The organism is Psychrobacter sp. AOP31-B2-9, assembly GCF_052378005.1.
Classification (GTDB): Bacteria; Pseudomonadota; Gammaproteobacteria; order Pseudomonadales; family Moraxellaceae; genus Psychrobacter.
Window position 1 is genome coordinate 1 of sequence record NZ_JBQSXG010000011.1, and the last position, 43,534, is coordinate 43,534.

At 41.5% G+C, this 43,534-nt stretch carries 37 protein-coding genes, 1 tRNA gene and 1 pseudogene; 9 read left to right on the forward strand and 30 right to left on the reverse strand.

The window, feature by feature from the left end; translation table 11 throughout:
* Positions 1 to 326: 326 nt before the first annotated feature.
* From ACT3SX_RS02550 to ACT3SX_RS02570, 5 genes are read right to left on the reverse strand one after another with little or no spacing between them, the layout of a single operon-like run.
* Positions 327 to 1,208 (reverse strand): hypothetical protein, encoded by an 882-nt coding sequence (locus ACT3SX_RS02550; RefSeq protein ID WP_192523540.1) that lies wholly within the window; start codon positions 1,206 to 1,208, stop codon positions 327 to 329.
* Positions 1,159 to 2,322, reverse strand: a complete 1,164-nt coding sequence (locus tag ACT3SX_RS02555) for a TniQ family protein (protein ID WP_192523539.1) — start codon at positions 2,320 to 2,322, stop codon at positions 1,159 to 1,161. The genes ACT3SX_RS02550 and ACT3SX_RS02555 overlap by 50 nt, the downstream gene beginning before the upstream one ends.
* Complete coding sequence (locus ACT3SX_RS02560; protein ID WP_442067283.1) at positions 2,322 to 3,221, reverse strand: TniB family NTP-binding protein; 900 nt, start codon at positions 3,219 to 3,221, stop codon at positions 2,322 to 2,324. The genes ACT3SX_RS02555 and ACT3SX_RS02560 overlap by 1 nt, the downstream gene beginning before the upstream one ends.
* Positions 3,221 to 5,371: a Mu transposase C-terminal domain-containing protein gene (locus ACT3SX_RS02565; RefSeq protein ID WP_192523537.1), complete on the reverse strand. Its 2,151-nt coding sequence runs from the start codon at positions 5,369 to 5,371 to the stop codon at positions 3,221 to 3,223. The genes ACT3SX_RS02560 and ACT3SX_RS02565 overlap by 1 nt, the downstream gene beginning before the upstream one ends.
* Positions 5,364 to 6,008: a TnsA endonuclease N-terminal domain-containing protein gene (locus ACT3SX_RS02570; protein WP_225736915.1), complete on the reverse strand. Its 645-nt coding sequence runs from the start codon at positions 6,006 to 6,008 to the stop codon at positions 5,364 to 5,366. Before ACT3SX_RS02570 ends, ACT3SX_RS02565 begins: the two co-directional genes overlap by 8 nt.
* Positions 6,009 to 6,148: 140 nt before the next feature.
* On the opposite strand from ACT3SX_RS02570, the pseudogene ACT3SX_RS02575 reads away from it, so the two are divergent.
* Positions 6,149 to 6,592: pseudogene (locus ACT3SX_RS02575) on the forward strand (ATP-binding protein); the annotation flags it as partial.
* Between the two features lie 95 nt (positions 6,593 to 6,687).
* Here the strand turns inward: ACT3SX_RS02575 and ACT3SX_RS02580 are convergent.
* Together ACT3SX_RS02580 and ACT3SX_RS02585 are read right to left on the reverse strand one after the other, a co-directional pair.
* Positions 6,688 to 7,368 (reverse strand): phosphoglycolate phosphatase, encoded by a 681-nt coding sequence (locus ACT3SX_RS02580; RefSeq protein WP_442063499.1) that lies wholly within the window; start codon positions 7,366 to 7,368, stop codon positions 6,688 to 6,690.
* 270 nt (positions 7,369 to 7,638) lie between these two features.
* Entirely contained in the window at positions 7,639 to 8,139 is a 501-nt protein-coding gene (locus tag ACT3SX_RS02585) for a DUF4385 domain-containing protein (RefSeq protein ID WP_442061849.1), read from the reverse strand.
* A gap of 101 nt (positions 8,140 to 8,240) precedes the next feature.
* On the opposite strand from ACT3SX_RS02585, the gene ACT3SX_RS02590 reads away from it, so the two are divergent.
* Positions 8,241 to 8,582, forward strand: coding sequence for a hypothetical protein (locus ACT3SX_RS02590; protein ID WP_442061852.1), 342 nt, complete (start codon positions 8,241 to 8,243; stop codon positions 8,580 to 8,582).
* A gap of 90 nt (positions 8,583 to 8,672) precedes the next feature.
* Here ACT3SX_RS02590 and ACT3SX_RS02595 read toward each other — a convergent pair.
* Both ACT3SX_RS02595 and ACT3SX_RS02600 read right to left on the reverse strand, forming a co-directional pair.
* A tRNA-Phe gene (locus ACT3SX_RS02595) sits at positions 8,673 to 8,748 on the reverse strand.
* 122 nt (positions 8,749 to 8,870) lie between these two features.
* Positions 8,871 to 9,293: a hypothetical protein gene (locus tag ACT3SX_RS02600; RefSeq protein WP_442061854.1), complete on the reverse strand. Its 423-nt coding sequence runs from the start codon at positions 9,291 to 9,293 to the stop codon at positions 8,871 to 8,873.
* Positions 9,294 to 9,606: 313 nt separating this feature from the next.
* Here ACT3SX_RS02600 and hisB point away from each other — a divergent pair, with 313 nt between their 5' ends.
* The 4 genes from hisB (at position 9,607) to ACT3SX_RS02620 (ending at position 12,798) form a co-directional block, all read left to right on the forward strand.
* A complete protein-coding gene (gene hisB / locus ACT3SX_RS02605) occupies positions 9,607 to 10,254 on the forward strand; it encodes an imidazoleglycerol-phosphate dehydratase HisB (RefSeq protein ID WP_192991942.1) in 648 nt (215 codons plus the stop codon).
* Positions 10,254 to 10,898 carry an imidazole glycerol phosphate synthase subunit HisH gene (hisH, locus tag ACT3SX_RS02610; protein WP_192991941.1) on the forward strand — a complete coding sequence of 215 codons (645 nt, stop codon included), beginning with the start codon at positions 10,254 to 10,256 and terminating at the stop codon, positions 10,896 to 10,898. Before hisB ends, hisH begins: the two co-directional genes overlap by 1 nt.
* Before the next feature lie 315 nt (positions 10,899 to 11,213).
* Positions 11,214 to 11,588, forward strand: a complete 375-nt coding sequence (locus tag ACT3SX_RS02615) for a hypothetical protein (RefSeq protein WP_192991940.1) — start codon at positions 11,214 to 11,216, stop codon at positions 11,586 to 11,588.
* Between the two features lie 94 nt (positions 11,589 to 11,682).
* Positions 11,683 to 12,798, forward strand: a complete 1,116-nt coding sequence (locus tag ACT3SX_RS02620; protein ID WP_192991939.1) for an SH3 domain-containing protein — start codon at positions 11,683 to 11,685, stop codon at positions 12,796 to 12,798.
* Between the two features lie 15 nt (positions 12,799 to 12,813).
* On the opposite strand, the gene ACT3SX_RS02625 is transcribed toward ACT3SX_RS02620, so the two are convergent.
* The 17 genes from ACT3SX_RS02625 to ACT3SX_RS02705 all read right to left on the reverse strand — a co-directional run bounded on the left by ACT3SX_RS02625 (position 12,814) and on the right by ACT3SX_RS02705 (position 31,829).
* On the reverse strand, positions 12,814 to 13,245 hold the full coding sequence (locus ACT3SX_RS02625; RefSeq protein WP_192991938.1) for a hypothetical protein: 432 nt from the start codon (positions 13,243 to 13,245) through the stop codon (positions 12,814 to 12,816).
* A 100-nt stretch (positions 13,246 to 13,345) separates the two neighbouring features.
* The gene (locus ACT3SX_RS02630) at positions 13,346 to 14,677 is read right to left on the reverse strand and encodes a valine--pyruvate transaminase (protein ID WP_442061856.1); all 1,332 of its coding nucleotides are present in this window, start codon (positions 14,675 to 14,677) and stop codon (positions 13,346 to 13,348) included.
* 358 nt (positions 14,678 to 15,035) lie between these two features.
* A complete protein-coding gene (locus ACT3SX_RS02635) occupies positions 15,036 to 15,737 on the reverse strand; it encodes a hypothetical protein (protein ID WP_192991936.1) in 702 nt (233 codons plus the stop codon).
* Positions 15,734 to 16,684 carry a hypothetical protein gene (locus ACT3SX_RS02640; protein WP_192991935.1) on the reverse strand — a complete coding sequence of 317 codons (951 nt, stop codon included), beginning with the start codon at positions 16,682 to 16,684 and terminating at the stop codon, positions 15,734 to 15,736. Before ACT3SX_RS02640 ends, ACT3SX_RS02635 begins: the two co-directional genes overlap by 4 nt.
* Before the next feature lie 144 nt (positions 16,685 to 16,828).
* Positions 16,829 to 19,444 carry an ABC transporter permease gene (locus ACT3SX_RS02645; RefSeq protein WP_226945071.1) on the reverse strand — a complete coding sequence of 872 codons (2,616 nt, stop codon included), beginning with the start codon at positions 19,442 to 19,444 and terminating at the stop codon, positions 16,829 to 16,831.
* Positions 19,437 to 20,162: an ABC transporter ATP-binding protein gene (locus tag ACT3SX_RS02650; RefSeq protein ID WP_192991934.1), complete on the reverse strand. Its 726-nt coding sequence runs from the start codon at positions 20,160 to 20,162 to the stop codon at positions 19,437 to 19,439. The genes ACT3SX_RS02645 and ACT3SX_RS02650 overlap by 8 nt, the downstream gene beginning before the upstream one ends.
* Positions 20,159 to 21,058 carry a GDSL-type esterase/lipase family protein gene (locus ACT3SX_RS02655; RefSeq protein WP_442061859.1) on the reverse strand — a complete coding sequence of 300 codons (900 nt, stop codon included), beginning with the start codon at positions 21,056 to 21,058 and terminating at the stop codon, positions 20,159 to 20,161. Before ACT3SX_RS02655 ends, ACT3SX_RS02650 begins: the two co-directional genes overlap by 4 nt.
* Before the next feature lie 94 nt (positions 21,059 to 21,152).
* On the reverse strand, positions 21,153 to 22,421 hold the full coding sequence (locus ACT3SX_RS02660; protein ID WP_442061861.1) for an MFS transporter: 1,269 nt from the start codon (positions 22,419 to 22,421) through the stop codon (positions 21,153 to 21,155).
* A gap of 436 nt (positions 22,422 to 22,857) precedes the next feature.
* Positions 22,858 to 23,103: a (Na+)-NQR maturation NqrM gene (nqrM, locus tag ACT3SX_RS02665; RefSeq protein WP_192520196.1), complete on the reverse strand. Its 246-nt coding sequence runs from the start codon at positions 23,101 to 23,103 to the stop codon at positions 22,858 to 22,860.
* A 277-nt stretch (positions 23,104 to 23,380) separates the two neighbouring features.
* Positions 23,381 to 24,502 (reverse strand): FAD:protein FMN transferase, encoded by a 1,122-nt coding sequence (locus ACT3SX_RS02670; RefSeq protein ID WP_442061864.1) that lies wholly within the window; start codon positions 24,500 to 24,502, stop codon positions 23,381 to 23,383.
* Positions 24,503 to 24,750: 248 nt separating this feature from the next.
* The gene (locus ACT3SX_RS02675; protein WP_442061867.1) at positions 24,751 to 25,551 is read right to left on the reverse strand and encodes an SDR family NAD(P)-dependent oxidoreductase; all 801 of its coding nucleotides are present in this window, start codon (positions 25,549 to 25,551) and stop codon (positions 24,751 to 24,753) included.
* A gap of 162 nt (positions 25,552 to 25,713) precedes the next feature.
* Positions 25,714 to 26,949 carry an NADH:ubiquinone reductase (Na(+)-transporting) subunit F gene (nqrF, locus tag ACT3SX_RS02680; RefSeq protein ID WP_192519584.1) on the reverse strand — a complete coding sequence of 412 codons (1,236 nt, stop codon included), beginning with the start codon at positions 26,947 to 26,949 and terminating at the stop codon, positions 25,714 to 25,716.
* A gap of 122 nt (positions 26,950 to 27,071) precedes the next feature.
* A complete protein-coding gene (gene nqrE, locus ACT3SX_RS02685; protein ID WP_011281361.1) occupies positions 27,072 to 27,680 on the reverse strand; it encodes an NADH:ubiquinone reductase (Na(+)-transporting) subunit E in 609 nt (202 codons plus the stop codon).
* On the reverse strand, positions 27,680 to 28,351 hold the full coding sequence (locus ACT3SX_RS02690) for an NADH:ubiquinone reductase (Na(+)-transporting) subunit D (protein ID WP_192519585.1): 672 nt from the start codon (positions 28,349 to 28,351) through the stop codon (positions 27,680 to 27,682). Before ACT3SX_RS02690 ends, nqrE begins: the two co-directional genes overlap by 1 nt.
* A gap of 1 nt (position 28,352) precedes the next feature.
* Positions 28,353 to 29,255, reverse strand: coding sequence for a Na(+)-translocating NADH-quinone reductase subunit C (locus ACT3SX_RS02695; RefSeq protein ID WP_192519586.1), 903 nt, complete (start codon positions 29,253 to 29,255; stop codon positions 28,353 to 28,355).
* A complete protein-coding gene (locus ACT3SX_RS02700; protein WP_442061870.1) occupies positions 29,236 to 30,471 on the reverse strand; it encodes an NADH:ubiquinone reductase (Na(+)-transporting) subunit B in 1,236 nt (411 codons plus the stop codon). Before ACT3SX_RS02700 ends, ACT3SX_RS02695 begins: the two co-directional genes overlap by 20 nt.
* 5 nt (positions 30,472 to 30,476) lie before the next feature.
* Complete coding sequence (locus tag ACT3SX_RS02705) at positions 30,477 to 31,829, reverse strand: Na(+)-translocating NADH-quinone reductase subunit A (protein WP_442061873.1); 1,353 nt, start codon at positions 31,827 to 31,829, stop codon at positions 30,477 to 30,479.
* 1,101 nt (positions 31,830 to 32,930) lie between these two features.
* Here ACT3SX_RS02705 and hisA point away from each other — a divergent pair.
* The 3 genes from hisA (at position 32,931) to ACT3SX_RS02720 (ending at position 35,864) form a co-directional block, all read left to right on the forward strand.
* A complete protein-coding gene (hisA, locus tag ACT3SX_RS02710) occupies positions 32,931 to 33,668 on the forward strand; it encodes a 1-(5-phosphoribosyl)-5-[(5-phosphoribosylamino)methylideneamino]imidazole-4-carboxamide isomerase (protein ID WP_442061875.1) in 738 nt (245 codons plus the stop codon).
* Between the two features lie 111 nt (positions 33,669 to 33,779).
* Positions 33,780 to 35,471, forward strand: coding sequence for a mechanosensitive ion channel domain-containing protein (locus tag ACT3SX_RS02715; RefSeq protein ID WP_442061878.1), 1,692 nt, complete (start codon positions 33,780 to 33,782; stop codon positions 35,469 to 35,471).
* Between the two features lie 78 nt (positions 35,472 to 35,549).
* Positions 35,550 to 35,864: a hypothetical protein gene (locus tag ACT3SX_RS02720; protein WP_192519591.1), complete on the forward strand. Its 315-nt coding sequence runs from the start codon at positions 35,550 to 35,552 to the stop codon at positions 35,862 to 35,864.
* A 104-nt stretch (positions 35,865 to 35,968) separates the two neighbouring features.
* Here ACT3SX_RS02720 and rnr read toward each other — a convergent pair whose 3' ends face one another.
* From rnr to thrS, 4 genes are all read right to left on the reverse strand, one after another.
* Positions 35,969 to 38,248: a ribonuclease R gene (gene rnr, locus ACT3SX_RS02725; protein WP_442061881.1), complete on the reverse strand. Its 2,280-nt coding sequence runs from the start codon at positions 38,246 to 38,248 to the stop codon at positions 35,969 to 35,971.
* 141 nt (positions 38,249 to 38,389) lie between these two features.
* A complete protein-coding gene (locus ACT3SX_RS02730; RefSeq protein WP_192519593.1) occupies positions 38,390 to 39,634 on the reverse strand; it encodes a toxic anion resistance protein in 1,245 nt (414 codons plus the stop codon).
* A 338-nt stretch (positions 39,635 to 39,972) separates the two neighbouring features.
* A complete protein-coding gene (gene infC / locus ACT3SX_RS02735; protein ID WP_192519594.1) occupies positions 39,973 to 40,476 on the reverse strand; it encodes a translation initiation factor IF-3 in 504 nt (167 codons plus the stop codon).
* Between the two features lie 23 nt (positions 40,477 to 40,499).
* Positions 40,500 to 42,434, reverse strand: a complete 1,935-nt coding sequence (gene thrS, locus ACT3SX_RS02740) for a threonine--tRNA ligase (RefSeq protein ID WP_442061884.1) — start codon at positions 42,432 to 42,434, stop codon at positions 40,500 to 40,502.
* Positions 42,435 to 43,534 lie beyond the last annotated feature (1,100 nt).

A 43,534-nucleotide genomic window follows, 5' to 3' on the forward strand; every position in this document is an offset into this window, starting at 1 on the left:
ACCCTTTGAGTTTGAAAAGCGGTATTATGATAATTTAACCCTGTCAGGCATTGCTGCCTGACTCAAGTAGATCAGCCTCCGATAAAGTCGGGGCGGTTCACAGTGCCGTTTGACTACATTGCAAAGACAGATATTACTGTTGCTAAAATTAATTTTTTCATAAATAAAACCCTTCCATAAGAATTTCTAGAGAAGGCGAATTATCTTCTACACTAGAAACTCTATATTTGTTCAATAAGAACACATATTATATATGTAAACTTTAGTCTTGAACGTTGAATAAGCATTTTTATGCAGTCTCTCATATTCAAGTTATTGAAAATTAACTAAAATTTAGGTAATGCAAATTGTTTGTTGTCGTATTGAACTAGCATTAAATTCTCATACTCGTCACATGGCTTGATATCTACATCTGATAGCGTTCTTATACTGATGAGGAATCGATGAAAATACCTAATACCATAATTGATCCACTGAATCTTTTCCTTATCGCTTAACGGCCTGATTAACATAGCTAGTGCTATAAATCGCTTCTCAAATTTTTGCCGATCCTTATCTCCAACTATTCTATAAGCTGGCTTAATTGGTATTTGCTTAGATGCCCGTTTACAAACGAGATTAAACTGGCTATGATTGTTTAAATATTGAACAAAAGAAATCATAGCCGTTATATGTCCCTTATTCTTGATCAAGTACCTATCTATTTGAGCTTGTGACGGCTTTTGGCAGCCTTGTAAGCCATAGTGGTGGTATAAACTAATTATGGGTTGAAAGACCGTTCTAACAGAACTTGGCTTACTCTGACGACGCTTCTGTCTTTGATTCAAAAAAAGTAAGTATTCTTGCAGTATGCTTGGTGGATCACCATCAAAGGCGACGAACATTTCTTGGATAGCTGCTTGTGAAATAATAATTTGCTCTGTTGTATCATCGACAAAGATTTGACGAGTTTTTAAAAGCCATCCAAGTACAGGCATATTTTTTTGGACAAAGTGATTATCAAAGGTGTGAGTTATAATCTTATAGGAGGGTATCTTGCCCCATTGTAAGTCGCATTCTTTGAAAAACTCATCAAACCTGTATGCAGGGGCAACGAAGTTTCTTTTGCCCGTCCGACTACGAAGAAATTTACTAAAATCAGTGTAGCTTTGGAATATACTATGACTTAGTTGCTCTTCTAGCTCTCTTGTTGGGTTTTGATTTATCATATATTTTCAACTTCTCAATTCGTAATTGCATTCTTTCCCAAGAATTATTAACTGCCCTTGCTGACTTAGGTTTAGCAGATATCCTGTTTGCTTTAATTTGACGCTTTACAGCTGAAGGAAGCTCATTGTAGATAGGTAAAAAGGCTTTTGGTATGATAGGTCGCTTACCCAACCTAAAGCTATTTTGCGTTAAATTATTTTTCTTACAAGCTAATAGCCAGTCATCAAATTTTATTTTGAGCATCTGGTTGGCGTAGGCGATAAGCATTACTCTTTCCTCGTAGGATAAGTAATCAAACTTTAGCCCCGTTCTAGTTTTGCTTAGCCTAAGACCATCGATACCACATATACCAAGGGTTTCTACTAAATTTTTATAGATTAATTCTTTTTCTAAAGTACTCTTTCTTATGAGGTTGATGAAAAATAATGTCAGCTCAAACCAGTCACCAGAAGTTATTGAATGTCCAAAAACTATTGCTTGATTAGCGCTCAATACTTGTTCAGCCTTCAGTTGAAACTCATAAGCATCTGTACATAAAAGTTGATTTACTGCTTCAGCGCTTAGCTTTTCTCGACAATGAGGACATCTATTGATAAATCGGTGATTCGCTTTGATCAAATGTGGTTGATACGGCAATCCGCAGCTAGAACACGAACTTTGTAGTGAAATTAAGTGCTGTTCACAGTAAACAATCCAACTAAATCGCCACTTTAATCTCAAATACGCACTTTTGTCCTCTTGCATACATTGAGCGCAATATTGATGGCCTACCATCGTTTTAGAATGAAATTTGGGAATAGGTAACACCCAAGTAAGGCTAATATTTGGTCGATACTCTAATCCAATATCTTCATTGAACTGTATCAAGCTTCTATTATCAAAAAATTTAGTATCAGTTTGAGCAAGTACAGCCATATCTTGATGTATTTGCTTATTAATATGATTAAAGCCTTTATCAAAATCATGATGACGCAAATTGTATTTAGACCAGTGATAAAAAAGAATTGTAGAAAGGTCGCAGCCTTGATTTAAAGATACCCGTAGTAACCATGAGCTTATGCTTTCATCATCTAAAAGAGGCGTAGCAACGGGTAATGGTTTTACGCTAACCATTACCTGAGTCCTTCGGTTGAGCGAACATCTTTATTTTTAGTCAGAATGCCTTCGGTAATTTGTTCTGTGCCACTAAGAATGGCATCTTTGGCGCAAACTGACAGAAGCCTATGAATATTGCCTAAATTTCCTTTTGAAACGGCATGAATAAGGGCAGCAGTTTTGGGTTGATGCAATTCTGATGGATTCTTAAGCGGAAAAACACTTTCGAGTCGAAAAAGTAATTCTTGAAATCTTTTATCTAATTTCCAAAGAGGGACTTCTACGATATCGAATCGACTAGCGTGCTGAGGATCAGTGTGTAGTACACGTTTCGCATCCTGCGTTCCAATACCGACAATCGGTATCTGTAATTCATTGCATAATGTCTTCAAAGCATTCATTACCTGACGTTGCTGTCTTGGTGTACCTGTAAGTAATGAATGAAGCTCATCAACCATGATCATTTTGACTTGATACTCGCGGCATAAATGAAGTACTTGATAGAGCAATGAAGATGCTGAATCTTTCGTTCTATAGGGCATATGAAGTGCCTCTAGAATAGACATATAGAGGTCTTTTTCATTAGTGCTTGAAGGAGCATTTGCAAAAATAACAGGCTTGACTAAAATGCCATTCTCTTCGATTGGCATGCCATGTTTTCTAAAAAAACGATGAGCAATACTGGTTTTGCCGTTATTTGAATCACCGACTATTAAAAGGTTAGGCATTCTTAGTCTTTTTGGGAACCTCAAAAGTCCGTTTAGCTCTAAAATTATATTGTCTGCTACCTCATAATTGACCCAGCGAGCTTCGTTAATAAAATCTAATCGATCGTCATCAGAATATTCTACAAGATGACGGAAATCTTTATATACATGGAGGTAAGACGTTTTGTTATCAGTGATAATTTCATTCATTATTCAATATCTCCAAAATCAAAATCAGTCGTATCTAGAAGTAGACCATTTTGTTCAACGACACTCTTTTCAGGTTTTTTAGAAGCTTGTATTGATGGCTGTAAGTTTGTTTGAATATCATCACTGTTAGTCGGTTCTAGATCGCTGCTAGTATTGGCATTGTTTCTTTTACTCGCCATTATTGTTTTGGCTACGATAGTTTGACTTTTTGCATGTGTCTTTTGACGTTGCGCTTGTCTACGAGCAGACTTCGTTTTTTTAGAAGAATCTTCGATTAAGTCTCGCATCTCGGTTAAAGCTTCATAAATTTGATGTTCATTTATATACTCATTCCCTTTATCAGAAATCTGCTTACGAATCTGTTTATATTCCCACAGACTCATACTTGGTAGCTGCTGGTTAGCAAAGGGGATTGTAAAGTACTGGTGTAAACTTGGATCGTAGAACCAAATTTTACTAATGTCTCTTGGATCACGTCTGAATAAAAAGTGTTTCTTACTTCCATCTTTATTTTTGGCGTTAATAAAAATATTTAAGCAGGGGTCGTAATAGCGTAAGGAGTCTATAGTCACGCCAAAATGCTGGATGGTTCGCTCAAAACTTGGCATGAAGTCTAATAGTAAGGTTTTTGAGTCTTCTGGTAATGATGGTAAGCCTGTACCAATGCTTTCACCATCTCCATGAATACCTAGATACCATTTTTCCGTAGGACTTCGCCCTAAAGTGCTATGGATTCGCTTGTGATAAACCTTGGTTATAAAGGTAAGAAGCCAAACCTCAAATTCATCTAAGGTAAGTGTTGCTTCTTTTTCAGAGTCATAATTGTCTTTTTCCTTAATATTAGAAAATGTTGTACCGTTGATGCCATGAACCTCTTTCATAAACGTACCAATGAGACGTTCAATATGTCCACCAAACTGAGGTCTTGCTACTGGTCTAAATTCAAGGTTAATCCCATGAATTTCGCACGAACGAGCCAAGGTGTTTGATCGAAAGTCAGCACCATTATCAACGTGTATTTTTTGGGGATAGCCATACACTTGCCATTCTGTATGATCAATACCATGCTCAAGTAAAAGGCTTTCTTTTTGTAAGATACTTCTTGCGACACACATTGCAACTGAGGTTGCTGACGGTGGATCTAATGATAAATAATACCCCGTAATCATTCGGCTATAGACATCGATAGCTAGTGTCAAATATGGTCTACCAATGGATCTCCGGTGTTCGTTATCGACTAGCATCAAATCAACAGGTGTATGGTCTATTTGAATCACGCTCAATGGGTAATCTGCGTTAGGAAAAGAATGAGGCGTGGGTTTGAATTTTTTTCTAGCTTGCTCTATTTGGCCACGCTTTTTAAGCTGTTCATACTCTGAAATTTGATCAATGCGTAATTTAATAGCTTTTTTACTTGGTTTATCGATTTTCTCCATAGAGCAAAGTCGAAAAACTTCACGATAAGTCTGCTCTAAACTAGCCCTTTGCTTAGTCAAATAAAATGCTTTTATAGCTCTTTGAATAACATCGTCCTGAGCCTTGGTTAGACGTGAGTCACCTTCCTTCCAACCTCGCTTTTTCTCTACCAGTCCTGCAATAGAACCAACAGCCTGATACTGCTTAATCCAGCGGTATAATGAACGAATTGAAACATTAATCTCCTTTGAGCGTTTCATTATCAATTTTCGATGATTATGGCTATGCTCAGTATTGATAATAGGTTTGATCGCCTCAAACTTCGACTGTGCTTTTTGCCACTCTTCATCGCCAATAGCACTGATATCGACATTGATATGATCATTATTCTGATCTTTAATATTTGACAAACTTTGTATGTTAACAATACTGGTTTTACCCGTTTCAACACTACGAACTACGACCTCTGTACTCTCGTTTAAGTACTCGACTAGCTCATAGTGTTTATTATCAGACTTATTTAGATAGGTTTTTCCTTTACGCAAATCAATACGTCCACGCCTGATTTCAAATCTATCTAAACCCTCATCATCATGGTCAATCATGAAACCATACCCTTTCGTTGTTGGTGTTGACTCATTTATTGTATCTACATCGATACCTAGTTTTTGAAAATCATCTAAATGCCTGTCGAAGATAGATGAATCAGCTTCTATAATTCTACTATTATTCATAATCCACCCATACCTCTGTTAAGTCATTAATTTTAAGGAATAAATTGAATTTTAATCGTTTAGTAGCAAGTAAATGATAAATTACTCGTAATCCGTGATTTCGCAAGAAAGAGCCTATGTAAAAACGGGTTAATAGGTAATCTATGGTAGTTGTACCCATAAGCCTAACCTGCTTTAAAACCGCTTCCTTATCCTCTTCTTCGATTGCAGAGTTTTTGAACTTCATTAAGAGATTGATATTGTCTAAAGCTGTATTCTTGATACGACTCTCATCATAGATATGAAATACATAACCATTGTCTTTACAGTAGCGCTGCATCGTCTTCCACTTATCTGACCAGTCTCTCCAGTTCGCCTGCCATAGATCATGTGGTTTAACCTCAATAATCATATTTGGCTTACCAGAGCCTTCTACGAACTTGATAAAAAAGTCAGGGGTGTACTTATAAGTAATACCATTCTTGACGAAGGGTATAGTAATTGGTTGAGCAACTATATCCTCCACGTCTTCTCGAAAGGCATGAACTGTGATTAAATCGCGTTCTAAAGTTGATTCATAAGGTAATGATCTGCCTTTATATGGAATTCTTCCTGATACGCTCATTCTAGTCGGTTTTATTTTGCGCATTTGTCTCATAATAATTTGTCGCTTATTTAGCATTTATTAAATTTTATGACAGCTATTTGGTATATGTTTGTCATTTAATTGGTAGGTATTGGAATAGAAAAGAGGTGATATTGAAGGGTATTGTGCCAGTAATTTGGGATTATTACACATGTGGTTATGATGGCGATGGTTCGGGGCGCTGCCGTTGTAGTGCTCAGCAAATTAAGCGCTATCAAGACAAGCTATCAGGGCCGTTGCTTGATCGCATTGACTTGCATATCACTGTACCTGCTTTACCGATTGCAGATTTGCAAAATGCACGAGCGGGAGAAGCCTCCGAACAAGTACGCCACAGAGTCTCGAAGGCACACGACTGTCAGATACAGCGTCAGGGTAAAGTGAACAATGAGCTTAGCCCTAGCGAGATTGACAAATATATCCAACTAGGAGAGGGCGAACAGCAGCTATTACAGCTGGCTCAGCAGCGCCTAAATTTATCTGCTCGTGGCTATCATCGAGTGTTACGAGTAGCTCGCACTATCGCTGACCTTGCTGATAGCGACACTATCACCAGTGCTCATGTATCTGAGGCGCTGAGCTATCGTAGTAAGTGACTCTATTACCACAAGATAAGTCCCACATTCCCAAAAGATAAGCTCCACAAGGTAAGCCAAACGAAATGCGACTAACCTTGTGAAAATTTTTGGGATTATGCTTGTTTAAGCAGGTAGTCTTGTAGCGTTTTAAAGCTATCAAATGCTTCGGTCGGATTCAATTCACGGATGTCTTGTCCATAGTTGTAGCCGTAAGACAGTCCAAGCGTGTCTATATTGGCGTTTTGTCCGGCCAATATATCGTTTCTAGAATCACCAATCATCACGGCTTTTTCTGATGAGATATTCAACGTCTCACAGACATGCAATAGCGGCGCAGGTTCGGGCTTTTTGGTTGAGAGGCTATCACCGCCTAGCACTTCACTAAACAAATCCTGCCAACCAAAGGATTGTAATATTTTTGGGACAAAACGAATGGGTTTATTGGTGACTAACGCCAGTGTATAACCTGCATCCTTCAGTTTCTTCAGTCCGCTATCGACATCTGGGTAAGCGACAGTTTTGCTACCACTAAGATTTTTATAAGCTTCAAAAAATACCTGCTCTGCGTGATCAGCCTCTTCGGGCGTTAGCTCGCCTGCTAATACTTCTACCTTACCCACTAGCGCGCGCTCGACCAGTAATCTTGAGCCATTGCCTATCCAGTTGCGTATCGTTTCGATAGGATAAGTCTCTTTGCCCAGCGTGGTTAACATAGCGTTAGTCGCATCAGCCAAATCAGGCACACTATCGATGAGTGTTCCGTCGAAATCAAAAATTAACAGTTGCTTATCCATTATTCCTCGCTATTTGAAACAGTTATATTTGTTATGTGTGTGGTATATAGTCAAAGAAACATAAAACCGATATGATTGTATTATGGTGTTACTGGTACAAATTTTACTTGCTTGCTGTATTCACAGAGGCTGCGAAAAATTTATCCCAGCAGCACTGTAGCGATTTAAACATACTTTGACTATAGAGCTTTGCACTATACCTTAGCACAGCCATCTTTTAGGGTGAGAGAGTTCACTTTTTTAATTTTTTAATATGACAAACAGAGGTAACTACTCAACCTCTTTATAACGTTCACGATGCTCTTTTTTCATTCTGAGATACTTTTTGTTCTCACGACACTCGTCCCATTTTTGTTTAAATATACGGGCAGACTCTGCTTTGATAGGATCTTCGACTTGCCGTGGTAGCTCGTCACGTCCATGCGCACCGCTTTGACCTTTTTTATCATCAGGGACAGCGCCTTTATATTTTTTGCCACCTTTGTGGTTGGCATAGCGGCGAGCACGGGTATAGCCCATTTGGATGAATTTACGAGCCATATCAGCACCGATAAAATCATCATCAGCCAAATAATCTAAAAACATTTGATAAATAGTATCGCTACTCTCGGTTGCGATATCAGGAGTAGCAAAGCGCCAGTGCGGTAGTATTTCCGATTTGTATGGCTCAACCAGTAACACGCCTTGCTCACCGCGTCCGACACGATACAATTCAGGCTGTGCGCGCAGATCTAAATGTTTATAATCCAAGTCGTAATCAAACTCTCGCATAATATCACCTGTTCAGCATATCGATATTTAGTATACTGAACCGAGTTGTTGAAAAAATAGCTTAAAAATGTTGTTCAGCTGTGACCATCAGGAAACCAATCATGAATAAAATATCTATCGCTTATTCGATTCTCATAAAGTCATTAAAAAATGTACTTATGATATCGACAGTACTGATGGGCCTACTAACCACTAATGCGGCCTATAGTGCGTGGTTCGAAAAACTGATTCCTGAAGGAGAGACGTACACCGTAAGCGAGATAGATCGTGATCAAGCATTTGTGATTGATGATTTTATTTATAATGCTCGTACGTCTTGTTTTTTAGCAGTGGGTGATCGGGTGGTATTTTTTGAAGGGCGTCATGGTATTGATTACCGTGCGACGGTTTATAGCTTAGATTCAAATGAGCGATGTGAGTTGTTATTAAACAAGCACGTGTAAAGGTGGTTTAAAATATCCTTAGGTATAAAATCCAAACATAAAAAAAGCCCCAAACACAATGTCTGGGGCTTTTTAGAATTCTTAAACGAATGGTGGCTCGAGGCAGGTTCGAACTGCCGACACACGGATTTTCAATCCGTTGCTCTACCGACTGAGCTATCGAGCCGTCTTCGTTGAGGCGCTATTAAACTAAATATAAGCGCTACTGTCAAGTAGTTTTTGCATTATATCTGATAAAAGACGATAAATAGTCAGATATGGGCAAAATTAACCGTATCAGCGCTCGATTCAGTCTTTTACCCGTAGTAGCTCATACTCGCTCATAATACGATGAATGTCAGTATCTGCAGGGACAAACTCACGTACTCCTTTCTTTACTTCGGCATCATAGACCATTTTAATAAACTTGGCATCAATGGCACGGCCACGGTTTTGCGCATGCACCGTTAAATACTGCAAGCGCTTAGCATTGGTCTGTCCATCATCAAAACAGGCGACCGCAGCGATCGGCTTATCATTGAACATACCGACATAGAGATACTGCCCACGCTTAAACCCTTGCTCAATGAGACTGAGTACCTCTGTGCCGCTAGGCTGAGTGTCTTCGCTGTCATACAAAGCGTGCAGGCGTTCTGCTAGCTCGTTTTCGCGGGCAGGTTTTTTAATCAGTGGTGCATCCAAGCTATTGATAGCGATCGCTTCTAAGGGCATGGTGGAGTCCTATAATTGTATATAGCATGACATCATAGCACTGTCATCGCCTATGATTAATAAAACTAAAGTCACTATTTTAGCAGAATGACGTAAATTTGTGCGTGGTTTACGGCTTGGACATAGCAGTAAATGTTAGGGTTTGCTATGATGAAGGTAGACAACGCCTAAGGCGTGTAGACAATAATATTGTTCGTATCATACGTAACCATTGATAGATTTTTTTGTTATTCACTTATTTAAAGACTGGGCCGTATTATCGTCCTATTTTATTGACCGCTTTTCACTGATAAAAAACTGATAGAGAGTAGCCATGACAGCCAACGCAACTGAGCAAAATGCACCAAAAAATGCAAACTTACACGGCCGCCCCGAGCGCATCGCGACCGTTGAGCGTATCACTGCCGAAACGCAAATCACTTGTACCGTCAATCTTGATGGGACTGGTCAAGGCACGGTAGACACTGGTGTACCATTTTTGGATCATATGATTGATCAAATCAAGCGTCATGGTTTGTTTGACTTAGAGATTAAATGTAACGGCGATACTTTTATCGATGATCACCATAGTGTAGAAGACACTGGTATTACGCTTGGACAAGCGTTTAATAAAGCATTGGGTGACAAAAAAGGCATCCGTCGTTATGGGCATTTTTATGCGCCACTCGATGAGTCATTAACCCGTGCGGTTGTTGATCTGTCAGGTCGTCCTGGCCTGCACATGGATATCCCTTTTACTCGCTCGCATGTGGGTAAATTTGATGTTGATCTGTTTAGCGAATTTTTCTATGGCTTCGTCAACCACTCGTGGATGACTGTGCATTTGGACAATTTGAAGGGCAAAAACAGCCATCACCAAATCGAGTCTACCTTTAAAGCATTTGCTCGCGCCCTGCGTATGGCTTGCGAATATGATGAGCGTGCGCTAAACACCTTGCCATCGACCAAAGAGGCGTTTTAATGGCTAAAGTAATCAAAGTAGCACTATTAGATTATGGTATGGGCAATTTGCATTCCGCCAGTAAAGCACTGTCAGTGGTCGGGGCAGACGTCTCTATCACCAACGACCCAAAAGTCGTCGCTGCAGCAGACAAAATCGTTTTCCCTGGTGTCGGTGCCATGCGTGACTGTATCGCTGGCATGCATGAGGCAGGAATTGATGAAGTCATACGCGACGCTGTATTTAACAAACCTGTCATGGCCATCTGTGTGGGCATGCAGGCACTGTTTGCGCAGTCTGCTGAAAATGGCGGTACCGACTGTCTTGGCATCTTAAAGGGCACGGTAGAGGCATTTGACCCGACGTGGACAGATCAGCAAGGTGCAACGATAAAAGTACCGCATATGGGCTGGAATACCATCAGTGGTATGGATTTTGATCATCCATTATGGACTGGTATCGAAGACAAGGCGCATTTTTACTTTGTCCATAGTTATTACTGCGAGCCTGCCGATCGCTCACAAGTGGCTGCGGTATGTGACTATGGTCAGCCGTTTTGTGCCAGTGTTATCCAAGATAACTTATTTGCAACGCAGTTCCATCCAGAAAAGAGCCACACTGCTGGCTTGCAGCTGTTAAAGAACTTCGTCGAGTGGGATGTGTAAATTCGGATGTGTCCTAAATCTGAATCATAAGGGTTAAATAAGCTAAAAATAGCCAAATCGTTACCAAACTGCATCAAGCAACTTGTTAATATCTCGATATTATCTGTAATGACTTTTTCATTTGGCTGCCATTTGTCTCCTTTTTCAAAATGACTTCTTTTTTAAAGTGACTTTTTTTAAAGTGAGGACACGCCCTAGATATTTGATTTGGCAGTCGAGTGGGTTATGTTTTATCCTCGCGCAAGAGAGTTTGCATGGTCGCAAGCTCTTTTTTGTGTTTAGTTGTTTGCTACTGGTTTATATTTGGAATATATCGTGGATTTTACCGCCTTTAAAATGAGTATTATCGAAGCGACAGGGCTGGCAAAAGATGCCTTGCATATCTATGTCGGTGTCGGTGTGTATTTGCTGTGTCTAGTGCTACTGCGACCTATCATCAAAAGCCAAGGTATTCGAGCGTTTGTCGCTTTGATTGTCATGACTTGTATTGCGCTGTTGGGTGAATATCTGGACAATCGAGAAACGATTGAATCGCTAGGTCTAACGGGTTTAAACCGTAAACAGATTGTCGCGAGTATTCGTGATCTGATTAATACTTGCATGCTGTCCTATGTGCTGTATGGCTTAAACAAATGGACGAAGATATTTCGTTCGTCTAACTCCTCAAGTAAACTATTAAAGCAGCGCTAACACGCCGAAGCAATTTTCTGTCAAATGCTAATAAAGTGAACTTAAGTGGGATTTTTATGGTATAAGGTTCATAAAATACATAGCAGTCCATATCATGCCTTCATTTAAAATACCTACTCATATTTTTTCTTCTATCGTTCTATGTCTAATGACATTTAGCTATCATTCAGCAGTGGCAAATCAAGACGTCATCATCGACCTCAATAAACCCATATCGGCAGCACTTTTGGCACAATACAATCGTGATGGTATCGAGATTGACTATGATGATACGATTGTATTGAAGCAAGTCTACGTGACGGCAAAAGATGGAGCAATCGCACGTCAGTTACCAAGCGGCGCTGCTCGAAAGGTGAAAAGCTATATCTTTGGTGAGAAACTAGACGTCATTGAAGACAATAAAGAGTGGTACGGTATCAAAGCGGTGGTACATAGGGAATATGAAGATGATGAGGGTCGACACGTCTCTGCTAATCAAGATGAGAAAGTCTATATCAAAAAAAGTGATGTTGGTACCTTTGATAAGGTGGTATTGACTGCTGAAGACTTAAACATACTAGCGTATCTATCCGTCGGCGAAGATTACGAGTCTTTTGAAGATGGGAAAGCACTTAACGACTACCTGAAAATAGAGCTGATTGATAAGGCTTTTTTTGAGAAAAAACGTCCACTTGCCGTTGATATTTTATCAAAAGATGAAAGTATTAAAAAGAGAAATGGGGTGATATCCATTCCAACTGCTGGCAAGGTAGTAACGTTCACTGATAAGAATGTAGATAATGATGGGTATCAGATTTTTGAGTACGTAGGTCAGATTGCCCCGTTAAATCAGTATTTGGTCAGTGGAGGTTACTGGGAAAGCGGTGACTATAAGATGATTGATAAAAATTCGGGTGAGACGACGCAGACGTTTATAGATTATCCTCATATCTCGCCCAATAAAAAATATATCATCTCAGCCTATACCAACCCATATGAGCAATACACCGATCTAGAGCTGTATAGAATTAAGGGAACAGACATCATCCCGATTATGAGTGCAGGATTTATGCATTGGATGCCTATGGAGGAGCCAAAAGACATATTTTGGGCAAGAGACGGCTATTTATATTTAGCGGTTACTCATAGCGCCGCCTTCTGGAAAGAAAACGGCAACTTTAATGATCTTAATGATACTTTTCAATATATTAGGATAAAGGTAAATCTATAATTGTTAGGCTAAATACTAGCGAGTAGCATCGTAAATGCGCTCAAAGTTGTTTTCAGTAAACTCAAAACAGAAGTATCCACTATCCTCATCACGATAAGCAGAGATATCTCCCTCTATACAGAATTCGTTAGAATCTTTAGAAAAACTTAGTTTTTTATAATTAACTAAGTATCTAAAAGGATAAACTATTTGAGTTTCTGGGTTTATAACAACTAAATAACCAAAGTTATCTTTCGGAAACACTAAAATTTTATTTTTATCAAAATTGATAGTCTTGTCAGCATTTTCATAAGATATTTGATTATATTCGTCGCAGAAGTCTTCTACAGCATAGTCATATCGGCATTCCTCATTGCCATGAATCAAAACTTTATAGTTGGCGCTATCGGAATGTACAGAGCTACAGCCAGACATTAGAAGTAAGACTATAGCTGATATAAATCTCATTTAATGATTCCTAAAGTAATGTGATGGCGGTAACTGGCGTAAAGACTTTCGAATACTTTTATACTAGGTTTGATTGCAACTCTCAGCTCACTTGCAAAGCCTATTTTGTATCATACAATTCACGCACCACTTCACCAATCGCTTTGATACCATCAGTCAGCGTCTGCTCGTCAGCCGCGATACTCATGCGAACACACTCATGTGCGTGCTGATAATCGCTGACATCGACACCAGGGAAAAAATACTGACTTGGCACAATAAGCGTGCCTTTTTCTTTGAGACGTTCGTATAGCTCAAGCGTACTAATCGGTAAGTCTTTAAACCACAACCATAAGAAAATCGCGCCTTCAGGCTTATGAATCATCAGTGGGTAATCACCCAATGCTTCTTTTAACAGCTTCACAGCTAGGTTCGCTTGCTGTTGATAAAACGGTTTGATATCGTCATCTGATAATTGCTTGATACGGTCGTCTTTTACTAGTGGTGTGGCAATCGCTGCACCAAAACGCGTCGGCGCTAGATTGACCACGGCATTCATCGAGCTAACGGCAGCGATGACTTCAGGAGCCGCAACGATGATACCCGTACGCATACCAGGCAGGCCAATCTTAGAGAGGCTAAAGCATAGAATCGTATTGTCGTCCCACGTTAGATTGACATCAGAGTAGATGATGTTAGGGAAGGGCATGCCGTAAGCGTTATCGATGATAAGCGGTATGTCATAACGTTTGGCAATCTCGGCCAGATGCGCCATTTCGTCATCGGTCAGCACGTTGCCAGTTGGGTTGGTCGGGCGTGAGCAGCAAATCGCACCGATACGACCTTCCTGTAGTGCTGGCAAGTTCTCTAATGCGTCAAAGTCCACACGATATTTAAAGAAGCCGTCCTCGCCATCATGAGTCACTTCATCGATATGTGGCAGTACGGCCGTGAAATGCTGACCTTCGACATGCACGTCGCTATAGCCGATATACTCAGGGGTCAATGGCAGTAGAATGGACTTGTCGATAGATTCGCTTGTTTTATCTTGATTGCTTTCATCAGCGAAAGCGCCGCCAAACAGATTAAACAGATAGAAAAACGCATTCTGTGAGCCATTGGTCAGGGCGATGTTTTCTGAGGTGAGGTTCCAATCATAATGACGGTTAAAGAAGCCAACCAAGGCTTCGATAAAGGCGGCATCCCCTTGCGGATTAGAGTAGTTTGCCATGCTGATAATCGCGCTACTATTGGGCACGCCTGCGTCATTGTCATTACCAAGCGCTTTATAAGTCTCTAGGAATAGCTCGTTGACGGCATCAATTTTGGCAGGGTTACCACCGCCCAGCATATTGACTGGCTGATCGCTTTTTAGCGCGTCGCCTAGATCGTCCATCAATTGTGAGATGCCAGTAGGCTGGGTAAATTTTTGACCGAACTTTGAGAATTTCATAAGACTACCATGCTGTTTTGGAGGATGTTGTAATAAGGAATTTGATTGATAAAAGTTAGGCTAGTATAGCAAATGAGGGCTAGGTAATCCCCCCAATAAATAAGCAAACTGCATGGCTGATATTGGTTTATATGCTGATACGTTGAACGAATCAAAAAACGCCCTCTAAATGAATAGAAGGCGTTTTGGGTTTGTGAGGCTAAGAAAATTTCTAGTAGGGGTGTTTAGAAAAGGAGTAAATAACTAGTCAATAAATTTTATTTATTGAGTAAGGTGCTAGTTTAATATTAGTTGTTCCGAAGCAAGAAAAAGGAATTATTTATTTAAAATAGTAGTATCTTCCAAAGCTTCTAGTTATTCAAGAATATTCTAAATCGGCAAAAGCAAGATCTTTAACTACATTAGGCATATATCCTGTAAGAGCTGGTTGGTTATCTAAGCCTAATAAGTTATAGATTTGGCCCCCTATACCAGGAACAACTTCACCTTCCTTATTTTTTCTATCGTCTATAGCGAAACAAATAAACTCAAATTTACTAGAAATTTCCTTTGGAAAAGCGTCCTTTAATTTTTGTTCAGATTTTTCATGAGCTACAGGTGACAGAATATATATTTTATTAATCTTATTAATTTTGTCTAACATCTCAATAAGGTTAGTACGAACCACACAGCTACCTGACATAACAGATTTAACGATTATAACATTATCTATATCTTCATAGTTTGGTTCAATAAAGCTATGAAGAATTGGTGCTACGCTAGTTTGGCTAGGTAACTGGTAATGATGATTCCAAAATACAGCGAGTTTAGTATTTACCTTATTGCTTTTCAATGTAGCTGATACGCCATACTGGAGATAATCAGCATCTTCGGCAGTTGAAACTACAATAGCCTCAGTACTTTTATGTTTTATAAAATCAGGTAAAATAGCTTCAGCTAGGAGTCTACCTAACTCTTTCATAGCTGACTGATATAATTTAGGCACATCTGAGCTTTCCAAAAGACAGTTAAGTTGCTTTTGTGCTTCAGGTGTAGCAATAGAGGTGTAAATTCTACTCATTTTATCTCTCCCATATTGGAGGATTCTAGAGATTTCATAATATTATAACCAGTAACCGACAGCATCAAGCTCACTAATTCTTGAATATTTGTAGTGCTCTTCATTACGGATTCAGGAATTTCTCTTAGAAACTGTGCACTACATGTTACCTTCATTCCGTTTACATCAAGGATCAACTTGTCATAGTTTAAACTATACACAACACAATGTGAATATTTTGTCAATATTTGTTGTACCCAATTAGGAATTTTAGCAGTGTGGGTACGAAATTTTATGAAAGGATTTGGGTTCGCATCAGACTCTGCTTGCTTGAAAATATCTTTAATAGTTTTATGCTTTCCAGCCTGCAAAACGCCATTTATTAAGATAGCAGCATAATCACACTCAGAACTAGAAGGACGTTCGATAAGTTTGGCAATATATTGATACAAATCAGTATTGCGAACTAGGTCATATATGTTTGGGTAAAACTCAAAGTATTCACAAGTATCATTATTCTTTAAATCAATAGGGATTCTCTCTTGGTTCTCTGAGGCATGTTTTTTGCTCGAAACTAATAAGCAGTTCTCCGTGGTGTCAACCTTAAAAAGATTAGCATCAATACTTCTTTGTTTTCGGAAACGATTGCTAATCTCATCTGTCCACTTAGCCGCATCTCCAGACGAATTTTTAGCTTGAAAATTGTACTTTGTACTTATCTCATAGTCAATATGACAAATATCATCTACAAAACCAATGACTTGAGAATCAACGATTTGATTAGCACAACTATGAGGGTACTTATTGGCTATTTCAAAAGTTTTATAAAGCAAGAATTGGTTTTCGTAGTCTCTGCCTTTTTGATTGTTATTTCCGCCTTTACTGATGTTTTTTAGATTCTTAGAGCTTTCTTGGCCGAAGTTCTTGTGTACAAAATCTATAACTTCCTCTTTACTCGGTATATCCATAAAAACCCTATTCGCTAGAAATATTTTGGTATGTCAATATATATGATGGCTATTCTACTAGCAAGTGTTGAGTAACATAAGGTCGGTCTATTTGTTTAGGTCTTGAAATTAAAGGTTAAATTATAAAAAGACTTAGAATTTTCACTAAACCATCGCCCTTACCCGCGCCATAATTCCGCGCCCAATCACCAATCTCACATATATAATAGCAATGGCAAACAGCAAGGCAACTAACGCAATGCCGCCAAGTCCTAAGTTTGCCCACGGCACACTAAAGCGTAGATTGAACCACTGAGTAACCGCTAGCCAAGCACCGCCAGTGGCGATAATCACCGCAAATGTCGCCGCACTAATCCCAAGCACACCCAGCTCTAAGATATTGAGCATATACAAGTCACGCTTTTGCATACCCAGTAGTCTAAACGACGCACTCTCTTTCATACGATCTTGTGACGTAGAGAGTAGCGAGCTGATGAGCACCATGATGCCCGTCAGCAAGGCGAGCAAAGTAAAGATATACACCAAGCGGCTCATCTGCGCGACCAACCCTTGGACTTGCTCCGCGATAATCGTACCGTCGATACTGGTCACAGCGGGGAATTCGCGTACCAGCTCACCTTGCAGATCAGGGATATCATCGGCAGAGACATGCGCCGTCGCAAATTGGATTTGCGGTGCGCTAGCCAGTATTTCAGGCTCAAACAAGAAGTAGAAAAATGGACTCGGGCCACGCTCGAAACGCGAGCGAATACTGGTAATCTCTCCGACCAACTCGATACCTTGAATATTGAAGCTGATTTGATCACCCATGCCGACATTTAGCATCTCGGCTGCCGTGTCCAAAATAGACAGCGGCTGCACTTGCGAAATCGCAGAGGCACTCGCATCCTGATTTTCAATGGGAGTATAAAGCGCATCGTCAGTCAGCGACTCAGTAATGAACTCTGTGTCCATGATCGTATCGGAATAACTTAAATTGAACACGCGAGTCGGGTCGTCTTCGCCTTCAGGCGCGTCGATATCTTTGGGTTCGACACCGTTAGCCGTGCCAATACGTGCTCGAATCACTGGATAATAAGTGACAGGCTCTTTGATAATACTGTCTATCTTGTCGTGCTGATCGGTCTGTACATCCAATAAAAATAGATTTGGCGCATCTTCAGGATACGCATTGATAAACTGCTCATTGATACTATGGTTAATCGACGTGATAAGGGTCAATACCGCAACGGATAATGACAATGTCACAAAGAACAACGCTGACTGATTGCCTTTACGCGCTAGATTATGAATCGCAATACGCTGCATCCAGCTGATTTTTTTGCCAGTGGCGATGCGCGCCAGCAGCTTGAGCCAACCACGTGCCAGTGCCCAAAATACCGCAATGAATACAATCAACCCAACCAGTATCTGCGCGCCCAATGCTAAAGATTGCACTTCGTAAGCAAGGAAGGCGTAGAGGCCGATGAGTAGTAATCCATAGCGTAAGAATGGTATCCGCTGCTGCCAAGACAGGCGTTTTGATGATTGATCAGACGCTTGATTTAGCAATACCGCAGGCTTTGTACCACCAAGCGCGCGCAGACTACGCTGGGTAATCAGTAGCGTCATGACAAGGGCGATGACGATGGTTTTGAAGATACTAATCGGATTAATAGCCAGTCCCAGATCTGCTGGCAGTATGGCCGTCAGATACGGTTGACCAATTTTGAGCAGTACAAGGCTCAGCGACACGGCAGCGACGCAGGCCAAGGCTGCCATGATTAATAGCAGCCAATAATAGCTACGTTTAATCGAACGATTGGTCTCACCTAGCGCCATGCGTATGGCATCGTTAGATTGCTGCTTGGACACAAACGCAGTAATCACTCCATACATGGCAACCGCAGACAATAAGAGAACAGCAATGACTAGCAATTTTAGGAACATCAATACATTGTCAGAGATGCGTGAGACAGATGTCTCCTCTGAGGTAGAGTCAGACAGCTCAATCTCAGGATAATTGACCAGCATCTGTGTCAGCTGTTCACGCTGAGTGGCGATCGCTTCAGGCGTACCTGCCATCTCGATTTGATAACTGACTCGGCTGCGCTGCCCCATGAGATTGGTCGATTCTAATGCGTCTTGCTGCATCATGACACGACCACCGAAGCCAAAGGCGGTCAGCGGGCGATCTGGTTCTCTAATCAACTCATCACTAATGGTGAATTTTCCCTCACCAATAGTGATGCTGTCACCGATATCGACGTTTAGGCTTCTCAGCACTTCCGGCGCGACGACCACGCTATCGGTACTCAGCTGCTCGGAGAGTGGCTTGCCCGACGCCAGCTCGACGTTACCATATAGAGGATAAGCAGCCGTGACGCCTTTAATACGAGCCAACAGCGTTTGGTCTGCTGCGACCAACATGGCGTTGAATTGATAATCATAAACCGTTTGGCTATCAGGCAATGTCTGGACTTGTGCCAAGACTTCCTCAGGCCATGCTTGGTTGCTTTCTAGTATTAAATCACCACCGACGAGCGCCAGCTGATTGTCATTGACATAGGTATTTACTGACTGTTGGATAGAGTCCAACGTCAGATAAGTGGCAAGCGATAGCATCAACGTGAGTAAGAATAGCAGCGGATATACCCAGCGTCGCCACCAGCTGCGAGACAAAGCCTGTGCACCTAACGTACGAGTACTGAAAGGGTTGCTACTTTTGTCTTGCGTCAGAGCGTCGGTGTTGCCATTGGTATCTATAGAAGGCTTATCCATTAGCAGCTGATCCATCTATGATGCCATCATGCATCGTAATGACGCGGTCTGCCATCTCAGCCAGTGCAGGGTCATGGGTCACGACCACCAATGCCGAACCGACTTGCTGTCGTAAATCTAACAATAGCTGCATGACTTGATCGGCGTTTTGCTCATCCAAGTTACCCGTAGGTTCATCAGCGAATACGATTTTTGGATGCGATACCAGTGCTCGGGCGACAGCAGTACGTTGCTGCTCACCGCCAGATAATTGGTTGGGTAAACTGTCTCGTCTGTGACCGAGGCCAACAGCGTCGATTAATTCATCGACTCGTGCAGGGTTTGGCTGCCGTGCGATATCTAGCGGAAAGGCAATATTTTCAGCTACTGTCAAGGTTGGCAATAGGTGAAATGACTGGAACACAAAGCCCATATCACGCTGACGGATAGCCGCTAGGGCATCTTCATCAAGGCTACTGAGCATTTGACCTGCCAGCTCGACAGTGCCATTGTCTGGGTAATCTAATGCTGCTAATAGTCCTAATAAGGTCGATTTACCAGAGCCAGACTTACCCATGATGACCACAAACTCGCCTGCATTGATATAAACGTTTACGTCTTTAATGATGGATAATGTTTGTTCACCGACTTGCACAGTTTTGTTTAAATGCGAGGCGGTCAATAAGGCTTTTTCTGTCGTGCTAGGCGGTGCTTTGTCAGCAGAACGTGATGATGTCATTGCATGGTCTCAGTTGGCGCGTTAGTAGTGGTTGACGCTGTTGCATCAGCGGTATTGCTGGCTTGCAGCTTTTTAAGCTCAGGCTTTAAAATAGGTAAGATATTGTCATTGACGATAATCGTGTAGCCATCTTTGGTCGGGTGAATGGCATCTGCTTGGTTGAGATCAGGATCACCGCCCACGCCTTCTAAAAAGAAAGGAATAAGAGGGACATCCATATCCTCTGCCACACGAGGGTAGATGTCTGAAAACGCAGAAACATAGTCATTACCTAGATTGTCATAGATCGACATACCGCCCAAGATTACCTCACTGCCATTGTCTTGCAGACGCTTAACCGCAGTACGGATGTTCTCCTCAATGGTCGCTACATCTAGGCCACGCATGGCATCATTGGCACCAATCGTCAAGATAGTAATATCAGGTTCGGTCTGTGCTACCCAATCCAGTCTATTGACCAAGCCAGTGCTGGTTTCACCACTCAAGCCTGAGTTGATGACCTTGGCATTGGTATAGCCGAGCTCTTTTAGGCTGGCTTCTAACTGCGCAGGGTAGTTGGCGTCACCATCGACTCCTAGCCCTTCAGTCAGTGAGTCACCAAGCGCTAATATCGTCAGTGGCGAGGTGAACTGTTGTCCGTCTGTAGACTCAGCCGCTACTTGATTGTTATTGGTTTGAGCATTAGCGGTTGACGCCTCAGTGTTTTCTGAATCAGGGCTTTGTGAACCCGTGTTGTTTGAATCAGCACTTTGTACATCAGTGCTTTGCGAGCTGGTATTTTGCGCATCGGTAGCGTCAGTTGGCTCGGAGCTGTTTTGGCAACCAGCGATGACTAACGCTATGGTTAGCGTTGCCATTGCTGGCAGATGTCGAGAAAAACGAGAAGGTAGATTCATAATAGTTATTCTGTCTTATATGTAATTTAAACAGTGTAGCAAAATAAGAAGAATATCAATATTATCCTAAGGTTACTTTATCTAATCGTAAGTATTAAAACTTTTTACCATCGACCATAACAGGACGACTGACTAGCCAAGCAATACCAACGTTAATAACCATCAATATTAAAATAAGCAGCAGTGGTAAATCCCAATTCCCCGTCACTTCATGTAACCAGCCAGTACCTAATGGTCCAAAAAACGCAAGGACATAACCGACTGCTTGCGCCATACCTGACAGCTCACTCGCTTGATTGGTCGTATAGGTGCGCATAGAGAACAACATCATACATAGGGTAAAGATTGCCGCACAGCCCATGCCCATCATGCCTGACCATAACCATGCTAAGTCAGTTGAGAGGTAACTGACACCCAATATGCCAATGACATTTAGCACAGCGGCAACCACTGCTAACGCTTGAATAGGGCGACCACGGTTGACGAGCCACGTTAAGCTCAAAATAGATAACGGTGCCATAAACTGAAATACGGAGCCCATTTGCCCCGCCTGTACCGCTGACAATCCTTTACTGGCCCAAATGGAAGGTAAGAAGCTGGCCACGGTATAAAACAATAAAGACTGCAAACCCATCAGTACCGCGATCTGCCAAGAAAACGGCATACGCCATATTGATATGTCGGAAGCGCTTGACGTTGGTAGGAGTGCTGCTTGATGGTTAGATGATCCCAAACGCACCCGTAAAAACCCCCACAGTACGAGGGCGAGGATGCCCAATATGGCCCAGCCACCAAGTGCCCACTGCCAACCTGCCTGCTCAGATAACGGTAATATTACACCTGCGACGATACCTGCTGATATAGTCATCGTGAGACTTAACGCACCAGTAATCAGCGGGATATGTTGTGGGGTACGCTGCTTAATAACTGGTGCTGCTAACGTATTGGCAAAACCGATAGCCAGTGTCAATAATAACGTACCTGCCAAAAACCAATGCCAAGTTGGCACAACACTACGAATAATCATCCCTGTGGTCAATAGCGCAATCACTATAATAAGCGTATTTTCTAGCCCAAACCGCTTGCCAATCATTGGTGAGACGAGTGCGCCAATAGCAAAAGATAGCATGGGTACCGCACCCAGCCAGCCAATTTGTGTCTCTGAGATATGGAGTGCGTCTTTTACCACTGGTGCAATAGAGCCTAGCGCCACGATAGGCGCTCGCATGTTGCTGGCAAGTAGAACCATGGCACATAACACAAGCCAAAAAATAAAGCGTGAAGAGGGTGGCTTCAATGGCGAGGCATTGTCAGAATGAGGCTGTGATGGCAAATTAATTTTTGAGTTAGAAGAGGTAGGCATAGCAGCACGATTATTATTAGAATAAGAAAAAACACGTCATTTAACAGCACTGAAGAATCATTGCTTGCAAATGACACCAAAGAAAACGCACACCAAAAGTGGCTGATATCGTAAACTAAAATCGTAAATTAGAAAGTATTTATAGAACGTAAGAGATACGAGCTTGCCATCTTATTAAGCAGGGTAGATATAATATAAGAGTGGTAACTTTGAAAAGTGTATTGCGATCTGAGTCATACTATAAAGCATAACACAATAAAAATAGTGCCAGCCTATTTCAAAGGACGTGGCACTATTATAAGAACAGATATCAGGCAAATACTAGAGTGTGTAACATTTTAATATGGTACTGGCAGTGGCTATTTTTTAGGCAATACACAGTAAAATTTTGATACCTAATCATTGTCATTCTAGGTTAGACAATTTTACATTGAGTTTATACTGACTTGCCTAACTGAGCCGCTTTAAGCGCGTTTTCTTGTTGTTCAGCGACGATAGAATCGCACTTATTGGGATCATCACCGCAGTATGAGCATTTTTCGTTACCCATCAGTTTAGCAACACCACCACAAGACCCTTTAAGTGGTTTCTTTTTTACCATATAACCGATGCCCATAAAGACAAAAAACAGGACGAATACAGCAAATGTAATAGCGAGCATGGGAAGCAATTGGCTAAGCATGGTGAGCACCTCAGTTCTCAAAAATAGGGTAGTTATCTTTATGATAACGATACATCTTAAATATTATCTATATATTTAAAGATTATTTACATACTTAATAAAATAAGTAGTATCTAGGGCGTATCACCAATTAGATTATGAGCATTAAAATTTAGCCATTTTAAAGCCATAAATTGCATCAATGTGCTAATTAATTGCACACCCTAGATAGCAGTATAACAAATTTTTGTTTCACTCGTTTATACCTATGGTGTTCGTTCATTATTAGACATAAAGTCTAAAGCTTTTTATCAGCGCGTAACGCTTGCATCGCAGGTGTTTCTACCACGTGCCAATCGTCGATACTGTCATCAGTATGACTCGTTTTTGCCTCATCGGTTAAGACGACAAACATGGCTGCTAGGTTTTGTGCTTTAGCAATCTCTAGTGCTTTATGATATGGCATTGCCGTCAAGGCCGTCGCCCATGCATCGGCTAGTGCCACGGAATCTGCAGCAACAGTCACTGAAGGTGCGCCACCAGCGATAGGCTTTCCAGTAGATGGGTCAATCGTGTGGCTATAGCGCTTGCCATCAAATATCACCGAATTGCGATAGTTGCCAGATGTGGCTAAATGCATTTTATTATTAGTATTTATAGGCTGGCGAATCACTGATATCGTCTGACGTTCGCTGACGGTACTGCCTTGAATTGGCGCATCAATTGCAATTTGCCATGGCTGCTGTTGATTATTAACACCAGCTGTCGAAATCTCTCCACCGATCTCTACCATATAGTTACGAATTTTGTAATCGTCTCTCAATACGTCAGCGATCACATCGACGCCATAGCCTTTGGCAACGGCTGAAAAATCAAGCCCGATACTATCTTTGGTCTTATAGACGGTTTGGTCTTTTTTTATAATACTATCAAAATCTACCAATGCTTTTGCTTGAGCAATCTCTACGGCAGTTGGCGGACTTTGTAAGCGATCCACTGTCATAGTGCTACCAAAGCCCCATGTTTCTACTAAGGGCATGACGGTTGGGTCAAATGCACCGTTAGACTGCTGATAGACTATACGTGAGACATCAAGCACACGGCTGAAATCTGCATCGATAGGGGTAGGCGTGTCTTTACCCAACTGATTAAATTTAGAAATGGTCGAGTCTGTTTGATAGGTAGACATACTGTCATTGATTTGCTTTAGGCGCTTATCAATCGATGCTTGTATAGCCGCTTCATCGACATCAGCAGGCAGCTGATAACTGATATGATAGCTAGTACCCATGGTCTCACCAGCCAGATAATCGTAATCTAGCGTTTTTTGCTGGCAAGCAGTGAGACTAAGCACACCAGCGAGAGCAATGGCGCCATAGCCTGTGTGAATCATTTTGTTAGAAATTATGGTCGTTTTCATAAGCTTTTTGCTATAGCAGGAAGGTGAGTGATGCTTTGAATAAGGTGCTTATTCTACACCTCTTGCCACCAATAACGCCAATCGCTTTGAGCGTAAAAAGTACTTGTACTCATCATGCTAGGGTGTGTCTTCATTTTTATCATCAGTTAGATGACTATCGAATAAGCGAAAGATACGTCCTAGATACTCGTAGCTAATACCACGGGGCTATATTTGGAGATTTTGTAAAAACTGTCTTTATCGCTTTTTTATGTCACTTCTGACTCACGGATGAGTTTATAAAGCTTGGGCGGTGATAATCGATTGACTCTGGTCGCCAGTTTCTCTTTAGTACCGGCCACGATGATATATTCTTCATCTTTAGTCAGTGCTTTTACGACTTGCTTGGCAAATGCAGCCGTGGTCAGTCCGTTACTGGTTGCTTCATCCATCGTGCCTTGCGTGCTGCCGTCGCCAGTCAAAGCATTTATAGAGACATTGGTTTGAATAAACCCTGGGAATATTGTCGCGACCTCTATTCCTTGTTCATACAGTTCAGCGCGTAGACTGTTTGCCCACATATGAAGCGCGGCTTTGGCTGCACCATAAGCACCGCGATATTGTGTACCTAACAACCCTGCTACACTTGATACCATCACCACTTTACCACCGCCTTGTTCGAGCATATCTGGTAATAGCAATCTGGTCAGACGGGTTTGCGCAAAATAATCTATCTCCATGATTTTGCGTTCGACGTCTTCAGTTGTGTCCATGATAAGCGAGCGTTGACTGATACCAGCATTGTTAATAAGCCAGTCAATTTTTCCTGCTTGTTGCTGAGCAGACTTATAGGCTTCGTTTGTTTGATTGGCATCGCTAATGTCAAAAGCTACGATGAAGTGTTTCTTACTTTGTTTACAGCGTTTTTTAACAGCCTGTAGCTTTGCTTCATCACGCCCGCTCAGAATAATTGTTGCCCCACGTTTGGCAAAGGCAATGGCTAGTGCTTCACCAAGACCATTAGAAGCCCCCGTTATCCAGATAGTTAATGCATTATATTTGGTTTTCATAAGAATCCTTTCTCAGGCTAATAAACAATTAATAATATAGGATAAAGAAGAGCGTTTGATATTTAGATTTGTTGTTTTATTCTTTAAGGTAAGTTATTTAGCAATAAAAAAGAGCCTCAAGTGAGGCTCTTTTTTTATGTACTTTACAAACTATTTTTCTACTTAACCACCGAAGTCATCAAGCATGATGTTTTCATCTTCAACACCTAAGCTGTGCAACATGTCGATGACGGCTGCATTCATCATTGGTGGCCCACACATGTAATACTCACAATCTTCTGGGTTTGGATGGTTTTTCAGATACTCTTCTAACAATACGTTATGGATAAAGCCAGTATAGCCGGTCCAATTGTCTTCAGGTAGAGGATCTGATAATGCGACATGCCATTCAAAGTTAGCAAACTCTTCTTGCAGCTGATCGTAATCTTCCACATAGAACATTTCACGAATAGAACGTGCACCATACCAAAAGCTAATTTTGCGGTCTGTGTGCAAGCGTTTTAGCTGATCGAAAATATGTGAGCGCATCGGTGCCATACCTGCACCACCACCAACAAAAATCATTTCAGCTTTAGTCTCTTTAGCAAAAAACTCACCATAAGGACCAGATACAGTCACTTTGTCACCAGGTACTAGACTGAATACCCAAGAAGACATTTTGCCTGGTGGAATCCCATCAGGACCACGTGGCGGTGGACTAGCGATACGGATGTTGAACTTGATAAGACCTTTTTCTTCTGGGTAGTTTGCCATTGAGTAAGCACGAATAACTGGCTCATCAACTTTTGAAACATATTTAAAGATGCCGAACTTTTCCCAATCTTCACGGTACTCTTCTGCGATATCAAAGTCTTTATAGTGTACTTCATGCGGTGGCGCTTCCAACTGTACATAACCACCAGCACGGAAATTAACTTCTTCACCTTCTGGGATTTTAAGTACCAGCTCTTTAATGAAGGTGGCAACGTTCTCATTAGAGATAACTTCACATTCCCATTTTTGAACATCAAAGAACTCAGGGTCAATCTCAATTTCCATGTCTTGCTTAACAGCTACCTGACAAGCTAAGCGCATGTGATTGCGGATTTCGCCTTGAGTAAAATAGCCTTCTTCGGTGGGCAGAATAGATCCACCCCCTTCAATAACGCGGCAACGACACTGTGCACAGGTACCACCGCCACCACATGCTGAAGATAAGAAAATACCTTCGCTCGCAAGTGTTTGCAGTAGTTTACCGCCTGCTGGTGTCACGACGTCATTATCGGGATTATCATTTATATGGATGGTAACATCGCCTGAACTGACCAGTCTTGAGCGTGCCGCCAAAATAATGGCGACAAGGCCCATGATGATCAAGGTAAACATCGCAACGCCACCAATCGCCGTAGCGTAATCCATGGTAGGTATCCTTAATCTATGGAGTAGGGGAGCGAAAAGACGTGATGACGTTTTTCTGAGCCCCTACCGAATAAATGAATTAAATAGGTCAAATCGCTAAATAAGTGTTTAAGCTTAGTCGTCTAAATTGACATACCGCCGAAAGACATAAAGCCAAGTGACATCAGACCAACTGTGATAAAGGTAATACCAAGACCACGCAGCGGTGCTGGAATGTCTGAGTATTTCAACTTCTCACGGATACCAGCCAATGCGGTAATGGCTAATGCCCAACCGAAGCCTGCACCCACACCATAAACGACAGATTCGCCGAAGTTATAGTCACGCTCAACCATAAACAATACACCACCTAAGATGGCACAGTTTACAGTGATGAGTGGTAAGAAAACACCGAGGGCGTTGTACAGACTAGGAACGAACTTATCCAAGAACATCTCTAGAATCTGTACAGTAGCAGCAATAAGACCGATGTAGCTGAGCAAACCTAAAAAGCTCAAGTCGATGTCAGGGAAACCTGCCCATGCCAGCGCACCATCTTTTAGAATGAACTGGAATAGTAAGTTGTTTAGCGGAACGGTAATTGCCATTACGACAACAACGGCGACCCCAAGACCAATAGCAGTTGATACCTTCTTTGATACTGCCAAGAAAGTACACATACCTAAGAAGTAGGCAAGCGCCATATTCTCAATAAAGACTGAGGTTATAAATAAACTAACATAATGTCCCATTAGTGACCGCCTCCATGTGCCATGCCTTTAGACTGCGGCTTCATTACAAACTCAGCTTCTTCTACCTGTTCAGGCTTCCAAATACGGACAATGACAATGAACAAAGCAATAATAAAGAATGCTGACGGTGGTAATAATAGTAGGCCGTTTGGTATGTACCAACCGCCGTCAGTCACTGGTTGTAAAATAGTGATACCGAACCAAGTTCCTGCGCCTAGTAGCTCACGAATAGTCGCGACAAATAATAAGACTGCAGAATAGCCGAGACCATTACCAATACCATCTAAAAAGCTTGGTATTGGTGGATTGCTCATCGCAAATGCTTCGGCACGGCCCATTACGATACAGTTGGTGATAATCAAACCAACGAAAACGGACAAGCCTTTACTGACATCATAAGCGACTGCTTTTAACACCTGATCGACCAAGATAACCAATGAGGCAATGATGGTCATCTGGACAATAATACGAATACTTGATGGGATCTGCTTACGAATAATCGAGATAAAGAAACTCGAAAACGCAGTTACAAGTGTTAATGCCACACACATAACCATGGCATTTGCCATGCTTGTTGTGACTGCCAGTGCCGAACAGATACCAAGGATCTGTAGGCCGATGGGGTTATTATCAAAAATAGGCGTGGTTAAAATACTTTTAGTATCAGCCATGTTATGCCTCCTTGCCGTTTGCTACTGGTAGCTTGGCTGCCAATTCGGTTTTAGGTTGAGCTGACGATTTTGATTGATTGGCTTGTGTATCTGCCTCATCAATAGTTTGGCCACTCTCTTCACGTAGCATGTCTAGATAAGGCTTATAGCCTTGCTCGCCTAACCAAAACTGAATCATGTTACTGACGCCGCGGCTAGTCAGTGTTGCACCACTGATACCATCAACCCAGTTATCTTTTGGATTACCGGCTTTGGTCACACCAGTAGCGACGTCACCGTTTTCGTCATAAGACTCGATACCGCTCCACTTAGCGCGCCACTCTGGCTCTTCGATACGAGCGCCTAGTCCTGGAGTTTCTTTATGCTCATAGAAACTGATACCTTTAATGGTATTCATATCGCTTTCAAGCGTTAAGAAACCATAGATAGTACCCCATAGTCCGTAGCCTTGAATAGGTAGTACGACTACTTCAGGTTGACCTGCATCGTCTTTTTTCACATAGACTTTGGCGTATTTAGGTTTACGACCAATACCAGCAGGATCGTTGTTACCTAAGTCTTCACTTAGAGCTTGGTTTTTGGTAGCTTGACTTGCATCATAAGCATTACGATCAGGAATGCCAGCTGCTGCTAGCGTTGCATCATCGACATAGTTACCTTCGTTTAGGTCAATAACTTCAACATCAAAATCTTTAAATCGTTCAGCCACATCATCTGGTGTATCAGACTCAGCATCATACATATCAGCGGCGACCAAAATATTTTTGTTTCGGTCTAAACGTGCATTTTCGAGTTGCGCTGGCTTTAGGCCAACGGCAACTGCTGAAACCAATACCGAGCACACCAAGCATAGCGTTAATGCCACACTGATGGTTTTTGCATTGTTACTTTTGGGCTTGGACATAACGAACCCTCCGAGCTGTTTGGCGTTTGATGTTTGCTTGGGTCACAAAGTAATCAAACAATGGCGCAAATAAGTTGGCGAATAGAATAGCCAGCATAATACCTTCTGGGAAAGCTGGGTTAATGACACGAATCAACACCGTCATAAACCCAATCAAGATACCATAAGCCCAACGACCTTTATTGGTATGTGCTGCTGATACAGGATCAGTTGCCATAAATACGGCACCAAAGGCGAAACCACCAATGACTAAGTGCCAGTAAAACGGTAAGTTCATCATCATGTTGTCTTTAGAGCCAACCATGTTGAAGACCAGCGAAGTGGCAACAAGGCCGACCACACAACCTGCCATGATGCGCCATGAGGCGATACGCGTCCATAGTAGAACTGCTGCACCTATCAAGATTGCTAATGTTGATACTTCACCGATACTACCTTGCATGTTACCTAAGAATGCATCACTCCACGTGATGGCGTTTCCATAGGCATCGACGAAGTCCTGAGGGACCACACCAAGTGCTGCAAGACCAAGAGGAGTAGCTCCTGAAAAGCCATCAACCGCTGTCCATATAGAGTCACCAGACATATAGGCTGGATATGCAAAGTATAAGAATGCACGGCCCGATAGGGCTGGGTTAAGGAAGTTTTTACCTGTACCACCGAATACTTCTTTTGCCACGACTACACCAAAGGTGATACCTAGAGCAACTTGCCATAATGGAATATCTGGTGGTAAACATAGCGCAAATAATACCGACGTTACAAAGAAACCTTCGTTGACTTCATGCCCGCGCACGACAGCAAAGATAATCTCACAGAGAATACCCACGGCAAAAGTAACTATATAGATGGGTAAGAACTGCATTGCTCCATAGACAAAGCTTGCCCAAATACTGTCTGGGTTATAGCCTGCCATGCTAGTGATGACAGTACGCCAGCCTTCAGGCTGTAAGCCAAGCTGAGCGATAGCGGTTAGTGCTTGATGACCGATATTGTACATACCCCAAAACATGGTTGGGAAGGTACATAGCCATACGGTAATCATAATACGCTTTAGGTCAATACCGTCACGCACATGTGATGATGTATATGTGGTTGAGCTTGGTTGACGTAAAAAAGTATCAAACATCTCAAAGATGGCATAGTATTTTTCGTGTTTGCCACCCTTGGTAAAAGACGGCTCCATACGATCGAACATATTGTGTAAAAATTTCATCGTGGTTAGCCCTCCAGCTCAATGCGCGTTAAGTTATCACGCAAAATATCGCCGAATTCATATTTGCCAGGAGATACGAAGGTGCATAATGCTAAATCTTCTTCGTCCAATTCTAGTGCGCCTAAATCTACTGCGCTGACGATATCTTCGACAATCAGTGCGCGTAATAGTTGCGTTGGCAGATAATCCTGTGGCATAACCTCTTCAAAAACACCGATTGGTACCATGGCCCGCGGTGAGCCGTTACTCGTGGTGGTAAAGTTATACTTTTTGCCACCAAAAAACTGCGAAATATAGATAGGCAACTTAGAGAAGCGATTTTTACCTGGTGTAAAGAAGTGGAATGCAGGACGTTCGTGGCCTTCAGCTAATGCACTGATTTGGTTATGAAAGCGGCCAAGATAAGCGATATTGCTAAATAGCTTACGACCAGATAGTACTGAACCTGAGATAATACGGTTTTCCCCAGCAGCCAACTGACCTTTGGTTAATGCAGTAATATCAGCGCCACGCTCAGTGACAACGAGGTGTGGATTGGTAGCCGCAGGACCAGCTAGACTAACCATACGAGGTGTATACAAACGACCTGTGGTAAACAGTTTACCAATCGCAATCACATCTTGATATCCAATCGTCCAAACACTTACGCCACGCATGATAGGGTGTAAGAAATGAATGTGCGTACCCGCTAAACCAGCTGGATGTTTACCAGCAAAGCCATGATACTCAGTGACATTATTAGCTGCGGTTTTCGCAACTGGCGTCAGCTGGGTATCACCGTTATGGCATACAAAGGTCTTAGGGCTGAGTGTAGAGAGTACGGCAAGTCCATCATTGAATGCTTGTAGCTGTTCACTAATGAGCAGCATTGGGTCAAATGCTAATGGATTGGTATCCATTGCAGTGACAAAAATAGCATGCGGACGGGCACCGATTTCTGGAGTACGGCTATAAGGACGCGTGCGAAACGCAGTCCATTCACCAGAGGCAAGCAGTTGGGTCTCAACGACTTCAGAGTCTAGGTCTGCAAGCTGTTGGGAGTCATACTGCTCAAATTCTACTTCTTCACCGTTTGGGTCGACCGCAATTACAAGGCTCTCAAACACACGACGTTCACCGCGGTTGATCGCGATGACTTTACCAGCAGCAGGGGCAGTATAGATAACACCAGCTCGTTTTTTATCTTCAAAAACGGGCTGACCTTTTGCTACGGTGTCACCTTCTTTGACATTCATCGTGGGCTTCATACCGACATAGTCGTAGCCAATAACAGCAACGTGTGTCGGCTTATGCTCAGATATCTCGCGGGAGGGTTCACCGGTGATGGGCAAATCCAAACCTTTTTTGATGGTAATCATAAGCGAAAACTTAGTCCATAGTCTAAAACGATACCAGACTTCCTGTTTGGTATATCGGCAGCATGAACAACTGCGTCATTCAATAAAGCACTCAGTCAGTTATTCCTATAGTAGGATAGTGATAGAGTGATTTAAAAATAATGCATGATCATAACTACTAGTAAGAGTATTAACGCTGACCTTAGACTCCTTAACAACACGTTAATGTCTTATTCGAATTACCAAAGTGGCGACTGGCTACCAAGGTGTATGCAAAAACCATTGATCAAAATAAATCGCTAAAATGATTACTTTAAATCAATAGCTCTATCATACGTTTCATTGAAAATTAAAACTTGTAACACCAGAATGACTGACCACTCCACTCTTACAGATTAAGTATCATGTAAGTCGATACTCGTTCGATAAGACTGTAGCCAAACAAAGATCTATTTAGATAGATGATAAACTGGCTGAAAAACAAACTGACTCAGAAATGAATAAGCAAGCTTTACTTATTATTCATTGCTATATAGTCAGTAATGACAGTTCTAAATCGTTAACCAGTGATAGAAACAGGGTAAAAGACGTTAGGAAAGATATCTAATTAGAGTTTAGTATTGCAGAGTAGACGGTTTAACGGCCACTAGTTGAAATTTCTAATATAACCCTTCTTAGTAATGTATTGATCGATATCGTGCCGATATGTTCAGTTATTACTCGACTCATCCTGACCGTCACGCTTCTTTCTTAGTCACGGATGACTTAATGTAAAGCGTGGCGTATGGTTACTATCACATAGAAACAAATAAAAATTTACCTAGGATTATACGCTAAATTGACCTAAAATTGCCAGTCAGTAATTGAATTTACCTAATGTTTCCAGTGATTGAATCTACTAAAACTTATAGTTATAGCTTTTAGCCTTTGTCATTACTTATATGATATTTCAACGAATTTTTGTTTCGTTGTTGGTTTGTATGAATCCGTTCAAATTTTAAATCGCTTTTTCAACGGTATTTTTCTATTATGGCTTAAAGTGTGTTGTATATTCAATATGCTCAAATTTTTAAGAGTGATTTTTTACATTTATCTAATATTGTGTTTTATAAGGAATGTTATATGTGTGCTGTGCCTGTCATTATCCCGGCTGTTGATTTAAAAGATGGTAAATGTGTACGTTTAAAACAAGGTCGTATGGAAGATGATACGGTGTTCTCTGATGATCCAGTCGCCATGGCCGCACGCTGGGTAGATGAAGGTGCACGCCGGTTACATTTGGTTGATTTAAATGGCGCATTTGATGGTGTACCAGTGCATAGACAAGTGGTGAACGATATTACGAAAGCGTATCCAAACCTACCTATTCAATTAGGTGGTGGTGTGCGTAATATGAACACCATTGAGCAATATATTACCGCAGGTCTGACGTATATCATTATCGGTACGAAAGCTGTTGAAGATCCTGATTTCGTTGCGGAAGCTTGCCGCGAATTTGCTGGACATGTCATCGTTGGCATCGATGCTAAAGATGGTATGGTTGCTACCCATGGTTGGGCAAACGTTACTGATACCAAGGCGACTGAACTCGCTAAGCGTTTTGCGGATGTAGGTGTATCTTCAATCGTCTATACTGATATTGCCCGTGATGGCATGATGCAAGGCGTCAATGTAGAGCAAACGGTTAACTTGGCGCGCGAAGGCGGCTTACCGGTGATTGCTTCTGGTGGTGTGACTGATTTAAAAGACATCGAACTGTTAAAGCCGTATGGTGACTGTATTGAAGGTATTATCACTGGACGTGCTATTTATGAAGGAACGCTAGATTTAAGTGCGGCGCAGGCTTATCTCGATAGCTAATAAAAAGTAAAGACTTTAGATATGTCCTCATTTTTATTGCTATTTAGAGGACTTTGGCTTGATTTGAGGGCGTGTTTTAGTAAAAAATCAGTAAAACAGCAAAGGGTGCTTATGGCGGTTTGTTCTGACCATCAAAAAATACGCAGTTGCCTCAAAGTCTGGGGTCAGATGCTGTTGCTATTAAGCATCATTAGTTTGTGCCTCCCTATTCATGCCGCTGAAACCATCAGTGTGGATGATGCTGCTACGGTGCCCGAAGGGACTGAAGAAGTGGATGCTTCTGACAGTGACGCAAACAATAGTGAGTCAACGCCTGCTACAGCAAACAATCAGTTAACTGAAAGTGATTCAAATAATGGGCTAGACAGCGTTACTTTGGCGACTACGCCGGCACCAGTTGAGTCATCGCCCGTTATCAGTAATGAAAGTACGAATGATGCTCAAATTGAAACCACACCTGCGCCGCAAAAAGACAATGATATTCGGCAACGTATCAGTGGGATATTTTCAGAAATTGAGGGGTTGCAAGCAGTCAATGTTAGCGTTACCCAAGGAGTGGTTACGTTAACTGGTGAAACACCGAATGAGAAAAAAGCGCAACAAGCCATCAGTTTAACCAATCGTTTAACCGATGTGGTTACTGTTGAAGATAGAATTACTCGAACGCTTGATGTACAAGACAACGTATCCACCGTTTACCAAAGTCTCAAATCACAAACGAAAAATGTAGTCAAAGCCTTACCTTTATTATTGGTGGGTATTGTTTTATTTAGCTTGGTGACTTGGTTTGGTAGTTGGTTGTCCAATCGTCAAAAAATGTGGCAACGTCTAACCCCCAACCCATTTGTAGCTGAGTTACTCTCTCAAACTATTAAAATCATCTTTATTATTATTGGTTTGATTTTAGCGCTGAGCTTGATAGGTGCCGAAACCATTTTAAGTACACTGTTGGGTGGCGCTGGTGTTATTGGTATCGCAGTTGGTTTTGCGGTCAAAGACACTATTGAAAACTATATTGCTTCCTTAATGCTAAGTATTCGCCAGCCATTTCGTGCACGTGACTATGTCTTGATTAACAATCAAGAGGGTATTGTGGTACGCTTAACTTCGCGCGCGACGATATTGATGACTTTAGATGGAAATCAATTGCGTATCCCTAATTCAGAAGTTTTCAAAGGTACTATCCTCAATTACACCAAAAACCCTGAACGTCGCTTTACCTTTGAATTGGGCGTTGATGCCAATGACGACCCTCTTGCCGCCATCAAGGTAGGGACCGATGCAATATGTCAGTTAGGTTTTGCACTGGATAATCCAAAAGTTACTGCAGTTATTAAAGAAGTGGGTGATTCTAATATCATTTTGCAGTTTCAAGTCTGGGTAAATCAATTGGAATCTGACTTTTCCAAAGCTCGTAGTATTGCCATACGTGAAACCAAGCATGCGCTTGAAGATAATGGTTTTAGCTTGCCAGAGCCTATTTATCAGTTGCGATTTAATCATAAGTTAGAGCAAGCTTTTGCACACATGCAAGATAGCCATGAAAGTATTGGTGTGTCTGATAAGAGTACTACTTCAACCATTCCTGAGGCGGCAGATATAGGCAAAAATGAACAAAATGGCATTGATAGTAAAGATAAAAAGCTAGCAAAGGCACGTGCCAAAATTATTTTGCAAGGTCGCCGTGCTGATGAGGTGTTAGATACGAGCCCTGATGACAAGCTAATGGAAAAGGTTGAACAAGAGATTTCTGAGAATTCAGATGAGACGGATTTATTGAATAGTGAGAGCCCGCAAGAGTAGTTTGTAACAGCCAGCGAAAACTAGGCATAAAAAATGCAACAAAACATATATCTGACTATTAAAATATGGAACATTTTTATGCAAATTAAACATTTGATTATATTCGCGTTGATTGGTATCGTTGGACTATTTGGCTTTAATCTTATTAATAGCAAACAGCATGAGAAAAATAGAGAAGTTGTTGTTAGTAGCGTTACCGTTGGGAATAATGATACCAATACCAACATAGACAGTTCTGCTACAGACAGCACGGCAAGTAGCTCAGAAGATATCACTAGCCAACCTTTGGCTGAGCAGCCTAAAGCTATCCTCGATAGTGCTACGTCTCAGATAAATCAAGCTCAGCAAACCGAACAGAAAAATTTAGAAAATATGGATAGCGTTGCACAGTAACTAATCTGCACTGCGTAAATAAAAAGTAATTATATAAATAGCGCAGCACAAAAAAAGGCTAACGTCATCGTTAGCCTTTTTTATTATTCAAGTCTTTATTCAGATTAGCCTTTCTTATTGCCACCTTTGCTGCGGCTGCTACTTCTTTTTGCAGGGCTTTTCTTAGGCTGCTCCTTTTTAGCAGGCTGTTTTTTGGTCTGGTTCATAGCACTAGACTGCAGTTTTTCTTTTAGATCAAAATCAATCTGCAACAGGTCCATGTTGACTCCAGCAACTTGTACTTTCACCGAATCGCCAAGTCCAAATAGCGTGCCTTTATCCTTACCAATCAGCTGTTGCTGCTGTTCATCATAAACAAAGAAATCGTCACCGACGTTTGATATGTGCACCAAACCATCAATATATAAGTCAGTCAATGTTACAAATAGACCGAAGCTAGTAACCGTAGTGACTACTCCTTCAAACTCTTCGCCAACATGGTCTTTCATGTAATGACATTTGAGCCAAGACTCTACATAGCGAGATGCTTTTTCGGCACGACGTTCAGTATCTGAAGTTTGTGTACCAGCGCCTTCGAGAGAGAAGTCCATAACAGGCTGTTTGCTGTTGGTGACTTTAGCTTTAATCGCACGATGCAGCATTAAATCTGGATAACGGCGAATAGGAGAGGTAAAGTGGCTATATTCGTCATAAGCCAAACCAAAGTGACCAATATTGTCAGGTGCATAGTTGGCTTGCATCATTGAACGCAATAGCATGCTGTGTATGCTAATTGCATCAGGTCTGTCTTTGGTTGCTTCAATAATCCGCTGATAATCTGCTTGAGTTGGACTCTCTTCTGGGAATGGTAATCCAAAGTTTTTTGCATATTCATGAATACGCATTGACTTTTCACTGTCAGGCTTATCATGATTACGGTATAACACAGGCAATTCATGCTTGAGTGCAAAATTTGCCGCACAGGTATTGGCCAACAACATGCATTCTTCGATCAGCTTTTGAGAATCACCACGAGTACGCGGTAAAATATCTGCAATACCACCTTTTTCGTTGAATTTTATATACGTCTCAACGGTCTCAAACTCCATTGCATGGCGATCTTCACGTTTTTTAAGCAACAGCTCATACAGCTGATGTAGCGTATCGATAGATTTTTTAACGTCTTTGTTGCCCGTTAATGATTTAGGCAAACGTTTATCAGTCGGATTTACGAAGTAGTCATTTACTTGATTATAAGTCAAACGTGCTTGTGAGTGCATGACTGATGGATAGAACTCATATCCTGTGACCTTGCCTGCACGTGATATTTTGATATCAGCAACCATACATAAGCGATCAAGATCAGGGTTCAGTGAACATAGACCGTTAGATAGCACCTCAGGTAGCATCGGAATCACGCGATGCGGGAAGTATACTGACGTACCACGCTCATAGGCATCTTGATCAAGTGGTGAGTTCGGCGTCACATAATAGCTGACATCAGCAATCGCAACCACGACACGGTAATTACCACCAGAACGCTTTTCAGCGAATACAGCATCATCAAAGTCACGCGCATCTTCACCGTCAATAGTGACAAGCGGTAGATGACGTAAATCTGTGCGGTCTTTTATGTCTTTTTCAGTTGGCTCTTGATAGTCATTAGCTTGCTTCAGAGCAGCTTCACTGAAATCTGATGGAATGTCGTAGTTGAGCAGGGTAGTCTCAATAATCAATTCGCGGTCATTGTCGTCAGACAATACTTCAGTGATTTTACCGGTGGCAAACTCATGTTGGTTTGGCCAGTCAATGATGTCAACTTTAACAGGTGCGCCTTGCTTAGCGTTAAATGCCTGAACATTGTCATCAGTAACCGTGATTGGCTGATGATTATTTGGACTACCAAGCTCAACGCAGTAGCCATCATCATCACGGGCAAGTGTACCAATAAAGTTGTTTTGGCGACGTTCCACGATATCAACAATACGCCCTTCAGTACGCCCACGGTTGTCCGTTGATGTACCGACGGCTTCGACAGTGTCACCATTAAATACCCAACGCATTTGTTTTTCATGCAAAAACAAATCTGGCATATCACTTAAAAGTACAAAGCCAAATCCTTTAGGATGAGCAGACACGGTGCCAGTGACGACATCTTGCTGAGTCACTGTACGATAGCGATAAGGACGACCTTCACGGTTTACCTGTCCATCACGTGCCATAGCTTTGAGACGATTACCCAAAGCATCAAACTGATCGGTATCATCAATATTAAAGGCTTTTGCTAACTGTTGATGAGTGACTTCGCCGTGCTCAGTAATCGTACTAAGTATTAGTTCACGACTAGGGATGGGGTTGTCATATCTTTTTGCCTCACTTGAGGCGTTTGGGTCATTCCAACTCATAAATTACCGTATCTATTTTTAAAATTATTAATAAGGGCTATCTTAACACGAACGACGTTGTAATATCTTGCGTCAATTGTTGTATGTGTATTCATTAGCAAGGAGCCATTACCTCTATGAGGCAACAGCAGTTTGGATAAATCAAAGATCGATATCAACCGTGTTTGATTTATCGGTTATCTTTTTACTGTTTATTTCTTTTGATACTTCTAGCACAGTGGTTTGATTAGATTTATCAAGGTATTTTTGTGCTTTATCAACTTCGCTAGTCAAGGTATTGACCGTTTGTTTCATATTCTCTAGTGCTTCGATTTTATAGTTGCTAATCATATCCATCGTGTCATAGACATTGTTAAAAGCATTTTGCAACTTATCAAGTTCAATGCTGCTGCTGGTCGCTTGCTCATGGATTTCACCTGACTGGCGTTTGAGCATTGCTGAGGTTGATTCAATCAAGCTACTGGTCGTTTTATTCAACGCAGTGATTTGATCGAGTACCAGTTTTTGATTGGTCATCGCTTGAGCTACGACGACAGCCGTGCGTAATGCTGATACCGTTGTCGTGGTTGCGCGATCGACACCCTTAATCAGCTCTAAGTTATTGCGACGAATGGTATCAAGCGCTAAATACCCTTGTACATTAACGGCCAGCTGGGTCAAAAAATCTGTATTTTTTTGACGGACATAAAACAACATTTCTTCTTTAATAATACGAGCTTTCTCAGGATCAGTCGCTTCTATCGCATAGACTTTTTGCTCTAGCTGCTCATCAATCTTTTTGCCAACGTAGACATACTGACGAATAGATTGCATCAGCTCCCACATATTGACTTTTTCTTGTTCAATCATTGCATTGTCTTTGAGCAATTCATCTTTACCATTATAGAGACTGGTAACAACGGCATTGATATGAGACTGTGCGGATTCATATTGGCGGAAGTAGTCTTGTACTTTATTACCGAACGGAATGAGACCAAACAGCTTACGTGAACTGGTCAGCTCTTTTTTGCTAGGATCTAAGTCTTCGACAATCCCGCGCAGTTCCGTTAGTGAGTTAGCGATAGGGGAGTTATCAAACAAGCTATCATTGAGACTTTTTGCCGGCAAATCTAACATACGGTTAGAGACTTGTGCTGACTCTCGAATCTCTTTGGTACCTAAATTGTGAATAGATTGCACGTTTTGTCGAAACTCATCGCTGTGCACAGAGTTAGTAAGTACATGGTCTACAAAAGCATCAACTTTGGCATCGAGCTCCGGAATCTGGCTTTCATCCAACTTGACCATCTGATCTGCTTCACTTTTTTGTATCTCTTTCACAGGTTCAGGTGCAGTTAAAGAAATACTTGGAGTTTTTGCGTTTTCTGGTGGGGTCAATTCTTGCATGAAGTTTCCTGTAATATCTAAAAGGGACAGTGTTTTTGGTCAATAGCTATATAAAGCGGTAACCGTAAAAAACATTGATAGTAAATGGATATTCTTATGCACTCGGTTATTCTTATTAGAATAGTATAAATGCGGTGCAGCAGAGCTTTAGATTAACGGGTAATGAACGAGTTGAGAAGATAGGTTTTGTAAAGTGGCGTCGACTTATTATATTAAAAAATGGCTATTAACAGGCTTAAATATTAAAAAACCATCAATATCCCGCAGCATATTGATGGTTGAGATTATAAGTATCTACATCGACTAACAGCCACCACTAAAACAATCTACAAAACAGATTATTTTTTCTTAGTTGGTCCAAGCAGCATACCCATTTGACGACCTTCCATCTTAGGATACTGCTCAACGTTAGCAATCTCAGCAGTGTCTTCGATAATACGATCTAGCTGCTTACGACCAATCTCTTGGTGCGCCATTTCACGGCCACGAAAACGAATACTGATTTTAACTTTGTCTTGGTTTTCTAAAAAGCTGAAGATTTTTTTCAGTTTGACCTGATAATCAGCTTCTTCAGTACTAGGACGCAGTTTCATTTCTTTCAGCTGAGTTTGCTTTTGGTTCTTTTTAGCTTCTTTCGCCTTTTGCTTCTGATCATAGAGGAAATGCTTATAATCCATGATTTTACACACAGGCGGCTTGGCATCTGGAACCAATTCGACCAAATCTAGATTGTCTTCACGTGCCGCTTTCATCGCGGTTTCGATATCGACCACGCCCATTTGTTCGCCGTCTTCTTTGACGAGACGGACTTCTTTGACATTGATATCTTCGTTGATGTTCAAACGGTTCGACTGTTTAATAGGTATTACTCCTCATCTGTTTTTGGGGTCTGTCGGCCTTTTTCAGCGACAGCTGTCTGTACTAATGTAATAAATTTAGAAATACTCATTACGCCAAGATTCTCACCTTCACGCGTACGGACGTTGACACTGCCCGATTCGACTTCTTTATCCCCTAATACTAGCATATAGGGAATACGTTCTAATGTTTTCTCTCGTATCTTAAATCCAATCTTTTCGTTACGCAAGTCACTAATAGCACGTAAACCTGCATTTTTTAGTTCACTGACTACATTTTCACAAGCATCGGCCTGTTTATCTGTGATATTCATGACTACAATTTGTTGTGGTGCTAGCCATACGGGCATCCAACCGGCATAGTTTTCAATCAATATGCCGATGAAACGCTCGAACGAACCCAATATCGCACGGTGTAGCATGACAGGTACTTCGCGTTCATTCTGCTCATTTACAAATTCAGCATCAAGGCGCTCAGGCATGTTTGGATCAACTTGAATAGTACCGCATTGCCATATACGACCTAACGAGTCTTTTAGACTGAATTCAATTTTTGGGCCATAGAAGGCACCTTCACCGGGTAGATAGTCCCAGTCAAGGCCTGAACTATCTAGCGCGTCGGCCAACGCTTTTTCAGCAAAATCCCATGATTCATCACTACCGACACGTTTTTCAGGACGGGTTGAAAGCTTCATGATGATGTGATCAAAACCAAAGTCTTCATAGACAGCAAGCGTGAGCTTAATAAAGTCAGCAACTTCTTGTTGAATTTGCGCTTGGGTACAAAAAATATGCGCATCATCTTGCGTAAAGCCACGAACACGCATTAGACCATGTAATGAACCTGATGGCTCGTTACGATGACAAGAACCAAATTCTGCCATACGTAAAGGCAAATCACGGTAAGATTTCAGGCCTTGGTTAAATACTTGCACATGGCAAGGGCAGTTCATAGGTTTTACGGCATAATCACGGTTTTCACTCGAAGTCGTAAACATATTGGTTGCATAGTTACCCCAATGACCAGAACGTTCCCACAAGCTACGATCCACGATTTGTGGTGTTTTAATTTCTTCATAGCCATTATCATGCTGTACTTTACGCATATATTGTTCAAGCACTTGGTAAATGGTCCAACCATTCGCATGCCAAAATACCATGCCTGGTGCTTGCTCTTGCATGTGAAACAGGTTTAACGCTTTACCAATTTTACGGTGGTCGCGTTTTTCTGCTTCTTCAATACGCTGGATATAGGCCTTTAGGTCTTTTTTATCAGCCCACGCTGTACCATAGATACGTTGCAGCTGCTCGTTTTTGGCATCACCGCGCCAGTATGCACCCGACATTTTGGTCAGTTTAAATACTTTTAAGAAGCGCGTGTTTGGTACGTGCGGGCCACGGCACATATCGACGTACTCTTGATGATGGTACAGACCAAAGGCTTCTTCACCCGGCATATCGTTGATTAATTTAAGCTTATAGTCCTCACCGCGCTCTTCAAATATCTTGATCACTTCATCGCGCGGTGTCATTTTTTTGATGACATCATAATCTTGTTTGATCAGTTGCATCATGCGTTTTTCGATGGCTTCCATATGCTCAGGGGTAAACGGCGTCTCGCTATAGATGTCGTAATAAAAACCATCTTCGATGACCGGTCCGATGACCATTTTTACCTCTGGGTAGAGCTGTTTTACTGCATGACCTAACAAGTGGGCGCAGGAGTGGCGAATGATATCGACACCGTCAGCGTCTTTTGGCGTCACGATTTCAACTTTGGCATCATGGGTGATCGGATCGTGTGCATCGACTAATTGACCATCAACGCGCCCAGCGACCGTCGCTTTGGCAAGTCCTGCACCAATACTCTGCGCCACTTCCATGACGGTGGTATTGCCTTCAAAGTTTTTTACGCTACCATCTGGTAAAGTAATCGCTACCATAATCTATTCACCTTTTTGGATCCGTTGGCAGTGATGATTGCAACCATCAATCATATAACCGTAAGACCGCATCAATTATATCTAACTGCTGTGATATGTTAAGAAAAGTACCACCCAAAATACTAAGTTGAGACGATATTAATAGCATGCTTTTGGCCACTTTATCTAAAGGCTCACTTTAGCATTACAAGGTAGTGTCATAAAAGCCACTATTATAGCAAACACTGCCTAGCAACACTAGGTTGGAGAATATAGATACAAAGTGACAAAAGTATTATAACAAGCGATGTCAGCACGGTGACTGTTTAAGTATCGATGCAGCACTTGTTAAGTATCGATGCAGCACTTGATGCTTCAAAGTTACCTAATTACCGATGCTATAGTCGATACACTCTAAAAATGTCATAGCGCTACTGGGATGAATGTTGCGCAGCCTCTGGGAACGCAGCACGCAAGTAAAATTTATACCAGTGGCGCGTTTAAATCCATAACAGTTTTACATTCAGCTAACTATATGAAAAATAACGTCTTATCTCGCTGCATCATGTTCATATCGGATTGACTATATAAGTATTTATTAAGCAGATATCAATAGGTAATAGATAACGCCAATTTTGCTACCACTATATAACTAATGAAGTGATGATGGTTTAAGTCGCAGCGCCGTCCTAAAAAGTTTTTTCGCTAACATATTGAAAATACTAGTCTATTTTATGTTTGTTGAAATTAATTAAAAAACTTGTCAAAAAGCAGTTGACACCCGTCAGAAACTCTCTATAATACGCACCTCATCAGGACGAGCCAAGCATTACTAGGGTGAATTACATAGTAACAACGCAGCGAACCTTGAGAAACAAATTATAAAAAAGCTTGACAAACCAAATCGTTATGATATGATAGTCGGCTCGCTAATAACGATAAGCACATTGCTTAGTTATTAGATATATAACTCTTTAACTGGACGACAGTGAAGAGACACTATTTAAAAGCACAACTAAAGAACAACTTGTGTGGATTTTTGCTGATATAGAATGCTAAAAAATAAAGTTGGTTTTGACTTCTTTTCGGGAGTTAATTCTAACTATAAAAATTATCATTTA

Excerpts from the sequence above, each read along its gene's own strand:
- ACT3SX_RS02730 (WP_192519593.1), bottom strand. The coding sequence starts at position 39,634 with ATGCAAGAATTGACCCCACCAGAAAACGCAAAAACTCCAAGTATTTCT.
- ACT3SX_RS02635 (WP_192991936.1), bottom strand. The coding sequence starts at position 15,737 with ATGAGTAGAATTTACACCTCTATTGCTACACCTGAAGCACAAAAGCAA.
- ACT3SX_RS02670 (WP_442061864.1), bottom strand. The coding sequence starts at position 24,502 with ATGAAAACGACCATAATTTCTAACAAAATGATTCACACAGGCTATGGC.
- ACT3SX_RS02565 (WP_192523537.1), bottom strand. The coding sequence starts at position 5,371 with ATGAATAATAGTAGAATTATAGAAGCTGATTCATCTATCTTCGACAGG.
- ACT3SX_RS02590 (WP_442061852.1), top strand. The coding sequence starts at position 8,241 with ATGAATAAAATATCTATCGCTTATTCGATTCTCATAAAGTCATTAAAA.
- ACT3SX_RS02700 (WP_442061870.1), bottom strand. The coding sequence starts at position 30,471 with ATGAAATTTTTACACAATATGTTCGATCGTATGGAGCCGTCTTTTACC.
- ACT3SX_RS02695 (WP_192519586.1), bottom strand. The coding sequence starts at position 29,255 with ATGTCCAAGCCCAAAAGTAACAATGCAAAAACCATCAGTGTGGCATTA.
- ACT3SX_RS02600 (WP_442061854.1), bottom strand. The coding sequence starts at position 9,293 with ATGCCCTTAGAAGCGATCGCTATCAATAGCTTGGATGCACCACTGATT.
- ACT3SX_RS02655 (WP_442061859.1), bottom strand. The coding sequence starts at position 21,058 with ATGAATCTACCTTCTCGTTTTTCTCGACATCTGCCAGCAATGGCAACG.
- ACT3SX_RS02690 (WP_192519585.1), bottom strand. The coding sequence starts at position 28,351 with ATGGCTGATACTAAAAGTATTTTAACCACGCCTATTTTTGATAATAAC.
- ACT3SX_RS02630 (WP_442061856.1), bottom strand. The coding sequence starts at position 14,677 with ATGAAATTCTCAAAGTTCGGTCAAAAATTTACCCAGCCTACTGGCATC.
- ACT3SX_RS02675 (WP_442061867.1), bottom strand. The coding sequence starts at position 25,551 with ATGAAAACCAAATATAATGCATTAACTATCTGGATAACGGGGGCTTCT.
- ACT3SX_RS02660 (WP_442061861.1), bottom strand. The coding sequence starts at position 22,421 with ATGCCTACCTCTTCTAACTCAAAAATTAATTTGCCATCACAGCCTCAT.
- ACT3SX_RS02620 (WP_192991939.1), top strand. The coding sequence starts at position 11,683 with ATGCCTTCATTTAAAATACCTACTCATATTTTTTCTTCTATCGTTCTA.
- hisA (WP_442061875.1), top strand. The coding sequence starts at position 32,931 with ATGTGTGCTGTGCCTGTCATTATCCCGGCTGTTGATTTAAAAGATGGT.
- ACT3SX_RS02715 (WP_442061878.1), top strand. The coding sequence starts at position 33,780 with ATGGCGGTTTGTTCTGACCATCAAAAAATACGCAGTTGCCTCAAAGTC.
- ACT3SX_RS02645 (WP_226945071.1), bottom strand. The coding sequence starts at position 19,444 with ATGGATAAGCCTTCTATAGATACCAATGGCAACACCGACGCTCTGACG.
- hisB (WP_192991942.1), top strand. The coding sequence starts at position 9,607 with ATGACAGCCAACGCAACTGAGCAAAATGCACCAAAAAATGCAAACTTA.
- ACT3SX_RS02705 (WP_442061873.1), bottom strand. The coding sequence starts at position 31,829 with ATGATTACCATCAAAAAAGGTTTGGATTTGCCCATCACCGGTGAACCC.
- ACT3SX_RS02555 (WP_192523539.1), bottom strand. The coding sequence starts at position 2,322 with ATGGTTAGCGTAAAACCATTACCCGTTGCTACGCCTCTTTTAGATGAT.
- thrS (WP_442061884.1), bottom strand. The coding sequence starts at position 42,434 with ATGGTAGCGATTACTTTACCAGATGGTAGCGTAAAAAACTTTGAAGGC.
- rnr (WP_442061881.1), bottom strand. The coding sequence starts at position 38,248 with ATGAGTTGGAATGACCCAAACGCCTCAAGTGAGGCAAAAAGATATGAC.
- ACT3SX_RS02560 (WP_442067283.1), bottom strand. The coding sequence starts at position 3,221 with ATGAATGAAATTATCACTGATAACAAAACGTCTTACCTCCATGTATAT.
- ACT3SX_RS02570 (WP_225736915.1), bottom strand. The coding sequence starts at position 6,008 with ATGAGACAAATGCGCAAAATAAAACCGACTAGAATGAGCGTATCAGGA.
- ACT3SX_RS02720 (WP_192519591.1), top strand. The coding sequence starts at position 35,550 with ATGCAAATTAAACATTTGATTATATTCGCGTTGATTGGTATCGTTGGA.
- ACT3SX_RS02580 (WP_442063499.1), bottom strand. The coding sequence starts at position 7,368 with ATGGATAAGCAACTGTTAATTTTTGATTTCGACGGAACACTCATCGAT.
- ACT3SX_RS02650 (WP_192991934.1), bottom strand. The coding sequence starts at position 20,162 with ATGACATCATCACGTTCTGCTGACAAAGCACCGCCTAGCACGACAGAA.
- ACT3SX_RS02550 (WP_192523540.1), bottom strand. The coding sequence starts at position 1,208 with ATGATAAATCAAAACCCAACAAGAGAGCTAGAAGAGCAACTAAGTCAT.
- nqrE (WP_011281361.1), bottom strand. The coding sequence starts at position 27,680 with ATGGGACATTATGTTAGTTTATTTATAACCTCAGTCTTTATTGAGAAT.
- nqrM (WP_192520196.1), bottom strand. The coding sequence starts at position 23,103 with ATGCTTAGCCAATTGCTTCCCATGCTCGCTATTACATTTGCTGTATTC.
- nqrF (WP_192519584.1), bottom strand. The coding sequence starts at position 26,949 with ATGGATTACGCTACGGCGATTGGTGGCGTTGCGATGTTTACCTTGATC.
- ACT3SX_RS02640 (WP_192991935.1), bottom strand. The coding sequence starts at position 16,684 with ATGGATATACCGAGTAAAGAGGAAGTTATAGATTTTGTACACAAGAAC.
- ACT3SX_RS02585 (WP_442061849.1), bottom strand. The coding sequence starts at position 8,139 with ATGCGAGAGTTTGATTACGACTTGGATTATAAACATTTAGATCTGCGC.
- ACT3SX_RS02625 (WP_192991938.1), bottom strand. The coding sequence starts at position 13,245 with ATGAGATTTATATCAGCTATAGTCTTACTTCTAATGTCTGGCTGTAGC.
- hisH (WP_192991941.1), top strand. The coding sequence starts at position 10,254 with ATGGCTAAAGTAATCAAAGTAGCACTATTAGATTATGGTATGGGCAAT.